Source organism: Diaphorobacter nitroreducens, from assembly GCF_002214645.1.
Classification (GTDB): domain Bacteria; phylum Pseudomonadota; class Gammaproteobacteria; order Burkholderiales; family Burkholderiaceae_C; genus Diaphorobacter; species Diaphorobacter nitroreducens.
On the sequence record NZ_CP016278.1, the window covers coordinates 561,540 to 617,696 of the forward strand.

Annotated in this window: 54 protein-coding genes and 7 tRNA genes (2 of these 61 running past the window's edge); 44 read left to right on the plus strand and 17 right to left on the minus strand. The window is 65.5% G+C overall.

Annotated features, from left to right (window positions below; genetic code table 11):
* From purF to BA022_RS02650, 9 genes are all read left to right on the plus strand, one after another.
* On the plus strand, positions 1–159 hold the 3' portion of the coding sequence (gene purF, locus BA022_RS02610; RefSeq protein WP_015913660.1) for an amidophosphoribosyltransferase. The gene continues 1,350 nt to the left of window position 1, outside the view; 159 of the gene's 1,509 nt are visible here — the last part of the coding sequence; its start codon lies beyond the left edge, outside the window; its stop codon occupies positions 157–159.
* A 130-nt stretch (positions 160–289) separates the two neighbouring features.
* The gene (locus BA022_RS02615) at positions 290–1,504 is read left to right on the plus strand and encodes an O-succinylhomoserine sulfhydrylase (protein WP_088886465.1); all 1,215 of its coding nucleotides are present in this window, start codon (positions 290–292) and stop codon (positions 1,502–1,504) included.
* Complete coding sequence (gene gltX / locus BA022_RS02620; protein ID WP_088886466.1) at positions 1,501–2,910, plus strand: glutamate--tRNA ligase; 1,410 nt, start codon at positions 1,501–1,503, stop codon at positions 2,908–2,910. The genes BA022_RS02615 and gltX overlap by 4 nt, the downstream gene beginning before the upstream one ends.
* Positions 2,911–2,975: 65 nt before the next feature.
* Positions 2,976–3,051: transfer RNA gene (locus BA022_RS02625), tRNA-Ala, on the plus strand.
* A gap of 32 nt (positions 3,052–3,083) precedes the next feature.
* Positions 3,084–3,159, plus strand: a tRNA-Glu gene (locus BA022_RS02630).
* A gap of 46 nt (positions 3,160–3,205) precedes the next feature.
* Positions 3,206–3,282 (plus strand) — tRNA-Asp (locus tag BA022_RS02635).
* 4 nt (positions 3,283–3,286) lie between these two features.
* Positions 3,287–3,362: transfer RNA gene (locus BA022_RS02640), tRNA-Ala, on the plus strand.
* 31 nt (positions 3,363–3,393) lie between these two features.
* Positions 3,394–3,469: transfer RNA gene (locus BA022_RS02645), tRNA-Glu, on the plus strand.
* Positions 3,470–3,526: 57 nt separating this feature from the next.
* Positions 3,527–3,603: transfer RNA gene (locus BA022_RS02650), tRNA-Asp, on the plus strand.
* Between the two features lie 59 nt (positions 3,604–3,662).
* Here BA022_RS02650 and lnt read toward each other — a convergent pair.
* Positions 3,663–5,234 carry an apolipoprotein N-acyltransferase gene (gene lnt, locus BA022_RS02655; RefSeq protein ID WP_088886467.1) on the minus strand — a complete coding sequence of 524 codons (1,572 nt, stop codon included), beginning with the start codon at positions 5,232–5,234 and terminating at the stop codon, positions 3,663–3,665.
* A gap of 269 nt (positions 5,235–5,503) precedes the next feature.
* Between lnt and BA022_RS02660 the strand changes: the two genes are divergently transcribed.
* The 17 genes from BA022_RS02660 to BA022_RS02735 all read left to right on the plus strand — a co-directional run bounded on the left by BA022_RS02660 (position 5,504) and on the right by BA022_RS02735 (position 19,873).
* Positions 5,504–5,785: a hypothetical protein gene (locus tag BA022_RS02660; RefSeq protein ID WP_088886468.1), complete on the plus strand. Its 282-nt coding sequence runs from the start codon at positions 5,504–5,506 to the stop codon at positions 5,783–5,785.
* A gap of 75 nt (positions 5,786–5,860) precedes the next feature.
* Positions 5,861–6,751: an OmpA family protein gene (locus BA022_RS02665; protein ID WP_148060999.1), complete on the plus strand. Its 891-nt coding sequence runs from the start codon at positions 5,861–5,863 to the stop codon at positions 6,749–6,751.
* 70 nt (positions 6,752–6,821) lie between these two features.
* Positions 6,822–8,318 (plus strand): pilus assembly protein TadG-related protein, encoded by a 1,497-nt coding sequence (locus tag BA022_RS02670; protein ID WP_162844537.1) that lies wholly within the window; start codon positions 6,822–6,824, stop codon positions 8,316–8,318.
* The gene (locus tag BA022_RS02675) at positions 8,315–9,196 is read left to right on the plus strand and encodes a hypothetical protein (RefSeq protein WP_088886471.1); all 882 of its coding nucleotides are present in this window, start codon (positions 8,315–8,317) and stop codon (positions 9,194–9,196) included. The genes BA022_RS02670 and BA022_RS02675 overlap by 4 nt, the downstream gene beginning before the upstream one ends.
* Positions 9,197–9,234: 38 nt before the next feature.
* Complete coding sequence (locus BA022_RS02680; RefSeq protein WP_088886472.1) at positions 9,235–10,053, plus strand: TadE family protein; 819 nt, start codon at positions 9,235–9,237, stop codon at positions 10,051–10,053.
* Positions 10,054–10,061: 8 nt separating this feature from the next.
* Positions 10,062–10,796, plus strand: a complete 735-nt coding sequence (locus BA022_RS02685; protein WP_088886473.1) for a hypothetical protein — start codon at positions 10,062–10,064, stop codon at positions 10,794–10,796.
* 17 nt (positions 10,797–10,813) lie between these two features.
* Entirely contained in the window at positions 10,814–10,993 is a 180-nt protein-coding gene (locus BA022_RS19025) for a hypothetical protein (protein WP_148061001.1), read from the plus strand.
* Between the two features lie 10 nt (positions 10,994–11,003).
* Positions 11,004–12,065 carry a Flp pilus assembly protein CpaB gene (gene cpaB / locus BA022_RS02690; protein WP_187306000.1) on the plus strand — a complete coding sequence of 354 codons (1,062 nt, stop codon included), beginning with the start codon at positions 11,004–11,006 and terminating at the stop codon, positions 12,063–12,065.
* Between the two features lie 113 nt (positions 12,066–12,178).
* Positions 12,179–13,468: a type II and III secretion system protein family protein gene (locus BA022_RS02695; protein WP_187306001.1), complete on the plus strand. Its 1,290-nt coding sequence runs from the start codon at positions 12,179–12,181 to the stop codon at positions 13,466–13,468.
* 18 nt (positions 13,469–13,486) lie between these two features.
* Positions 13,487–15,271 (plus strand): ATPase, T2SS/T4P/T4SS family, encoded by a 1,785-nt coding sequence (locus BA022_RS02700; RefSeq protein WP_088886476.1) that lies wholly within the window; start codon positions 13,487–13,489, stop codon positions 15,269–15,271.
* Entirely contained in the window at positions 15,271–16,110 is an 840-nt protein-coding gene (locus BA022_RS02705) for a type II secretion system F family protein (protein ID WP_015913592.1), read from the plus strand. Before BA022_RS02700 ends, BA022_RS02705 begins: the two co-directional genes overlap by 1 nt.
* A gap of 21 nt (positions 16,111–16,131) precedes the next feature.
* Positions 16,132–16,998 carry a type II secretion system F family protein gene (locus BA022_RS02710; protein ID WP_015913591.1) on the plus strand — a complete coding sequence of 289 codons (867 nt, stop codon included), beginning with the start codon at positions 16,132–16,134 and terminating at the stop codon, positions 16,996–16,998.
* Between the two features lie 12 nt (positions 16,999–17,010).
* Complete coding sequence (locus BA022_RS02715; RefSeq protein WP_015913590.1) at positions 17,011–17,445, plus strand: DUF192 domain-containing protein; 435 nt, start codon at positions 17,011–17,013, stop codon at positions 17,443–17,445.
* Positions 17,446–17,460: 15 nt separating this feature from the next.
* Positions 17,461–18,234, plus strand: a complete 774-nt coding sequence (locus BA022_RS02720; RefSeq protein WP_088886477.1) for a tetratricopeptide repeat protein — start codon at positions 17,461–17,463, stop codon at positions 18,232–18,234.
* 52 nt (positions 18,235–18,286) lie between these two features.
* Positions 18,287–19,000: a TadE family protein gene (locus BA022_RS02725; protein ID WP_088886478.1), complete on the plus strand. Its 714-nt coding sequence runs from the start codon at positions 18,287–18,289 to the stop codon at positions 18,998–19,000.
* A gap of 40 nt (positions 19,001–19,040) precedes the next feature.
* Positions 19,041–19,421, plus strand: coding sequence for a hypothetical protein (locus BA022_RS02730; protein ID WP_088886479.1), 381 nt, complete (start codon positions 19,041–19,043; stop codon positions 19,419–19,421).
* Positions 19,418–19,873 carry a hypothetical protein gene (locus tag BA022_RS02735; RefSeq protein ID WP_187306002.1) on the plus strand — a complete coding sequence of 152 codons (456 nt, stop codon included), beginning with the start codon at positions 19,418–19,420 and terminating at the stop codon, positions 19,871–19,873. Before BA022_RS02730 ends, BA022_RS02735 begins: the two co-directional genes overlap by 4 nt.
* A gap of 101 nt (positions 19,874–19,974) precedes the next feature.
* Here the strand turns inward: BA022_RS02735 and BA022_RS02740 are convergent, their stop codons facing one another.
* The 3 genes from BA022_RS02740 to BA022_RS02750 form a co-directional block, all read right to left on the minus strand.
* Positions 19,975–20,733 carry a 3-hydroxyacyl-CoA dehydrogenase gene (locus tag BA022_RS02740; protein ID WP_088886481.1) on the minus strand — a complete coding sequence of 253 codons (759 nt, stop codon included), beginning with the start codon at positions 20,731–20,733 and terminating at the stop codon, positions 19,975–19,977.
* 113 nt (positions 20,734–20,846) lie between these two features.
* Positions 20,847–21,896, minus strand: a complete 1,050-nt coding sequence (locus tag BA022_RS02745; protein ID WP_047351435.1) for a Fe(3+) ABC transporter substrate-binding protein — start codon at positions 21,894–21,896, stop codon at positions 20,847–20,849.
* A 183-nt stretch (positions 21,897–22,079) separates the two neighbouring features.
* Positions 22,080–23,921 (minus strand): glutamine--tRNA ligase/YqeY domain fusion protein, encoded by a 1,842-nt coding sequence (locus tag BA022_RS02750; RefSeq protein WP_088886482.1) that lies wholly within the window; start codon positions 23,919–23,921, stop codon positions 22,080–22,082.
* 212 nt (positions 23,922–24,133) lie between these two features.
* Between BA022_RS02750 and BA022_RS02755 the strand changes: the two genes are divergently transcribed.
* The 7 genes from BA022_RS02755 (at position 24,134) to BA022_RS02785 (ending at position 29,061) form a co-directional block, all read left to right on the plus strand.
* Positions 24,134–24,487, plus strand: a complete 354-nt coding sequence (locus tag BA022_RS02755) for a hypothetical protein (RefSeq protein ID WP_011804882.1) — start codon at positions 24,134–24,136, stop codon at positions 24,485–24,487.
* 83 nt (positions 24,488–24,570) lie between these two features.
* Positions 24,571–25,017, plus strand: coding sequence for a type II 3-dehydroquinate dehydratase (gene aroQ, locus BA022_RS02760; protein ID WP_011804883.1), 447 nt, complete (start codon positions 24,571–24,573; stop codon positions 25,015–25,017).
* On the plus strand, positions 25,011–25,901 hold the full coding sequence (locus BA022_RS02765) for an alpha/beta fold hydrolase (protein WP_088886483.1): 891 nt from the start codon (positions 25,011–25,013) through the stop codon (positions 25,899–25,901). The genes aroQ and BA022_RS02765 overlap by 7 nt, the downstream gene beginning before the upstream one ends.
* Positions 25,902–25,910: 9 nt before the next feature.
* Positions 25,911–26,336, plus strand: a complete 426-nt coding sequence (arfB, locus tag BA022_RS02770) for an alternative ribosome rescue aminoacyl-tRNA hydrolase ArfB (RefSeq protein ID WP_011804885.1) — start codon at positions 25,911–25,913, stop codon at positions 26,334–26,336.
* Between the two features lie 113 nt (positions 26,337–26,449).
* On the plus strand, positions 26,450–27,286 hold the full coding sequence (locus tag BA022_RS02775; protein ID WP_088886484.1) for a DODA-type extradiol aromatic ring-opening family dioxygenase: 837 nt from the start codon (positions 26,450–26,452) through the stop codon (positions 27,284–27,286).
* A gap of 25 nt (positions 27,287–27,311) precedes the next feature.
* Positions 27,312–27,977 carry an alpha/beta hydrolase gene (locus BA022_RS02780; RefSeq protein WP_015913579.1) on the plus strand — a complete coding sequence of 222 codons (666 nt, stop codon included), beginning with the start codon at positions 27,312–27,314 and terminating at the stop codon, positions 27,975–27,977.
* Positions 27,978–28,131: 154 nt separating this feature from the next.
* Positions 28,132–29,061 carry a DUF3014 domain-containing protein gene (locus BA022_RS02785; protein WP_088886485.1) on the plus strand — a complete coding sequence of 310 codons (930 nt, stop codon included), beginning with the start codon at positions 28,132–28,134 and terminating at the stop codon, positions 29,059–29,061.
* 3 nt (positions 29,062–29,064) lie between these two features.
* Here the strand turns inward: BA022_RS02785 and BA022_RS02790 are convergent, their stop codons facing one another.
* A complete protein-coding gene (locus BA022_RS02790) occupies positions 29,065–29,532 on the minus strand; it encodes an Lrp/AsnC family transcriptional regulator (protein WP_011804889.1) in 468 nt (155 codons plus the stop codon).
* Between the two features lie 101 nt (positions 29,533–29,633).
* Here BA022_RS02790 and mdeB point away from each other — a divergent pair, with 101 nt between their 5' ends.
* Positions 29,634–32,306 (plus strand): alpha-ketoglutarate dehydrogenase, encoded by a 2,673-nt coding sequence (gene mdeB / locus BA022_RS02795; protein WP_088886486.1) that lies wholly within the window; start codon positions 29,634–29,636, stop codon positions 32,304–32,306.
* 20 nt (positions 32,307–32,326) lie between these two features.
* Here mdeB and BA022_RS02800 read toward each other — a convergent pair whose 3' ends face one another.
* The 5 genes from BA022_RS02800 to BA022_RS02820 form a co-directional block, all read right to left on the minus strand.
* On the minus strand, positions 32,327–33,184 hold the full coding sequence (locus BA022_RS02800; protein ID WP_088886487.1) for a M90 family metallopeptidase: 858 nt from the start codon (positions 33,182–33,184) through the stop codon (positions 32,327–32,329).
* Between the two features lie 4 nt (positions 33,185–33,188).
* A complete protein-coding gene (locus BA022_RS02805; protein ID WP_088886488.1) occupies positions 33,189–33,971 on the minus strand; it encodes a UDP-2,3-diacylglucosamine diphosphatase in 783 nt (260 codons plus the stop codon).
* A gap of 8 nt (positions 33,972–33,979) precedes the next feature.
* Positions 33,980–34,507, minus strand: a complete 528-nt coding sequence (locus tag BA022_RS02810; RefSeq protein ID WP_015913573.1) for a peptidylprolyl isomerase — start codon at positions 34,505–34,507, stop codon at positions 33,980–33,982.
* Positions 34,508–34,525: 18 nt separating this feature from the next.
* Positions 34,526–35,113 (minus strand): peptidylprolyl isomerase, encoded by a 588-nt coding sequence (locus BA022_RS02815; protein ID WP_088886489.1) that lies wholly within the window; start codon positions 35,111–35,113, stop codon positions 34,526–34,528.
* An 82-nt stretch (positions 35,114–35,195) separates the two neighbouring features.
* Positions 35,196–35,768 (minus strand): tetratricopeptide repeat protein, encoded by a 573-nt coding sequence (locus BA022_RS02820; RefSeq protein ID WP_088886490.1) that lies wholly within the window; start codon positions 35,766–35,768, stop codon positions 35,196–35,198.
* 255 nt (positions 35,769–36,023) lie between these two features.
* Between BA022_RS02820 and cysS the strand changes: the two genes are divergently transcribed.
* From cysS to BA022_RS02855, 7 genes are all read left to right on the plus strand, one after another.
* Positions 36,024–37,400, plus strand: coding sequence for a cysteine--tRNA ligase (gene cysS, locus BA022_RS02825; protein WP_047351423.1), 1,377 nt, complete (start codon positions 36,024–36,026; stop codon positions 37,398–37,400).
* A 45-nt stretch (positions 37,401–37,445) separates the two neighbouring features.
* Positions 37,446–38,105 carry a DNA-3-methyladenine glycosylase family protein gene (locus tag BA022_RS02830; RefSeq protein ID WP_047351447.1) on the plus strand — a complete coding sequence of 220 codons (660 nt, stop codon included), beginning with the start codon at positions 37,446–37,448 and terminating at the stop codon, positions 38,103–38,105.
* 48 nt (positions 38,106–38,153) lie between these two features.
* On the plus strand, positions 38,154–39,131 hold the full coding sequence (locus BA022_RS02835) for an acetyl-CoA carboxylase carboxyltransferase subunit alpha (RefSeq protein ID WP_011804898.1): 978 nt from the start codon (positions 38,154–38,156) through the stop codon (positions 39,129–39,131).
* A 145-nt stretch (positions 39,132–39,276) separates the two neighbouring features.
* On the plus strand, positions 39,277–41,130 hold the full coding sequence (locus BA022_RS02840) for a methyl-accepting chemotaxis protein (protein WP_088886491.1): 1,854 nt from the start codon (positions 39,277–39,279) through the stop codon (positions 41,128–41,130).
* A gap of 89 nt (positions 41,131–41,219) precedes the next feature.
* Positions 41,220–42,227 (plus strand): tRNA lysidine(34) synthetase TilS, encoded by a 1,008-nt coding sequence (gene tilS, locus BA022_RS02845; RefSeq protein ID WP_088886492.1) that lies wholly within the window; start codon positions 41,220–41,222, stop codon positions 42,225–42,227.
* Between the two features lie 37 nt (positions 42,228–42,264).
* Positions 42,265–43,533, plus strand: coding sequence for an aspartate kinase (locus BA022_RS02850; RefSeq protein WP_047351420.1), 1,269 nt, complete (start codon positions 42,265–42,267; stop codon positions 43,531–43,533).
* A gap of 45 nt (positions 43,534–43,578) precedes the next feature.
* Positions 43,579–43,671: transfer RNA gene (locus BA022_RS02855), tRNA-Ser, on the plus strand.
* A 65-nt stretch (positions 43,672–43,736) separates the two neighbouring features.
* On the opposite strand, the gene BA022_RS02860 is transcribed toward BA022_RS02855, so the two are convergent.
* Both BA022_RS02860 and metE read right to left on the minus strand, forming a co-directional pair.
* Entirely contained in the window at positions 43,737–44,195 is a 459-nt protein-coding gene (locus tag BA022_RS02860) for a CopD family protein (protein ID WP_187306003.1), read from the minus strand.
* A 76-nt stretch (positions 44,196–44,271) separates the two neighbouring features.
* Complete coding sequence (gene metE, locus BA022_RS02865; protein ID WP_088888497.1) at positions 44,272–46,641, minus strand: 5-methyltetrahydropteroyltriglutamate--homocysteine S-methyltransferase; 2,370 nt, start codon at positions 46,639–46,641, stop codon at positions 44,272–44,274.
* A gap of 97 nt (positions 46,642–46,738) precedes the next feature.
* On the opposite strand from metE, the gene BA022_RS02870 reads away from it, so the two are divergent.
* Positions 46,739–47,668 (plus strand): LysR family transcriptional regulator, encoded by a 930-nt coding sequence (locus BA022_RS02870; RefSeq protein WP_088886494.1) that lies wholly within the window; start codon positions 46,739–46,741, stop codon positions 47,666–47,668.
* Positions 47,669–47,714: 46 nt separating this feature from the next.
* Here the strand turns inward: BA022_RS02870 and BA022_RS02875 are convergent, their stop codons facing one another.
* From BA022_RS02875 to BA022_RS02895, 5 genes are all read right to left on the minus strand, one after another.
* The gene (locus tag BA022_RS02875) at positions 47,715–48,575 is read right to left on the minus strand and encodes an isocitrate lyase/PEP mutase family protein (protein ID WP_088886495.1); all 861 of its coding nucleotides are present in this window, start codon (positions 48,573–48,575) and stop codon (positions 47,715–47,717) included.
* 183 nt (positions 48,576–48,758) lie between these two features.
* Positions 48,759–49,961 carry a 2-methylaconitate cis-trans isomerase PrpF gene (gene prpF, locus BA022_RS02880; protein ID WP_088886496.1) on the minus strand — a complete coding sequence of 401 codons (1,203 nt, stop codon included), beginning with the start codon at positions 49,959–49,961 and terminating at the stop codon, positions 48,759–48,761.
* A gap of 13 nt (positions 49,962–49,974) precedes the next feature.
* Complete coding sequence (gene acnD / locus BA022_RS02885; RefSeq protein WP_088886497.1) at positions 49,975–52,647, minus strand: Fe/S-dependent 2-methylisocitrate dehydratase AcnD; 2,673 nt, start codon at positions 52,645–52,647, stop codon at positions 49,975–49,977.
* 106 nt (positions 52,648–52,753) lie between these two features.
* A complete protein-coding gene (prpC, locus tag BA022_RS02890; RefSeq protein WP_088886498.1) occupies positions 52,754–53,914 on the minus strand; it encodes a bifunctional 2-methylcitrate synthase/citrate synthase in 1,161 nt (386 codons plus the stop codon).
* A complete protein-coding gene (locus BA022_RS02895; protein ID WP_088886499.1) occupies positions 53,911–54,327 on the minus strand; it encodes an acyl-CoA thioesterase in 417 nt (138 codons plus the stop codon). Before BA022_RS02895 ends, prpC begins: the two co-directional genes overlap by 4 nt.
* Before the next feature lie 101 nt (positions 54,328–54,428).
* Here BA022_RS02895 and BA022_RS02900 point away from each other — a divergent pair, with 101 nt between their 5' ends.
* Both BA022_RS02900 and BA022_RS02905 read left to right on the plus strand, forming a co-directional pair.
* Complete coding sequence (locus BA022_RS02900) at positions 54,429–55,901, plus strand: short-chain fatty acyl-CoA regulator family protein (protein ID WP_088886500.1); 1,473 nt, start codon at positions 54,429–54,431, stop codon at positions 55,899–55,901.
* Positions 55,902–56,037: 136 nt separating this feature from the next.
* A protein-coding gene (locus BA022_RS02905; RefSeq protein ID WP_011804910.1) for a hypothetical protein crosses the window boundary here: on the plus strand, positions 56,038–56,157 show its beginning. Its footprint extends 183 nt past the window's final position; only the first 120 of its 303 coding nucleotides appear in the window; the start codon lies at positions 56,038–56,040; its stop codon lies beyond the right edge, outside the window.

Below are 56,157 nucleotides of genomic sequence, written 5' to 3' on the forward strand. Positions count from 1 at the left end.
GTGGAGGGGTTCGAGGCCTCGTGCTTCGACGGCGTGTACATCACCGGCGACATCTCCGACGAGGAAGTGACGGCGCTCAACGAGGGCCGCAACCGGGGTGGTGAAGAGGAGCAGGAAGACACCTCCCGGCTGTCCCTGCCCAACGCCCAGGAGGCGTGAATACACTCGCGCTCATCAAAAAGATGAGCGCCTTGCGCTTGTTTGTACTGGGTTTCAGTGTAAAAAATGGCTGAAGTCCAGGTACAGCAAGCGCTATCAGCTCCTATTTTTTAGAACAAGGACCGCCACCGTGACCGATCAACCCCTGCCCGAGGGGCTGCGCCCTGAGACCCTCGCCGTTCGCGAGGCCGTCGCGCGCAGCCAGTGGGGCGAGCACAGCGAGGCGCTGTACATGACCAGCAGCTTCGTGCAGAGCGACTGCGAAAGCGCCGCACGCCGCTTCGCCAACGAAGAGCCGGGCTACACCTACACCCGCACCGCCAACCCCACGGTCAGCAGTTTCGAGCGCCGCCTGGCGGCCATGGAGGGCACGGAATGCGCGGTGGCCACCAGCACCGGCATGTCGGCCATCCTGCTGATGGCGCTCACCGTGCTCAAGAGCGGCGACCACGTGGTGGCCTCGCAGTCCATGTTCGGCTCCACGCTCAAGCTGCTCGGGTCGGAGATGGCGCGCTTCGGCGTAGAGACGACCTTTGTCTCGCAGACCGACCTGCAGTCGTGGGAGACGGCCATCCGCCCGAACACCCGCTTGCTGTTTGCCGAGACACCGACCAACCCGCTGGGCGATCTGTGCGACATCGCCGCACTGGCGCAGATCGCGCATGCGCGCGGCCTGCTGTTGGCGGTGGACAACAGCTTCTGCTCGCCCGCGCTGCAGCGCCCGGCGCAATTGGGCGCTGACCTGGTGGTCTACTCGGGCACCAAACTGCTGGACGGCCAGGGCCGCGTGATGGCGGGCGCCGTGTGCGGCACCACTGCGCTGGTGGACAAGGTCATGGGCACCTTCATGCGCAGCGCGGGGCTGAACCTGTCGCCGTTCAATGCATGGGTCGTGCTCAAGGGGCTGGAGACGCTGTCGCTGCGCGTGCGCGCGCAAAGCGCTGCGGCTTTGGAACTGGCGACCTGGCTGGCCACACATCCCAAGGTGGCGCGCGTGCACTATTCGGGCCTGGCCAGCCATCCGCAGCATGCATTGGCCATGCGCCAGCAGGGCGGCATGGGCGGCCCGGTGCTGGCGTTCGACGTGGTGGGACAAGGCGCGGCGCAGTTGCGCGCGAATGCCTTCCACGTCATCGACAGCACGCGCGTGTGCTCCATCACCGCCAACCTGGGCGACGTGAAGACCACCATCACCCATCCGGCCAGCACCTCGCACGGGCGCCTCACGGAAGAGCAGCGCCAGGCGGCCAGCATCGGCCAGGGGCTGATCCGCGTCTCCGTAGGCCTGGAACATCTCGACGACCTGAAGACCGACCTCTGCCGAGGCCTGGACACCCTGCCATGACACAACAACAAGTACGCACCCGTTTCGCCCCGTCGCCCACGGGCTTCATCCACCTGGGCAACATCCGTTCCGCGCTCTATCCCTGGGCCTTCGCACGTGCCAACGACGGCGTGTTCATCCTGCGCATTGAGGACACTGATCTGGAGCGCTCCACCCAGGCCTCGGTCGACGTCATCCTGGAGGGCATGTCCTGGCTGCAGCTCGACCATGACGAGGGCCCGTACTACCAGATGCAGCGCATGGAGCGCTACAAGGAAGTCCTGGCCCAACTGCAGGCTGCAGGCCATGTCTATCCCTGCTACATGAGCGTGGAAGAGCTCGATGCCTTGCGTGAGCGCCAGATGGCCGCGAAGGAAAAGCCCCGCTATGACGGCACTTGGCGCCCCGAGCCCGGCAAGGTGCTGCCGCCCGTGCCGGAAGGCGTGAAGCCTGTGCTGCGCTTCAAGACGCCCCAGGACGGCGTGGTCGGCTGGGACGACAAGTGCAAGGGTCGCATCGAGTTCCAGAACAGCGAGCTGGACGACCTGGTCATCGCGCGCCCGGACGGCACGCCCACCTACAACTTCTGCGTTTGCGTGGACGACATGGACATGCGCATCACCCACGTGATTCGCGGCGACGACCATGTGAACAACACACCGCGCCAGATCCACATCTTCGAGGCCCTGGGCGCCACGGTGCCCGTGTTCGCTCATCTGCCCACCGTGCTCAACGAGCAGGGTGAGAAGATGAGCAAGCGCAACGGTGCCAAGGCCGTGACGCAGTACCGCGACGAGGGCTATCTGCCCGACGCCATGGTCAACTACCTGGCCCGATTGGGCTGGAGCCATGGCGATGACGAGATCTTCAGCCGCGCGCAATTCCTGGAATGGTTCAACCTGGATCACCTGGGCCGCAGCGCCGGCCAGTTCGACGAGGCCAAGCTGCGCTGGGTGAACGCACAGCATCTCAAGGCCATGGAAGATGCGCAGTTGGCAGCACTCGTCCGGCCCTTCGTCGTGCAGGCGGGTGTTCCAGAGGCGCAGTTGGATGCTGATGACCGCTTGCCGCGCATCTGCGCGCTGTTCAAAGACCGCTGCGAAACGCTGGTGGACCTGGCACGCTGGGCGCGCGTGTTCTATGTGGACGCCATCGAGCCCGATGCAGACGACTTCGCGAAGCACGTGACTGAGACCGCCGCACCGGCGCTCGACGCCTTTGCCGCCGCCATGGAAACCGTGGCGTGGAACAAGGACGCTATCAACGCTGCGATCAAGGATGTCCTCAAGCAGCTGGGTTTGAAGATGCCGCAACTCGCCATGCCCGTGCGGGTGCTGACCATGGGTACCGCGCATACGCCGTCGGTGGATGCCGTGCTCGAACTGCTGGGTCGCGAAAAAATCCTCGCGCGATTGAAAAGTCGCTAAAAACCTGTCTATAATTCAAGGCTCAGGTGATGACGACAGTTAAGAAATTAAATGTCGAAGTCAAAGGGGGTATAGCTCAGCTGGGAGAGCGCTTGCATGGCATGCAAGAGGTCAGCGGTTCGATCCCGCTTACCTCCACCACCTGATGATTTGAACGGAAGTTCTTAGGTTTTGACCCTATCGTCTAGAGGCCTAGGACATCACCCTTTCACGGTGAGTACCGGGGTTCGAATCCCCGTAGGGTCGCCAAGTTTGGCTGCACTTGATTCGCAAGAATGCAAGCAGCTACCGACGCGGAGTGGTAGTTCAGTCGGTTAGAATACCGGCCTGTCACGCCGGGGGTCGCGGGTTCGAGTCCCGTCCACTCCGCCATCTTGGGGGTATAGCTCAGCTGGGAGAGCGCTTGCATGGCATGCAAGAGGTCAGCGGTTCGATCCCGCTTACCTCCACCAAGATTTGTTGGTTTGCAAGTTTCTAGGTTTTGACCCTATCGTCTAGAGGCCTAGGACATCACCCTTTCACGGTGAGTACCGGGGTTCGAATCCCCGTAGGGTCGCCAAGTTTTGTGGCACTTGGCTCGGTTGCATTAGCAGCAGGGCAAAAGTCACACCGACGCGGAGTGGTAGTTCAGTCGGTTAGAATACCGGCCTGTCACGCCGGGGGTCGCGGGTTCGAGTCCCGTCCACTCCGCCAATATCAAAAAAGCCGCTGCAAATAATTTTGCAGTGGCTTTTTTTCTGTGTTTTCAGAATTTATTGCGACAGCCAAGCAGCTATGCGGACATAGGGCGTCGCTCCGCTACGTGGCTGAATGTCCATGGTTCCACTCCCGGCATGTCCAATTAGGCTACTGAGAATCTGTCCATTCGCATCAATAAATGCGCTAAACCCTACATTGTTTGCACGTACTAGCGGTTTTTGTGCTTCGGCCGCGCGCACGCGCGCAATTGTCAGCGCTTGCGCAACGTAAAAATTGGACTCAATCCACGAATCACTTGACACGTTGACCAGAAGACTCGCATCTATCGCTTGACGGGCGGCTTTGCCAGGGTAGGCGAGTTCGCTGCAAATCGTCGGACCGAGTGCCACGCCCGCAGCGATCAACGGGGATTGTACCGATGCTCCAGGTAGAAAATCGGCTAGAGGATATCGATACAGATATGGATAAGCCCAACTCAGGGCTGGTGTGTCGGGCAAGTATTCGGTAAATGGCAGAAGTAACTCCTTGACATAGGTCTTGGCGGTTTCTGCACCGTCGATGTGAATCAAAGTGTTCTGCTGTGCGCCTCCCTCTGTACCGGGTATATCGGTTTGAAACGCAAGCCCCGGCATCCCAAACAGTAGCGATACACGCGAAATGCGTGCGGCTTCCGCTACGGCGCGGCGGTAGTTTGCCGGCAGCACTCCTGGCCGCTGTACCAAAAATAACTCTGGAAATACGACGATATTGGCCTCTGGATTCTGTGCCGCGGCATACAGCGCGGCCATTGCTTCCAATTGTTCTGTTGGGTTGTATTTGGTGTCTTCTGGCCAGTGGGTATGCACGAGCCTGACAGTGATAGGGTGCTCCATAGCGCGAGTCCAAGCCACATGCTGCAATGACCAGCCGGCTATGCAGGCCAGAACCCATGCGGTGGTGAGCTTGAAGAGACGGCCGCTCTGGCGAAAGCTCTGAATAGATTGGATGCAAGCAGCTGCAATCGCCCATATGGCAAGCGCGATGCCAGCGCTACCCGCTATGGGATACAGGCCGCGCAATATGGCGTTGTCCACCTGGCTGTAACCCAGTAGTCCCCAGGGCAGCGCCCAGAACCCCATGGTGCGTATCACTTCGGCAGAGGTCCAGCCCAAGCCCGTGCACGCTGCCAGTGCCAACATACCCCGCTTTTGCAGAGCACGGCAGCCTGCGCGCAGAGTTGCAAAGCAAACGCAGTAGAGAGCGGTGTGAAAAGCCACCAGCACGCCGCATACCAGCAGTGTGTCGCCGAGGTCGTTAGCGGGTGGTCGATAAATCCCAAGCCCCACCCAAAACAATGCTCCGATCAGAAAGGAGCAGGCGAACACAGAAAAAGCGCGCAGCTCATGCAGGAAAGAATTTTGCCGCCTGAGCACCGTCAAGAGTACGACGGCGGCGGCGATAGCGATAGGCGCCGCAGCCCGGGGCTCGGACAAGGCCAATCCGGCGCATAACCCCGCCCCGCCGGATAGTGCGACGCTAAGAGTGGTGGTCGGACGATGCCCCACTGCAGATTTATGTAGCGTGTAGTGAAAAATGGCTTTTCTTTCTAAGAAAACGCTTGGGGATGAAACAACGGTGAACCACAAGCGACCTCCACGAGGGAAGGATCTATTCTCGCTATGGAAGTTTGAGAATCATCAATTTACATATGAGCTAAATAGAAACTCTTTGAAAACTATTGCTCTACTTATACGCAAAAAATTACATTTGTCCGATGTGGGTTTGAAACATAACGTAATCAAAGTAAGCGTGCTAGTTTTGTCACATTCATCAGGGGTAGGAGTCCATAAGATGCGCTTCGCACGCGGGGTTGAGCCCAGCATGTGGTTTTATTTTTACTTCTGAGGAGGGATATATGCTTTTTTCTACGAACCAGTCGCTTCGCAAAGTACGTGGTCAGGGAATGACTGAATACATCATCATCGTGGCGCTAATCGCCATTGCTGCTATCGGTGTTTATAGCGCTTTTGGTAATGTGGTAAAGGGGCAGACGGGTGCCATGGCCGCTGAGCTGGGCGGTAAGGATGGCTCAAGTGCTGCCAATCTGGCGAAGACGCAGGCAGAGGGTGCTGGTTCGCGTGGTTCTTCCAAGCACACTCTGGAGAATTTCCAAGATTCTGCAGCCAAGGGTCGCTGATATCGGTGATCTGCTTGGTAGCCCAGTGGCTACCGAGCAGGGTCCCGTTTTAATGGTGATGATGATTTTGGGTGTGTGAAAGGTTTTGAAGTGCGGGTAATTGGTGGAATAACAAAAAGTATTTGTTGCGCGAAGTGGTTGGCGTCTGTTTTGCTTTTTGTTGGATTAACACCCGCGTGGGCGCAAACCCATTCACTCCTTTCCGGTATGCCTGGATACAAGGCACAGCCCCCCAAAGTGGTTGAATTTGGTAGTTACACGGAAGGCGACCTTTTCTATTGCCAGCCTGGTAAGCGGTGCACCAGTGGCGACCCTGGGTTTAACGACGAAGGAAAGCTTGTTGCCGAGGGTAAAGTCACGGTGCAGCGCTATTCGACGGAAAAGCCGGCAGGGACACTTGCCGTGTTTCGGAACTATGAAAATGCCATCCGTGAAATGGGCGGCAGGCGCCTGACCTATACATCAACGCATGACACGACCAATGTTTTTCTGATCGATCGACAAGGTGCAAAGGTATGGATCGTGCTGTCCAACGCATACGACAGTGGCTACCAACTGACCTATATCGAGGCCAAGCCTCTGCAGCAGGTGGTGAAAGCAGGGCAATTGGCAGATGCCATCCACAAGCAGGGCTTTGCGACTCTCTACATCAACTTTGATAACAACAAATCGGACGTAAAGCCTGAGGCCAAGCCTGCCATGGAAGAAGTGGTGGCCTTGCTCAAGGCTGATAGCGTGCTGCGGCTGTCGATTGAGGGGCATACCGACAACGTGGGGAACGCGGTGACAAATAAAACGCTTTCGCAGGCTAGGGCTCAGAGCGTAGTGAAGGCACTGGTGGCGAGCGGCATTGATGCCAAGCGCCTGCAGGCAAAGGGCTTTGGCAGCGAAGTGCCGGTTGCCGATAACCGGTCGGAAGAAGGCCGCGCCAAGAACCGGCGGGTGGAACTGGTCAAACTGAAATAACAGCGTAGGGATTGCACCCTGCGCACTGTGGCCCTCAGGGCTGTGTGCAATGTTGCGAGGGAGGGCGGATATGCCGAATATCGGTACGCTGCGGTCAATTCCGCCGCGCGTGGCATGTGCTGGGCAGCGAGGGCAGGTGCTGGTCTGGTTTTTGGCCTTCGCTGCCACATTGGCGGTGGTGTTTGCGGGCGTGTATAGCGTTGGCCAAGCTACTAGCGAAAAGCAAAAAGTAGTGAATGCAGCGGATGCTGCGGCCTATTCGGGCGCGCTGGTTGAGGCGCGGGCCTTGAACCTTATTGCCTATACCAATCGGTCGGTGGTGGCCAACGAGGTGCTGATCGCGCAGATGGTCAGCCTTCAGTCCTGGACAGACTATTTTGAGCGCGCCACGTCCAACTACCAGACTATTTTCAATGCATTGAGTGGCATTCCTTATGTTGGTGCAGCGTTCAAAGCGTTGGCGGTCACGATGCAGGCGCTCAACAAAATAGTCGTCGTGCAGCAGAAAGTTCTCAATGGGGTGGTGCCTTCAGTGATTCGCTCCTGGGAAGGGCTCTTTGCGGTCTGGTACACAGGCGTTATTCGCCCTGCATTCATGCCGCCGGTAATGGCGCAGGCGGCGCGTTCTGCGTCAGCAGCTGTGTTGCAGGCGAATGTTGCGACCCAAGGAGGGCGTAGGGATACCGCCGCGCATCTCATCCAAACCACTACTTTGATGGCTCGTAATGAGTTTGAGTGGCAGCGCGCCACTCGTTATTACACGGGAAATGACCGCAAGTATGCGCGAGACTTGATTCTGGCTTCCAGGGACGAATTTTCGACCAACCGACCGGGCAGTGAAATATTTTTTCTGAATGTATTGTTCGGTAATAGCTCTATGTGTGTGCCGTTTACATTCAAGATTGGCTCTGAGAAGCAGGGACCCACCCGTCTGGTGAATTTTGATCGTTGGGAAGCGCAGGACACTCTCGAGTTCAAACAGAAGATTGGTCCCCGGGGGTGTAGCTGGGGTAAAGGCACCATGGCGGAGCCGATCGGGTGGGGGCGTTCGGTGGCCGATCAGCGCGGCCAGACTAATGGTACCCGTATCAACACGGATGGCGGAGCAGGAGCGCTCGCCTGGAAGGCGACCAACAAAAATAGCGGATGGACGGGTATCAAATCGCTCTACGACGTGGAACGTGACAACAAGGGCAAGCCGCGTAGCGAAGACTTTACCTATGCTATTGCCGCGGCCAAGTACAAGGGGGACATCCGTACCAACGAGAGCCTGGGGTTTGAATCCCGTGCCATGGCGGGGCCGCTGGGCTCGCCCGACCTGAAAGCGGGATTCGCCAAGGATCAGATGATTTCGCTGGCGGAGGCGCGCATTTTCTTCGCTCGGCCTGTACGCAACAACCTGGATATTACGGGCAGCGGACTATTTCGTGCGGATAGTTTTCAGGAGTACGCCAGTCTCTACAACCCTTATTGGCAGGTCCGTTTGTCGGCTCCTTCTCAGGCCACGCGCTTGCTGGTGTACGGCGCTGCCGGGCTCAATCCGGCGCTTGAGGTGTTTGCCCAATGATGACGAGTTTTTCTGTGCACCGCCTGTGCGCGATTGGTGGCACGGTCTTGGCGGCCTTGTTGGTTCTGCCGGCGTGTTCGCCAAATGATTCGGCTGCCCAAACGGCTGGTGGTGGCACCAAGTCTCAAACCATCACCATTGTGCGAGAGCGCCGGCCTGAGGACCCCGCCGCTTATCTGAAGATGATGCGCAACACCTTGGCGCGCTGCCAGGAGACCAAGGCAGAGCTGGCGCGGGTATTAGGCAAGCCGTACGACCCGCAGGCGGAGGCCCTGTCGGACGATGAGTTGATGAAGCTCGAAACGGAAGTGACCGAGGAGTACTTTGACGGCGATCGCTATGCAAAGGTTGTGAACAGCAGTTTGCTGAAAGCCGAAGTATGGGGTCCGAACGACGGCGAGAGTTGCAGGCCTGTCGCCAAGCGAATTCGCAACATTCGGCTGCAGCCAACCCGTTGCAAGCAGATCGATGTGGCGTATGACCTGGATGAGGGCACCGGTATCCGCGAACAGGCGGAAGACATCTGCGGGCCACGCAGCCGTGGATCTGCAGAGCCTATGGGTGAATTGGTGGATATACCTGGAACCGGCCACCGGTGCCGCTGGAATGTGGCGGAAGGCGGGGCGCCCGCGCGGGCCTGCCTGCTGGATCCACTGCATTTTTACCCATCCACCGGCGCTGATCTGGTGGTCATGAGTACCTCCGCGCGACAAGCGCTTCCCGCGCAATTCCCGATAGACGACATGGCCATGATCGCCAACGGGGTGGCGACGGTGGAGCGCCCGCTGCGCGTAGAGATCGGCAAGCCCATCGCACCAGGGGTGTTCGAGGTTCCGGCGGATGCCAAGGCGTTTCCCCTCAGCGATGGCAGGGGCTGACGCGGCATGTCTTTACCCGTGATGCGACAAGCACTCTCATGATCGTCAACGCTCCACCCCGACAGCGCGGTCAGGCGACGACCGAGTTCATCGTCAGCCTGTTCGTGCTCATTCCTCTGTTCTTTGGTGTGTTCTATTTTGCGCGGTATGCGGATGTGAAGCACTCTGCCATTCAGGCCAGCCGCTATGTGGCTTTCGAGCGCAGTTGGGATCCCTACAGCCGCGCCAAGACCGCGGGTCAACTGGCAGAGGAGACGCGCGCGCGGTTCTTCATGTCCGTGGAGCGCAATGGCGGGCAGATCAAATACCGCGATAGCACGATGGGGCAGGACGCCTCGGCGAAGGGCAACCGTGTGCCCTTGTGGAGCGACGCCGCATACCAGCCGCTGCTGCAAAGCTATGCGGATGTGAGCATCCGCGAGGTCGATACGGGCCCGCTGGCCACGGGGCTGGTCGGTAAGTTGCAGCAAACCATGGCGACGCCCGTGTTCAAGCTGCCGACCAGCGGCATCGTCAAGGCCGAAGTGACGGTGCCTCTCAGCAATATTGCGCATTACGACGCGCTGCGCGATGTCAATGTGGGAATGCCGGGTGCGACGGCGCTGGGCGCTGGGGTCTGGAACGCTAGCGGTGCGAACAACGGCAGCGAAAGCGTTTGCGCGCGGGTAAAGCCGACTGTGTTGGGTTCTTATATCAAGCCGGTGGCGGATGTGTTGGGAATGCTCATGTCCCCGTCCTTCGAAAAGAAGGCGCCCGACGTGGGGCTCATCCTGCCTGAGTACGACATCCCGGGCAGTGTGCGCGACAAGGCGGACAACGCCGTACCTTACAGCCGCCAGGCGCGCACGCGCTGCTGAGTCCCGTCATGTTCGTCCGACTGATTGCCCTGCTGCTGACCATGACCTGTGCGACCGTATTGGCGCAGGAGTCGTTCACGCGCACCGCCACGCCTTGGCCCGATGTGCCGCCGCCGCCGAGGGCTCAGGTGCAGTGGGTGTCGGACGACATGCGCGTCAACGGCGTGCCTATGAAGGTGCAGGCGTTCCAGAGCCGAGCTTCCAAGGACGAGGTGGTGGCGTTCTACATGGCGCATTGGCGCATTGCGGCCAATGCGGTGCCGGATCCGGCCAAACCCCCCGCATCCGTCACTGCCCACGGACCGGACACCCTGGTGGCGCGTGCGCATGGGCCGTATTACAGCCTGGTGAAGGTGCGTAGTGCCTCCGATGGAGGCTCCGAAGGCACGATTTCTACCTCGCTGCTGCTGGGCGTGGAGCCGCGTATCGATGCCAGTGGCATTCCGGCGCCGCGCAGCGCCACGCCTGTCAATGTGGTCGAGTCGATCGATAACGGCAAGCGCAACAAGCAGGTGATGTTGGTGAGCCGCGAGCCGCTGGACAGCATTGCCAGCTACTACCAGACGCAGCTGGCGGCCAGCGGCTGGTCGTTGCTGCAGGAGCAGAACGCCAGCGCGAAGGGGAGCCAGGGGCCCGCCATCGTACGGATGTACGGACGTGACAAGCAGCAACTCGATGTGGCAATGGGGGTGGACGCAGAGCGGCGCCTCACCATCGTCACGGTCAATCTGGTGAAGTTCTGACTGCAAGGCGCACAGACATGCAACGCTCCGCACGCATCGTTTTTTCAGTTTCCCGTGGCTTTGCAACGGTGGAGTACTGCATCGTCTGCGCGCTGGTGGTGATGGTGCTCTTCGCGGCACCGAATACGCCCCAGATGCTGGTGGATGCCGTCAAAGCCTTCTATCGCACGCTCACTTTCTTCGTTTCACTTCCTTGAGGCTTTTTCCGTGGCTGTATCACTCAACAAAAATTGGCTGCTGCTCGCAGGCGCCATTGCATTGGGCGGACTGGCGTTCTTTCTAAGTAACAAGGCTATCAACTCCCGGATCACGGAACTGGAAGAAGAAGCCAACCGCGGCAAGACCTTGGTGCCGGTGGTGGTGGCCAGCCGGCCCCTGCAGGCCGGCGATGTGCTGGATGCGAGTGTGGTGGCCGTACGTAAGATTCCGTCTGAGTTCGTCAACCGGAACACGGTGGTTCCAGACACGTACGATGCAGTGGACGGGCAGCCTCTCACTGTGGAAGTGCAGCGCGGCGAGCCTTTGATGACTACCTACACCGCCAGTCGGGGCGGAGAGATCTTTGCGGCCACACTCAAGGACGGGCGGCGTGCGCTGACCATCGAGGTAGACGAAATCAGTTCCATGTCGGGCATGCTGCGCCCAGGCGATCGCATCGACCTGATGCTGACGGCCAAGCCGCCAGGCGGCGACGGCAACGCCAAGGAGTTCACCTTCCCCATGCTGTCCAATGTGGAGGTGCTTGCGACCGGCCAGGCCCAGAAGGGCACGGCCAGCGCAGGTGAGGCTGCAGCGCGCGCGTACTCGCATGTCACCCTCAATGTCACGCCGCAGGATGCCACCCGCGTGATCGCCGCCAAGGCGGGGGGCAAGCTCACGGCCGTGCTGCGCGCGCCCACCGATCAGGTGGCCAACCCGAGCCGTGCATTGACCATTGACGATGTGGTGGCTTCCATTGCGCCGCGCGATGCAGACGGCAACAGCCAGCGGCTGGTGGAGTTCATCATCGGCGGCTCCGGCAGCGGGGGCAAGGTGAGCCGCACGCCCATGCTGGATGCTGCCCTGCAGGATCCGAACAACCGCGCCATCGCGGAGCGCGTGGCGCAGGCCATGACGCAGGGGGACATGCCAGCGGCAGCGCCTGCTGCAATGCCCGCCCAGCCGCCAGTTTTGCGTGACACGCCGCCCCCGACACAGGTGCCTGTGGGTTCGCGTATGCCGGTGTCTTCATCGGCAGCCAGCCGCGGAGTGCCGGGCCTGGCGCATTGATCCCCGAGATTTAAAGAACGCCTCCGTTGTTTCCAATGAACACTTCTTTGCCTTTTCGTGCGCCCGCTGTGTGCGTCGTTTTCGTCTTCTTCGCAGGCATTCTGGCTGTGCCCATGGCAGGCGCCGGGCCGGCGAGCGTTTCCGCGCAGCGCCCCCTCGCCGTGGTCAATGCAAGCCCCATCGCACTGTCGCTTTATGCGGGGCAGGTGCGTGTGTTGCCGCAGGCGGGCGTGGAGCGCGTTGCCATTGGCAATGGGGCGCTGCTGACAGCATCCGTGGTGGCCGATAAGCAAATCGTTTTGCTGGGTGAGAGTGCGGGGGTCACGTCGCTGTATGTCTGGCTGCGCAATGGCACGCAGATCAACTACGAAGTGACGGTGAGCGCGGACCACTATGCCAAGACGGCCATGGAACTGCGCCAACTGCTGAGTCATGACAAGGGCATCAACGTTAGTGCCGTTGGCGACAAGGTCGTGCTGGACGGCATGTATGCGAACCAGGACTCGGCCGCCAAGATCCAGAAGATCGTCAAGGCTTATCCGCAGGTGCTCAATCTGGTGCGCGAGCGGCCCGAGGATCAGTTGGTGGTGCCCGAGCAGATGGTGCAGTTGGACGTGAAGGTGGTCGAGGTGCGCAAGCAGGCGCTCGACAACATTGGCGTGAAGTGGAGCAACCTGGGCGTGGCTGGCCCGACGTTTGCCACGTCGGGATACTTCTATGCCAACTCGGCCAGCTTCCGGGGACTGAACCAGGAGGGATACCCGATCACTACGCCGGCGCGACCCTTCATCTCCTATCTGGGGCTGGCCACGCAGATCACTTCAGTACTGAACTTTCTGGAGTCCAACGGAGACAGTTGGACGTTGGCCGAGCCGCGCATCAGCAGTGTCAGCGGTGGATCGTCAAAGGTGCAGGTGGGTGGCGAGATACCCATCCCGGTAAGTTCCGGTTTTGGCCAACTGTCGGTGGTCTACAAACCGTATGGCGTGATTTTGGAGTTCAAGCCAGTGATCGACAAGGCGGGCAACGTGCGCTCGTCCATCGTGGCGGAGGTGAGCCAGCCGGATCGCAGCGCAGGGCAGGGGCAGTTCGTAGCGTTTACTACCAACCGCACTGAGACCGAAGTCAGTCTGAAGCAAAACGAAACGCTGGTGATTTCCGGCCTGCTCAAAAGCGTGGGAGCGCGTAACAAGGAAGGCATCCCCGTCATCGGGCGTGCGCCGGTGCTGGGCCGGCTGTTTTCAACGCAGGAGATGACCAACGAACAGACAGAGATGCTCGTGGTCGTGACGCCGCGTATCCATACGCCCGCGACAGACCGTGCCCAGGTGCTGGCGAGCGAGAACGCTTACCAGCGCCTGAATGAAGTCAAGGACATGATCGAAAGCAAGCTGGCACGCTGATCCCACGGAATAACCACGATGCTGCATCTGCAAGTCATGACCGCCGAAGGACCCGCTGATACCCGGGTCATCAATGCCACGCGCTGCATGGTCGGGCGCGGCGAGAGAGCCGACGTCACGCTTTCCGGCTGGAAGGTGCACAAGGAACACGCGGAGATTTTTGTCTCCAATGAACAGGTGTTCGTGCGTGACCTGGGCTCGATGTTTGGTACTTATGTGGACGACACCAAGGTGACCACCTTCGGGCCGCTCAAACCCACCGATGCCATCCGCATCGGGTCGCACCAGTTGCATGCACGCTGGGCGCGCATGCGGGGAGGAGGGGGCGAAGAGCCTGTCGACCCGCCACGCGCGACCCAGGCGATGCCTGCTGCGCCCGCGTCGGCTGCCAGTGCGCACACGGCGACTCGCATGCCTGCACCGGTAACCCAGCGCATGGCATCAACGCCCGAGCGGACCAGGGAAGAGCCAGTGAACAACGGGGCACCCATTGCTCCCTCGGAGGTGCGGACCGCCAGTGTGCAGATCGACCAGGACTGGCTGGGCTACCGCCGACTGATCCAGGAAAAATTGATCGAATCCTTCGACATGCGCCGCACCGACGTGCACCGCATGGGCGACAAGGAGTTGCGCGAGCATACCGAGCAGGCCATCCGCGAGATTTTCCTCCACATGCCGGCGGGCATCCCCGCCGACGTGGACAAGCAGCGTCTGCTGGAGGAAGTGCGTGATGAGGCCATTGGGCTGGGCCTGCTGGAGCCGCTGCTGGCAGACCCTACGACCACTGAAATCATGGTCAATCGGGTGGACGAGATTTTCGTCGAGCGCGCCGGCCGACTGGTGCGAGTGCCGCTAGCGTTCTCCAGTGAGAAGGCCATGATGGGGGTGATCGAGCGCATTGTGGCCCCGGTGGGCCGGCGCATCGACGAAAGCTCTCCGCTGGTGGATGCGCGGTTGAAGGACGGGTCGCGCTTCAACGCCATCATTCCACCGCTGGCCCTGAAAGGGCCATCGATGACCATCCGCAAGTTCTCCAAGCGCAAGCTGGGTGCCGAGGATTTGATCAAGTTCGGCTCCGCCAACGCGCAGATGGTGGAGTTCTTGCAGATGGCCGTGAAGCAGCACAAGAACATCATCGTTTCGGGTGGCACCGGCTCCGGCAAGACGACGCTGCTCAATATCCTGAGCAACTTCATTCCCGAAGGCGAGCGTATCGTCACCATTGAGGATGCGGCCGAGCTGCAACTGCACCACGAGCATCTGGTGTCGCTTGAGTCGCGCCCGGCCAATGCCGAGGGCAAGGGGCAGATCGCCATCCGCGAATTGGTGAAGAACTCGCTGCGCATGCGGCCGGACCGTATCGTGGTGGGCGAATGCCGTGGCGGAGAGGCGCTGGACATGCTGCAGGCCATGAACACGGGACATGATGGATCGCTGACCACCGCCCACGCCAACAGCCCGCGCGACATGCTGGCACGCCTGGAAGTGATGGTGCTGATGGCCGGCATGGATCTGCCCGTGACGGCTATCCGTGAGCAGGTGGCATCGGCCGTGGACATCATCGTGCAGCAAACGCGCTTTGCCTGCGGCAGCCGCAAGATCACTCGCATCACCGAGGTCACGGGGGTGGAGAGCGGCAAGATCCAGTTGCAGGATCTGTTCGAATTCGTCGAGACCGGTTTCACAGCGGAGCGCAAGACCGACGGCTACTTCACCGGCTGCGACGCCGTGCCCGAGTTCTACGAGAAGCTGCGCCAGATCGGAGTGGCGGTGGATCTCGAGATCTTCAAACGGGCGAAGTAATGAATCCCTCCCTGCTTGTCTCCTTCGCGGTCGCGGTCAGCGTGGTGATGTTGGTGTTCTTCGTTGCGCGCTCGTGGGGCCACTACCGCGCGCGCTTCACCTCGGACGCACGGGTATCGCTGGAGGACATGTTCCTGTTCATCGATCCGCAGCGCCTGTTCTTCATCAACGTGGGCGTGGTGCTGGTGCTGCCGGCGCTGGTGCTCCTGCTGACCGGAGCCGTGCCCCTGGCAGTATTGGCGGCGGTGGGCATCTTCGTGCTGCCACGCATGGCCTATGGCTATCTGAAGCGTCGGCGCGAAGCCAAGCTGATCGAGCAGATGCCTGATGCACTCAACATGCTGGCGGGGTCGCTGCGTTCGGGGGCCAGCCTGGCCATTGCGATGGATCTGGTCGCAACGGAAACGCCGCCGCCGTTCAGCCAGGAGCTGTCGCTGGTGCTGCGCGAGCAGAAGCTGGGCGTGTCGCTGGAAGACGCCTTCGAAAGTTTCGCCAAGCGGGTCAATCTGGAAGACGTGAACCTGCTGGTTTCCGCCATCACCATCTCCAAGGATGTGGGTGGCAACCTGTCCGAGGTGCTGGAGCGTCTGGCAAGCACGCTGCGCGCCAAGGCCGCCATGGAGGGCAAGATCCGGGCGCTGACATCGCAGGGCAAGCTGCAGGGCATCGTCGTCGGCCTGTTGCCGGTGTTCCTGGGGTTCGTATTGTTCCAGATGGAACCCGAGGCCATGGCGCCGCTGTTCAGCACGTATTACGGCTGGGCCGTCATGGCCGTGGTGGCCGTGCTGCTGATCATGGGGGGCGTCTTCATCAAGAAGATCGTGACCATCGATGTGTAACCCCCTGATCACGGAGCGGCCATGCTGGGCCTGATTTCTTCTCTGGTATTGGCGCTGGCCATTCTGGTCGGTCTGTGGTCGGTCTACAGCCTGTTTCGCCAGGCGCCTACCGAAGACCGTACCTACAAGGACAAGCCGCCGCTGCTGTTCCGGGTGCTGTGGCCGTTGATCAATCTGCTGGCCAACAGTCTGGGCTGGGCGCTATCGACCAAGGCCGAGGAGCGCTACACCACCGCACTGCGCCGTGCCGGTCAGGACTACGCCCTGACACCCCGACAGTTCTTCGCGGGCAAGGTGGTGTCGGCCGTGGCGGGCGCGCTGCTGGGGGTGATGCTGTCGGGCATGCTTGAGGGCGGTCTGTCCATCATCGTGGTGATCGCCATGCTGGCGTTCTTCTACCCGGATTTGTGGCTCAAGGAAACCACCAAGCAGCGCAATCTGGCCATCCTGAAGGCCCTGCCGTTCTTCATCGACCTGTTGACGCTGTCGATCGAGGCGGGCCTGAATCTGTCGGGCGCGATGCAACAGGCAGTGGCCAAGAGCGCGGGCGGGCCGCTGATGGTGGAGATCAACCGCGTACTGCGTGACGTGCGTGCAGGCAAGGCGCGCATCGATGCCTTGCGAGATTTTTCCGCACGCCTGGATTTCACGCCCATCACCAGCTTCGTGAGTGCGCTCGTGCAGGGCGAGAAAACCGGCTCCAGCCTGGGCCCCATCCTGCGTGCGCAGGCCGAGCAGCGCCGCACCGAGCGTTTCCTGCGTGCGGAGAAGCTGGCCATGGAGGCTCCCGTGAAGATGCTCGGTCCGCTGATTTTCTTCATCTTCCCTTGCACCTTCATCGTCATCGGCTTTCCGATCGCGATGAAATTCCTGGCGTCGGGCTTGTAAGGAGGGATGGTCGTGGGCAGTGCTTTCCATGCGGGTGCCTTGTATGCCGATGGCCGCGACATGGGTTGCGACGTGGCGGTGGCACGCAGCTTTCTGCAGCGCGCCTTGGGCTTACTGGCGCGCCCGCCGCTCACGCCGCGCCAGGCCTTGTGGATCACGCGTTGCAACAGCGTGCACACGGTAGGCATGCGCTACGCGATCGATGTGGTGTTCCTCAGCCGCAGCGGCCAGGTGCTGCGTGTGGTGCACGCGGTACCGCCGTTGCGGTTCCGGCTGTGCCGCGGAGCAGCTGCGGTCGTGGAACTGCGTGCGGGCGCGGCGCATGCGCTGGGCATTTTGGCCGGGCAGGTGCTGGCGGTCGTGCCACCAGACGGGGTGACGCGCACATCTGCCGCGTCCTCGCCGGGTGGTGGCGCCGCCAGCGCAGCCACCCGTTTCATTGTTTGATGGGTTGACTACACCATGTATCCATACCGCACGTTCCTCGCTCCGCTGGCCGCCGTGCTGGCGGCATCTGCTTTGGCGGGCTGTGCTGCGCCTGTCGCAGTCCCCACCGACCCGCTGAGCGGGATGCCCGGCGTGCTGGGCGCCCCGGCGCAGGCGCTGCCAGCGCCCCAACCCAGTGCCACGGCGGCGCCGGCACTTTCACAGGAAGCCGTGCAGCAGGCTGCTGCGGCCGCCAGGGCTTCGGCCGACGCGCAGGGGGCCTTGCGCTCGGCCGAGAACGCTTACGCCCGGGGCGATTGGGTGACGGCAGCGCGCGAGTTCAAGGCGCTCACCAACAGCTACCCGCGTAATAGCCAGGTGTGGTTTGGCTATGGCGCGGCGGCGGCCCTGTCGGGGAGCCTGGAGGATGCCGCGCAGGGCTTCGAGGCGGTGCTGCGTATCGATCCGCAGGATGCGCGTGCGGCATACAACCTTGGCCTGGTTCGCTTGTCACAGGCCGAGCTCGCCCTGAACGCGGCGCGCAGCCACAGCGCCGCGGCACCTGCGGATATTCAGCAGGAGATTGCCCGCCTGTCCCGCGACCTGGCGCCCGTGTTCAGCCGGCCCGCAGCATCGGCGCCACAGGCGCAACTGCCTGCGATCCCTGCGGCGGTGCAGCAGGGCTTTCGCACCCAGGACCCAGCGCGTGCTGCGGCGGGCGGCGCGCGTTCGGGCGCCTTGCTGGGCATGCCACCGTCGGAAGTGCGCGTGCAACTGCCCACTGCTTCTGTGACCCCGCCGCAGCAATGACGGGCCGCGCCGTGTGCTTCGCCAGTCCACAACCGCCTCGGAGAACCTAGCCATGGCTATCGCTGCACGCAATACCCGCCGGCCGCAACGCCAGCGCCAGAGGGGAGCGTCGCTGACGGAGTTCGTGATCGTCGGCCCGCTGGCGATCCTGATCACCTTCCTCATCATCCAGGCGGCCATGCTCTACATGGCCAAGCTCACCCTGAACAACGCAACGTTCATGGCGGCGCGCCACGGCTCCATGGCGAATGGCAATGCGCAGTCGATCCGGTTGTCGCTGATCAAGGGGCTGGTGCCGTTCTATCAGAACGCCTTCGACACGAACGATGTGAGCCGCCTCACGGCCGCGGCGGCCAAGGCTGCTGTGGACACCTCGCTGGGGAATCTGAAGTTAGAGGTGCTCAGCCCGTCCGAGGAGGCCTTCCGGGTGTATGGCATCCGCAAGGGGGGAACGACCTACATCCCGAATGACAACCTGGAGTTCCGCACCCCCACGCCGATGGGGGGCGCCGGCATCTCGATCCGCGACGCCAACATCCTGCGCATCAAGGTCACCTATGCGTACGAGCTCAAGGTGCCGTTGATGCAGGCCATCGTGAAGCGCGTGATGTGTCCCGGCGTGGCGGACTCCGACGTGCGTGCCTGGAGCCGCCCCAGCCTGCTGCCGCTGGGTAATGTGTCGGACTGCATCTACTACCTGCGGGGGCGCGTGCCCATCGTGTCATTCGCTACGGTCCAGATGCAATCGCGGGCCGAGCGCAGCTAGCCGCGATATGCCTTCTTTACTTACTCCTTTGATATTGCCCATGGAACGCTTTCTGCTCCTACCTCTGGTTCTGTCATGTGCCGCCGTCTTTACCCTGTCGGGCTGTGGAGGGGGCGGCTCCATGGATGATGGCCAGACCCCGCTGTCGGTTTCTCCCGAGACTGTCACGCTGACCAGCTCTACCGATGTGTGTTTGCCAGCGGCGGGGCCTACGGTATTTGCGCTGGGCGGAACGGCCCCTTACAGCCTGCGCAATCCGCTGCCGGATGCCATCGGCCTGAGCAGCGACACGATTGCCCGCTCGGGCGAAGGGGTAACGATCACGTTCAAGGGCGGGTGCATGCAGGCCATCCCCATTGTCATCATTGACAGTATCGGGAACACAGCCACCTTCAAGGTGAATTACGTCGCTGGCCGGTGATGATCGTGAAGGGCTCCGTGCTGCTCGCGCTGGCAGGGGGTGTGCTGGCCGCCTTGCAGCCCAGTGCTGCCGGTGCACAGCTTCGCTGTACTGAGCAGCGGGTGGAATACCTGGTGGGGGGTACGGGGGCTGCAGGTGCGCGCAGCCGGATGTGCGCGCATGCCTCGGCACCAGGCGGTGGCGGACTGCGCAAGGGACGCGCCGTGGACCAGGTGGGCAATGCCGCTTCGCCAGGGCACACGCCCGTGATCGTGCAGCCCGATGATGATGGGCGCCGCGCGATCCTGAACCATGAACTGGACAAGGAGCGCGACGCCTTGCGGCGCCTGCAGGCGCAGGAGGGGGCGGGTGGTGCGGATGCGCAGCTGGCGGTGAACCGCCACCAGAGCAACATCCGCGCCTTGGAGGCTGAACTGCAGCGCTTGCCTGCGTCCGTGCGCCGCCAGCCCTAACCGCAGTTACTCACCGACTGCGTCCGCATTGGTTTCGTTAGGAAAATATACGAAATCGGGCTCGAACCCAATACAGACAAGCGCAAGGCGCTATCAAAAAATCACTTCGGTGCAAGGCGGATCGCGCCATCCAGACGAATCACTTCGCCATTGAGCATGTCGTTCTCGAAGATGTGGCGCACCAGCTTGGCGTAATCCTGCGGGGTGCCGAGGCGGCTGGGGAAGGGGACGCCGGCGGCCAGCGCGTCCTGTACCTCCTGGGGCATGCCGAACAGCATGGGGGTGCCGAAGATGCCGGGGGCAATGGTCATGTTGCGGATGCCGTTGCGTGCCAGGTCGCGGGCGATGGGCAGTGTCATGCCCACGATTCCGCCCTTGGAAGCAGAGTACGCCGCCTGCCCGATCTGGCCGTCATAGGCCGCCACGCTGGCGGTGGAGATCATCACCCCGCGCTCGCCGGTGGCTTCGGGTTCGTTCTTGCACATGGCCTCTGCGGCCAGGCGGATCATGTTGAAGCTGCCGATCAGGTTCACCGTGATGGTCTTGCTGAACGAAGCCAGCGCGTGCGCGCCGTTCTTGCCAACGGTCTTTTCCGCAGGGGCGATGCCGGCGCAGTTCACCAGGCCCATGAGCTTGCCCATCGATACCGCTGCGGCCACCACAGCTTGGCCATCGGCCTCGCTGCTCACGTCGCAGCGCACGAAGCGCCCGCCGATCTCGCGCGCGACGGCTTCACCCTTGTCGGCCTGCATGTCGGCAATCACCACCAAGCCGCCCGCTGAGGCCAGCATGCGTGCCGTGCCTTCGCCCAGGCCTGACGCGCCGCCGGTGACGATGAACACCTTGCCCTTGATTTCCATGGTCTGTCTCCAAAGTTACGTTAACGTAAACGTTAATTATCACCGAGCGATCCGGCACTCCCTAGAAAAGCAACAGCCCGGCAGGGCCGGGCTGTGCGCAAGGGACAGAGGGCTTACCGGAAACCGACGCGGTCCAGCATCTGCTGCACCTTGACGGTGTTGGCGCCGACCGCGCCAATGGGGATGGTTTCACTCTTGAACGGTTGGCCGCCCGTCATGGCCTTGAGGGCCGGGTTGCCCGGATCCACGTCTTTGGCGGCGGGCCATTCGTTGTTGCCGTTGGCAAAGTAGTTCTGAGCCTCAGGGCTGGCCAGGTATTCCAGGAACTTGATGGCGTTGGCCTGGTTCTTGGTGTGGCGGGCCACTGCGCCGCCTGCGATGTTCATGTGCGTGCCCCACGATTGCTGGTTGGGGAACACCACCGCCACCTTGTCCACCACGGCCTTGTCTTCGGGCTTGTCCGAGCGCATCAGGCGGGCGAGGTAATAGCTGTTGGTCACGGCGATATCGCATTCGCCGGCTGCGACGGCCTTGATCTGATCGGTGTCGCCCCCTTTAGGCGCGCGGGCGAGGTTGTTCACCACGCCCTTGAGCCATGCTTCGGCTTTCTGTTCACCCACGTGTTCCATCACGGCGCCGAACAGGCTCAGGTTGTAGGGGTGGGAGCCGGAGCGGATGCAGACCTTGCCTTTGTTTTTGGGGTCACCCAACTCTTCGTAGGTGTCCACATCATCCTTGTTGACCTTGGTCTTGTTGTAGACAACCACACGCGCCCGCGTGGACAGGCCAAACCAGGGAATGCCACCGTCGGCGACCGGAGTTGCGCGCAGGTTCGCGGGAATGGCGTCCTCCAGCACCTTCGAGCGCACGGGCAGGAACAGGCCGTCGGCCTCGCCACGGTAGAGGCGGGCGGCATCCACCAGCAGGATCACGTCGGCAGGGGATGCGGCTCCTTCTGCCTTGAGACGGGCCATGATCCCGGCGTCATCAGAATCCACGCGATTGATCTTGATGCCCGTGGCCTTGGTAAAGCCGCTGTACAGCGCTTCATCGGTGGCGTAGTGGCGGGCGGAATACAGGTTGACCACCTGGTCCTGCGCACTTGCAGCGCCTGCAGCGGCCAGAACACATGCAACAACCAAGGATTTCATAGGCATGGACATGAGGCTCAAGTCTTTCTCGGCAATAAGGTGGTGGGATGATAAAGCAAACGAGAATCGTTATTAAGAATCCATCTTTGCGCCGGGAGAATTTCCGTCGTGCACCCTCGGCAATGCGCAGGCGTTCGGTTTGAGACGAAAAAAATGCCCGGGGACGCGGGCATTTGCTTGTCGAGCAGCGGCTGGCTATTTCGCCCAACTGTCCTTCAGTCCGGTGATCTTGTTGAACACCGGGCGGCTAGCGCTGTGGTCCACCCGGTCGGCCACGAAGTAACCGAAGCGCTCGAACTGGAACTTATCATCGGGCTGGGCGGCGGCCAGTGATGGCTCCACATACGCAGTCACCACCTTCAGGCTGTCGGGATTGAGCAGGGCCAGAAAGTCTTTGCCACCCGCGTCGGGTTGGGCGTCGGTGAACAGGCGGTCGTAGAGGCGCACCTCGGCCTGCACGCCGTCCTGCACCCCCACCCAGGTGATGGCGGCTTTTACCTTCACGCTATCGGCGCCGGGCGTGCCGCTCTTGGTGTCGGGCACCACGGTGGCGAGCACGCGGGTGACGTGGCCGCCCGCATCTTTCTCGCAGCCGGTGCATTCGATGACGTAGCCGCCCTTCAGGCGCACGGTGTTGCCCGGGAGCATTTGCCCGTCCGCCCCGAGCCGGGGAGGATAAAGACGCTTGTAGCCCTTGGGTGGCACTTCGGCGAAGTCTTCGCGCTCGATCCAGACCTCGCGGCCCAGGGTGAAGTGGCGCTCGGGAACAGCCTGGCCTTCGTGCGCGTGGGGCAGGGCGGGTAGGCTGCAGGCCTCGACGTGGCCGTCGCTGCCGAAGACTTCGGCCCAGTTGGTCAGCGTGAGCGGGATCGGGTCGAGCACGGCCATGGCGCGGTGGGCCTTGGATTCCAGGTCCTCCCGCAGGCAGCCCTCCAGCGTGCCGTAGTCGATCCAGCTGTAGTCCTTGGTCACGCCAATGCGCTCGCAGAACATCTGGATGGAGGCCGGCGTATAGCCGCGCCGGCGCAGGCCCACGATGGTGGGCATGCGCGGATCGTCCCAGCCGCTCACGATGCCGCTGTCCACCAGGTGCTTGAGCTTGCGCTTGCTGGTGATGACGTAGGTGAGGTTCAGGCGCGCGAACTCATACTGGCGCGGCTGGGGGCGGGCGATCAGGCCGCCTTCCCCCAGACGGTCCAGCAGCCAGTCGTAGAAGGGGCGCTGGTCCTCGAACTCCAGCGTACAGATGCTGTGGGTGATGCACTCCAGCGCATCCTCGATCGGGTGCGCGAAGGTGTACATGGGGTAGATGCACCATTGGTTGCCGGTGTTGTGGTGCTCGGCGTGCTTGATGCGGTAGATGGCCGGGTCGCGCAGGTTGATGTTGGGGTGCCCCATGTCGATCCTGGCGCGCAGCACGGCGGCGCCGTCGGGGAGCTTGCCGTCACGCATCTCGCGAAAGCGCGCCAGGTTCTCCGCAGGGGTGCGGTTGCGATAGGGGCTGTCCACCCCGGGCTTGCCGAAGTCGCCACGGTTGGCACGCATCTCTTCGGGCGTTTGCTCGTCCACGTAGGCGTTGCCGGTCTCGATCAGGTACTCGGCCGCGCGGTACATGAAGCCAAAATAATTGCTGGCGTAGTACAGGTTCTCGTGGCCGTCGGGGTCTTTCCAGTCGAAGCCCAGCCAGCGCACGGCATCGATGATGCTGTCTACGTACTCCTGATCTTCCTTCTCGGGGTTGGTGTCGTCAAAGCGCAGGTGGCATACGCCGCCGTAGTCGCGCGCCAGGCCGAAATTCAGGCAGATGCTCTTGGCATGGCCCACGTGCAGGTAGCCGTTGGGTTCGGGCGGAAAGCGCGTGCGGATCTTGGCAGGGTCAACCGCTGCGGCAGCGTGGTGGGCTGCGTCGCCTGGGCTGCCCGCCCAGTGGTTTTGGGCATGCACACCGTGCGACAGGTCGGATTCGATGATCTGGCGCAGGAAGTTGCTGGGTTTTGCGGCTTCCGCAGAAGTGTCGTGATGGACGGGGGTGCTCATGCGGGGGATTTTAGGCGGCATAGGTGCGTACTACCGGCGCGAGCGCTTGTTGAGCGGCCGCTGCGGTTACGCATGGAAACGGCGCGGGGTACGTTCGGAAACAACCTGAACATCTGTTCATGCCATCCTTTCACGGTGCTGGCGCGTTAGACGTCCAAACGCCTTGTGTTCAGGCGCCCGGGTGCCGCGGCACCCTTATATAGGAGATTTTCATGATCCAACATCGCTCTTGGTTTGCCGCCGCCGCCTCGGCCGGTGTGGCGCTGGCCCTGTTGGTGGGCACAGGCACCGCCCAGGCACGCAGCGACGTGTACTGGTCTGTCGGCGTGGGCGTGCCCGGCGCCGTCGTGGGGGTGGGCAACGCCGCTCCTGTGTATTACTCGCCTCCACCCGTGTATTACGCCCCGCCGCCCGTGGTGTACGCACCGCCCGTATACAGGGCTCCTCGCCCGGTCTATTACGCGCCACCTGTGGTCGTGGCACCGCCCGTGGGGTACTACCGCGGATACGGGCACGGGTACCGCCACGGCCATCGGCACCATCGCGGCCATCGCGATTGGCGCTGACACGGACACGCCAGTCGGAGTGCTGGCCGCGATAATGCGCATTCGCGGGTCCGTTGCGGCGGGTAGAACCGCGCTAGCACTCCATGACGAAAACCGTTTACGTTCTCAACGGCCCCAATCTCAACCTGCTGGGCACGCGCGAGCCGCAGGTGTATGGCTCCCAGACTCTGGCGGATGTCGAGCAGCTCTGTACGGCCGCATGTGCACGCCACGGGTTGGCGCTGGTATTTCGCCAGAGCAACCATGAAGGCGCTCTGGTGGACTGGATCCACGAGGCCGGCCGGCTGCATGCGGCGGGCCAACTGGCCGGCGTCGTCCTCAATGCTGCCGCCTACACCCATACCAGCGTGGCACTCCTGGATGCCGTGAAGGGCACGGGAGTGCCCGTGGTAGAGCTGCACATCAGCAACGTGCATGCGCGCGAGAGCTTTCGCCACCACTCCTATCTGGCCGGCGCGGCCCGCGCGGTGATGTGCGGGTTTGGCGTGCAGGGCTACGCCCTTGCCATTGATGGGCTGGCCCAATGGTGAGGGAGCCATCGCTCGCCACGCTGCCCCTGCCTCCTGAAGTCACTGCGTTGCAGCAACGCGCACGGCGCGAGTCCACCCCCTGCGGTACCGGCGACATCGTCTGGCATGTCTGGGGGGCATCCCAGGATGGTGCGCTGCCTCTGGTACTGCTGCATGGCGGCAGCGGCAGCTGGACGCATTGGGTGCGCAACATCCACGATCTGGAGGACAGTGGTCGCGAGGTCTGGGTCCCCGATCTGCCGGGATTCGGAGATTCGGCCGCACCACCCGTGGGGGGCGATGCGGACGCCCTGGTGGAGCCGCTGGCCGAAGGCCTGCGTACGCTGTTCGGGCCACGGCCGTGTGACCTGGTGGGATTTTCCTTTGGTGGATTGACGGCGGGCCTGCTGCTCGCAGCCCACCCCGAACTGGCCCGCCAGCTCGTATTGGTAGGAGCCCCGGCGATGGGGGTGGTGCCCCAACGGCAATTCGAGCTCAAGGCCTGGCGCCACCTGCCGCAGGAGGGGCAGATTGCGGCGCACCGCTACAACCTGGCGGCGCTGATGCTCCAGGACACTTCGCTCATCGACGGTTTGGGCGGCCTGGCGTTGAAAACGCACGTGGCCAATGTAGTGCGCGACCGCATGCCCCGCCGCCGCCTGGCGCACACCGATGCTCTGGCGCGCGCTCTGCCGCTGGTGCCTTGCCCCGTGCATGCGATCTATGGCCGCAGCGACGCTCTGTATAAAGAGTGGATTGGTGCATTGGAGGGCGCTTACGCGGCGGCGGCTCCGGACTTTCGCGGCATGGCGCTGATCGAGGAAGCCGGCCACTGGGTGCAGTTTGAGCGTCCGCAGCGCTTCCTGCAGGCACTGGACGACGCCCTGCGCGCCGGGGCCGCCTGACGGACGGGCATGGCCTCCGGCAATCCTTCTTCCGGCGTGCGCGTGGACCCGGCCGAGGTTGAACTTACCGCCATGCGCGCCCAGGGGGCGGGCGGGCAGAACGTGAACAAGGTGTCCAGCGCCGTGCACCTGCGTTTCGACATCGCGGCCTCTTCATTGCCTGAAGATGTGAAACAGCGCCTGCTGGCCCTGCGCGACAGCCGCATCACCCAGCAGGGGGTATTGGTCATCAAGGCCCAGCAATACCGCACCCAGGAGGCCAACCGCCTGGATGCGTTGGCGCGCCTGCAGGCGCTGGTGGACAGCGTCGCGCGGCCGCCGCGCGTGCGACGTGCCACGCGGCCCACGCTGGGATCGCAGCAGCGGCGGCTGGAGTCCAAGAGCCGGCGCGGAGGTGTCAAGGCATTGCGCGGGCGGCCCCATCTGGGGGAGTGACGCTGCTTTCACATCGCATTGGTGCGATGGATGGGACGCTGTGATGGGGTCTATGGCGCTTGGCATCAAGCATGTCGCTCCCACATGATTGCAATCTGGACTGAGGTTTTGCCATGAACACCCCCCATACCCCTTCTGTCACCTCTTCGACGACCGCTGCCGCGCTGCCCGTGCTGTTCGTCTCGCACGGCGCGCCGCTGTTTGCGCTGGAGCCCGGCAGTACCGGCCCGGCGCTCACCCGCTGGGGCGCTGAACTGAAGGCGCAGTACCCCCGCTTGCGCGGCGTGGTCATCATGTCGCCGCACTGGGTGGCGCGCGGCGCCACCGTCATGACCGGGGCGCAGCCCGAGACCTGGCACGACTTCGGCGGTTTTCCTCGTCCGCTCTATGCGCTCCAGTACCCGGCTGCCGGAGCACCCGCCCTGGCACAGGAGGTGTTGGCCCTGTTGGAGCAGGCTGGCATCGACGCGCGAGGCGACGCGGCGCGCCCCTTCGACCATGGCGCCTGGGTGCCGCTGATGCATCTGTTCCCGCAGGCCGACGTGCCCGTGGTGCAGGTCGCGCTGCCCGTGGGTGCCGGTCCGGCAGAGGTGTATACGATGGGTGCGGCGCTGCGCGGTCTGCGCGAGCAGGGCGTGCTGGTCGTGGGCTCCGGCAGCATGACGCACAACCTGACCGAGTTCTTTGGCGGCGCCGACCAGCCCGCGCCCTATGTGGTGGAATTCAGCCGCTGGATCGAGGCGCAGCTGGAGCAGGGCGACACCGCGGCCCTGCTGGACTACCGCACCCGTGCGCCGCATGCCCGACGTGCGCATCCCACGGAAGACCACTTCCTGCCCATCTTCTTTGCGCTGGGCGCTGCCGGCGAAGGCGCCGAGGCGCACTATCTGAGCCGCGAAGTCATGCATGGCATGCTGGCCATGGACGCCTTCGCGCTGCAGGCTGCCTGACACTTCCCCCATCACGACGTTGCCCATGCTCGACCTACCCCTTTCCTTCCTTCACCGCCCCGCGACGCCCGGCTCCGAGCCGTGGCTGCTGGTGCTCATGCACGGCGTGGGCAGCAACGAACAGGACCTGTTCGGCCTGGCCCCGTATGTACCCCCGCAATACCACGTGCTGAGCCTGCGCGCACCGTACCGCATGGGGCCGACGGCCAATGCCTGGTTCGAATTCACCGTGGCAGCGGATGGCGCGCGCAGCATCAACGAGCCGCAGGAGGCCGCCAGCCGCGCGCTGGTGGCGCAGACCGTGGACGCCGCGGCGCGCCAGCTGGGTATTCCCGCCGCGCGCGTGGTGGCGGGCGGCTTCAGCCAGGGCGGCATCATGGCGCTGACCCTGCTGCTCACGCGGCCTGAACTGCTGCACGGCGCGATGGTCTGGCACAGCCGGCTGCTGCCGCAGGCGCTGCCCCATGCGGCGCAGCCGGCCGCGCTGGCGGGGCGCCAGCTCTGGGTGAGCCATGGCGTGCAGGACAACGTCATTCCGCTGGCCAGTGCCCAGGCCATACGCGACCATGTCCGAACGCTGCCGCTGGCGCTGAGCTACCGCGAGTACCCGGGCATGCACGAAATCCGCCCGGAGGAACTGCGCGATTCCATGGCCTGGCTGCACGGCCTGGCCGCAGGCGCCGCCGGTTGACCCCGGTGGTAAGCCTCGTAACCTCTGGTGGTTTAACGTGGTTTTATATGAAACAGGGCTGTAGCATAGACGGGTCAAGCGCTAATAGCTATCAATATTGAAGCGAAGGTGCCCCTTGCACGGTGCGAGGGGGCCTCGTGGAGAAAGGACCGCCATGCCTGTACGAGACCCCGCCGAATTCCATCCCCGGCAGGAGTCCTCGGTCTCTGTCTGGACCGTCATTGCCCTGGTGGCGATCGCCGCCGCGGGTGCCGCCTGGTGGTTCGGGTGGCGCCACACCCAGGCCCCCGAACCCGCGCCCGCGGCCCCCGCCGTCGAGGCCACCCCCCCCGCCGCCGCGCCGCAGGTACCCGCGTCGGGCCCGCAGAACCCGGTGGAAGTGCTGGAACCCCCGGCCGACGCGCTGCCCGCGCTGGCCGATTCCGACGCCTACGTGGCCCGCGCGCTGGCGGAACTGCTGGGGCCGCAGGCGGCGGCGCTGCTGCAGCCCGAGGGGCTGGTGCGCCGCATGGTGGCGACCATCGACAACCTGGCACGCGCCCAGGCACCCTCGCGCATGTGGCCCGTGCAGCCCACGCCCGGCCGTTTCACGGTGGAAGGGGCGCAGGATGCGCCTGCGCAGACCATCGCACCGGCCAACGCGGCGCGTTACCAAGCCTTCGTCACGCTGGCCGAAGCCGTGCCCGTGGACGCCGCGGTGAAGCTCTATGCCCGCATGTATCCGCTGTTCCAGGCGGCCTATGAAGAACTGGGTTTTCCCGGGCGCTACTTCAACGACCGCCTTGTGGCGGTACTCGACCACCTGCGCGCCGCGCCCGAGCCGGCGGGGCCCTTGCAGGTGCGGCTGGTTCCCGTGGTGGGCGAGGTGCCGTCCACCCGGCCCTGGGTGCGCTACGAATTCGTGGACCCCCAACTGCAGGCACTCTCCAGCGGTCAGAAGATGCTGGTGCGCATGGGCCCTGAGAATGCGCGCCGCCTGAAGGCCGTGCTGGCCGAGCTGCGCCGCCGCGTGGCCACTGGAGACATGGCGGCGGGCAACGTCGCGCGCATACCGGCGCAGGCGACGCCGCCTGCCAGCCGCTGACCGCTACGGCGTGGGCAGAGGCAACGCCGTCTTGTAGCGCACCTGCTTGAGCGTGAAGCTGGTGCGGATCTTCTCGATGCCCGGGATGGGCGTGAGCTGCTCGAGAATGAAACGTTCCAGCGCCGCAATGTCGGGCAACGCCACGCGGATCAGGTAGTCGCTGTCGCCCGTCATCAGGTAGCACTCCATCACCTGGTCATGCTCGGCGATGCGCTGTTCGAAGGCCGAGAGCGCTTCCTTGCTCTGGCTTTTCAGGCTGATGTTGATGAACACATTGAGCCCCAGCCCCAGCGCCGTGGCATTGGCCAGCGCCACATACCGGCTGATGACGCCAGCGGCCTCCAGCGCCTTGACCCGGGCCAGGCAGGGTGAGGGCGACAGGTGCACGCGCCGCGCCAGCTCCACATTGGACAGCGCGCCATCGGCCTGCAATTCGGCCAGGATGCGCAAATCGGTAGCGTCAAGCTTCATATGCTGAAAATCATTCCGTGAACGGCATATTGTGCCGATGGGGGGTGAAACATCGTGTGAATCGGCATCCTATTTCGGTATGCGGGGCCTACAGTGGCGCGATGAACGCCCCCACGCCCCTCGCAACACTGGCTACCCTCGCTGCCGCGGCCAGCCCCGATACCGACCCCCAGGAAACCGCCGAATGGCGCGACGCCCTGCAGGCCCTGGTGGCCTCGGGAGGGCCTGAGCGCGCGCGCTTTCTGCTGGACGAGCTGAACCGGCTGGCCGGCCAATTACGCGTGGACTGGCGCCCCGGCTTGAATACGCCCTACGTGAACACCGTGTCCGTGCAGGAGCAGGGGGTGTTCCCCGGCGACCTGGCGATCGAGGAGCGTCTGGCGTCCATCATGCGCTGGAACGCGCTGGCCATGGTGGTGCGCGCCAACCAGGCCTATGGTGAACTTGGCGGCCACATTGCCAGCTACGCCAGTGCGGCCGACCTGTTCGAGAGTGGCTTCAACCATTTCTTCCGCGCCCGCGAGGGTCTGGGCGAAGGCCAGCACCGGGGCGACCTGGTGTTTTTCCAGCCGCACAGCGCGCCCGGCGTGTACGCGCGCGCCTTCCTCGAAGGGCGTTTGAGCGAGCAGGACCTCATGCACTACCGCCAGGAGATCACCGCCCCGGCGCAGGGCGTGCGTGGCCTCTCCAGCTACCCGCATCCCTGGCTCATGCCGGACTTCTGGCAGTTCCCCACCGGCTCCATGGGCATCGGCCCCATCAGCAGCATCTACCACGCGCGCTTCATGCGCTACCTCACGCACCGCAACCTGCTGGATTGCTCCGCACGCAAGGTGTGGGGCGTGTTCGGCGACGGCGAGATGGACGAACCCGAATCCATGAGCGCCCTCACGCTCGCCGCGCGCGAGGGGCTGGACAACCTCGTCTGGGTGGTCAACTGCAATCTGCAGCGCCTGGACGGGCCGGTGCGCGGCAACGGCCGCATCATCGACGAGCTGGAGCGCCTGTTTGCCGGCGCGGGCTGGAACGTGGTCAAGCTGGTCTGGGGCAGCGACTGGGACGGCCTGTTCGCCCGCGACCTGACCGGCGCGCTGGTGCGCACGCTCGAAGGCACGGTGGACGGCCAGATGCAGACCTTTGCCGCCAAGGACGGGCGCTTCAACCGCGACCACTTCTTCGGCCAGAACCCTGAACTGGCCGCGCTGGCCCAGGGCATGACCGACGAGCAGATCGACCGCTTGAAGCGCGGCGGGCATGACCTGGTGAAGATCCACGCGGCCTATGCTGCCGCCGCGCGCCACCGCGGCCAACCCACGGTGATCCTCGCGCACACCAAGAAGGGTTACGGCATGGGCCAGGCCGGCCAGGGCAAGATGACCACGCACAGCCAGAAGAAGCTTCAGGATTCGGACCTCATCGAATTCCGCAACCGCTTCAACCTGCCTTTGAGCGACGCGCAGGCCACCGGACTGGCGTTCTACAAGCCGGGGGACGACAGCCCCGAGATGCAGTATCTGCGCCGCCAACGCCAGGCCCTGGGCGGCTACCTGCCGCGGCGCGAAACGGTGTGCGACGTGCTGCCCGTGCCGCCCCTCGCCAGCTATGCGCAGTTCGCGCTGGCGGCCGATGGCAAGGAGATGAGCACCACCATGGCCTTCGTGCGCATGCTCGGCACGCTGCTGAAGGACGCCACATTGGGCCCGCGCATCGTCCCCATCGTGGCCGACGAGGCACGCACCTTCGGCATGGCCAACCTGTTCAAGCAGGTGGGCATCTACAGCAGCGTGGGCCAGCGCTACGCGCCCGAGGACATCGGCTCGGTGCTTTCGTACCGCGAGGCGCTGGATGGGCAGATCCTGGAGGAAGGCATCAGCGAGGCCGGTGCCATCGCCAGCTGGACGGCCGCCGCCACCAGCTACAGCGTGCACGGCCTGGCCATGCTGCCGTTCTACATCTACTACTCGATGTTCGGCTTTCAGCGCGTGGGCGACGCCATCTGGGCCGCCGCCGATCAGCGCGCGCGCGGCTTCCTGCTGGGCGCTACCTCGGGCCGCACCACGCTGGGCGGCGAGGGCCTGCAGCATCAGGACGGCTCCAGCCACCTGGTGGCCGCCACCATCCCCAACTGCAAGGCCTATGACCCGGCCTATGCGGGCGAGTTGGCCGTGATCGTGGACGCCGGCATGCGCGAGATGGTCACCGAGCAGCGCGACGTTTTCTATTACGTCACGCTCATGAACGAAAACTACGCCCAGCCGGACCTGCCGGCCGAGGCGCATGCAGGGGTGCTGCGTGGATGCTATGTATTCAATAGCTATTCGCGCCCGTTGGAAGGGCGTGAGGAGCCGATTCCATCTCAAAAATCGGTGACCCTGCTGGGCTCCGGCGCGATCCTTACCGAGGTCGTGAAGGCGGCGCAGCTGTTGGCCGAGGAGGGCATCGCGGCCACCGTGGTCAGCGTGACGAGCTGGAGCGAGCTGGCGCGCGACGGCATGGCCTGTGAGGCCGGGCGTGACAGGGGGGATGCAGGCGATGCCAAGCCCTGGCTTACGCAGGTACTGGAGGGAACGAGTGGCCCGATCATTGCCGCCACGGACTATGTGCGGGCCGTGCCCGAATCGGTGCGCGCCTATGTGCCCGAGGGGCGCCGCTACCGCACGCTGGGCACGGATGGCTTTGGCCGCAGCGACACGCGGGCGGCGCTGCGTGCGTACTTTGGGGTCGATGCCGCCAGCATTGCGCAGGCGGCGCGGGCCGCGCTGACGGGCGGTTGAGGGGCGGGAACGAAGCCGCCTCAGCCGGACAGGGGCCGGCCGAAGAACGCATCCAGCACGGGCAGCAGGGTGGGGAATTCCTGCCCGAAACGTTCACGGTGCACGAAGTACGCCTCGCAGGCCACGGCGAAGAACTCCGCGGGCGCGGTGGCGCCGTACGCATCCAGCCACGGCCATGCGCCGCCGAAACGCTCGGCGATGATGATCTGCTCGCGGAACTGCTCGTACGCGGGCTCCCAGGCGTCGCGCCAGGCCGCGTGCGCGGCGCGCGCGCCCCGCGTGCCCATGAATCCCGGAGGCAAGGGCGGACAGCCGTCGGCCGGGCCGTTGCGCATGTCGATCTTGTGCACGAACTCGTGGATCACCACGCTGGTAGCGACCGGTTGTCCGTCCGGTCCGCCCTGGCCGGCCCCGTCCACGGCGGGCCAGCTCAGCATGACGGGGCCGCGCTCCATGGCTTCGCCCAACAGCACCTCGTCGTAGTGGTGCACCACGCCGGCGGCATCCACGGCTTGGCGGCGCGCCACGGCCTCGGCCGGATGCACCACGATGCCTACGAAGTCGTCGTACCAGGCCAGCGCACGCTCGGGAGCGCCCCAGTGCAGCAGCGGCAGGCAGGCCTGGGCCGCAATCGAGACCGCCATGGCATCGGTCACCACCAGCCCATGGGCGCCGGTGAACTCCTTGCGGTCCAGGAACAGCGCACTCAGGGCGCGCAGCTTGCCTTGGTCATGCAGTGGCAGCGCTTGCAGGAATGGGTAGCGCCGCAGGGTCTGCAACCACAGTTGCGCGGAGATGTCGGGGAGGGGGGCCACGGAGGCGCGTACGCGCAGGGCCAGTTGGCGAAGGAAGTGCAGGGGTGCGCGGTTACGTGCCATGCCGCTACGTGGGGACGAGCGGCAGGCGCTGCAAGCCCTCGGCCGTCAGGCGCAGCACGCCGGCGCGCGGCGGGTGGGCGTCCAGGTCCCAGTCCGTGAGCACGTGGCGCGCCAGGCCGGGGGCCAGTACATGGTCTGCCGGCAGATGGGTGTGGCCGTGGATGAGCGCCTGGGCCCCCGCGGCGCGCAGCCACTCGATGGCGGCCGGGCTGTCCACATCGGCATAGACCGCGGCGCCGGCCTGCTTGCGCGCCTCGCTCTCGCTGCGGGCGCTGCGGCCCTGTGCGCGGCGCTCGTGCAGCGGGCGCGCCAGCAACTGGGCCTGCCATTGCGGGTTGCGTGCCAGGATGCGAAAGCGCTGGTATTCCACATCGTTCAGGCACAGCGCATCGCCATGCGACAGCAGCCAGCGCCGGCCAGCGAACGTGAGCACCGTGGGATCGGCCAGCACGGGTATACCCGTGTGGCGCGTGAAGCCCTCACCCACGAGGAAGTCGCGGTTGCCGTGCATGAAATACAGCGGCCTCCCATGCGCGGCCTGGGCCAGCAGGGCGCAGCAGGCGCCTTCGAAGCTGCCCGGCTCGTCGATGGCGTCGTCGCCCACCCAGACCTCGAACAGGTCGCCCAGCAGGAACACCGCGTCGGCGGGCGTGCTGTGCAGGTACTGCCGCAAGGCCTGCACCGTGGAGGGCTGGGCCGGCTCCAGGTGCAGGTCGGAGATGAAGTCCACCGTGCGCCACGCGGCTGGCGCGGCCAGCTCGTCCATCGGCGGCACGGATGGTGTCATCGCAGGGCTTACAGCGCCACAGCCTTGTCGATCACCACGGCGTCGAAGGGCACGTCGTCGTGGAAGCCCTTGCGCGTGGTGCGCACCTTTTTGATGGCGTCGACCACGTCCTCGCCCTTGACCACCTTGCCGAACACGGCGTAGCCCCAGCCCTGGGGTGTGGGGGAGGTGTGGTTCAGGAAGGCGTTATCCACCACGTTGATGAAGAACTGTGCCGTGGCGCTGTGCGGGTCGCCGGTGCGGGCCATGGCGATGGTGTACTTGTCGTTCTTCAGGCCGTTGGCGGCCTCGTTCTCGATGGGCGCGTCGGTCGGCTTTTGCTTCATGTCGGCCGTGAAGCCGCCGCCCTGGGCCATGAAGTTCTTGATCACGCGGTGAAAGATCGTGCCGTCGTAGAAGCCCTTGTTCACGTAGTTCAGGAAGTTGGCGGTGGACTTGGGGGCGTTCACGGCGTCGAGTTCCAGCGTGATGACGCCTTGGGTGGCCGTCTCGGCAACGTTGATGGTGACGTGCAGTTCGACTTGCGGGTTGCTCATGGCGGGTGTCCTTTCAGGTTACTTGACCAGGGTTGCAGATTGGATGACCACGGGGGTCGTGGGCACGTTCTGGTGCATGCCGCGGTTGCCGGTGGCTACGGCCTTGATCTTGTCCACCACCTCGGTGCCGCTCACCACCTTGCCGAATACGGCGTAGCCGTGGCCGTCGGGTTGGGGCGCGTTGAGCATGGCGTTGTTCGCCACGTTGATGAAGAACTGGCTGGTCGCCGAATTGGGGTTGGCCGTGCGGGCCATGGCGATGGTGTACTTGTCGTTCTTCAGCCCGTTGGCGGCTTCCAGCGGGATCGGGGCCTTGGTGGGCTTTTGCTGCATGTCGGCCGTGAAGCCGCCACCCTGGACCATGAAGCCATCGATCACGCGGTGAAAGACCGTGCCGTCATAGTGCTTGTCGGCCACGTAGGCCAGGAAGTTCTCCACCGTCTTGGGCGCCTTGGCCGGGTCCAGTTGCACCACGATGTCACCCAGGCTGGTGGCGAGCTTGACCTGGGGTGCTGCGGCACCGGCGGTCTGGGCATTTGCTACTGTAAAAATAGCTGCTAGCGCACATCCAGCAAGCGTTTGGGTGATATTTCTTCTGGAAATCATGGTTGCTCCTTGATCGAAAGGGGTAGGGGGGCCGCGGCGCCCGGCTATGCGGGGTCGGGGCCGGCGCGCAAGACGGCGTGCCTCAGCGGCTGGCCGGGGTGGCGGCCTGGGCTGCGGCGGGTTTCGATTCGGCGGCGAACAGCTCGCGCAGCAGCTTGAGCTTGGGCGCCACCGAGGCGGCCGTGGCACGGTCCAGCTGTTGCGCCCGCAGATACGACTGGCTGGCCAGCTTGGCGTGGATGTCGCCCAGGTTCTCGTGGGCGGTGGCGTAGTCGGGCTTGGTGCGGATCGCCGTCTCCAGCGCCGCGCGGGCTTTTTCCAACTGGTTCTGGCTGGCGTAGAGCACGGCCAGGTTGTTGTAGGGCTCGGGCAGCTCGGGGTATTCCTCGGTCAGCTGCACGAAGGCATCGATGGCTTCGGTAGGCTTGCCGGAATCGGCCAGCGCCACCGCGCGCAGGAAGCGCAACTGCGGATCGCGCGGGGTGGCGGCCAGGCGCTGGTCCAGCTTCACGATGGCTTCGGCGGGCTTGCCCAGCTGGAGCAGGCGGGAAATGTCGGCGTACTCGTCCGCCTGGGCCCATGAAGCTGCGAGCAGGGCCACAGTGGCGGCAAGCAGATGCAGGCAGCGGAGGGCGGGTCGGCGTGCAGGAGTCATGGAGGAGGGGTTGGAGAGACGGAGCAGCGCGGTCGGGCCGCGGTGCGGGCTTATACTGCGGCCGATTGTAGCGGAGGGGTTTTGTCATGCCGGTACGCTGTTGCCGCTCCTGATGGCGGGCCCGCCGCCCTTGCGGCAGACCGCCTGCACGCCCCGCGGCACCGCCCATCGCGCGCACCCGCCCTGAGTCGCGCGCGCCGCACCGGGCGCGCACCGCACCCATCCGCCCCCACCGATTCCCTGGACCCGTCATCCATGAGCTTGCGTATCTACAACACGCTGTCGCGTGCATTGGAGGAGTTTTCCCCGCTCGAACCCGGCCATGTGCGCATGTACGTGTGCGGCATGACCGTGTACGACCTGTGCCACCTGGGCCATGCGCGCTCCATGATCGCCTTCGACGTGGTGCAGCGCTGGCTGCGCGCATCCGGCCTGGCGGTGACCTACGTGCGCAACATCACCGACATCGACGACAAGATCATCAAGCGCGCGGTGGAGAACGGCGAGACCATTCGCAGCCTGACCGACCGCATGATCGACGCGCTGCACCAGGACGCCGACGCGCTGGGCATCGAGCGTCCCACGCACGAGCCCCGCGCCACCGCCTATGTGCCGCAGATGCTGGACATGATCGGTACGCTGCAGGGCAAGGGCCTGGCCTACCAGGCGGGCAACGGCGACGTGAACTATGCGGTGCGCAAGTTCCCCGGCTACGGCAAGCTGTCGGGCAAGTCGCTGGACGAGCTGAATGCCGGCGAGCGTGTGGCCGTGCAGGACGGCAAGCACGACCCGCTGGACTTCGTGCTGTGGAAGTCCGCCAAGCCCGAGGAGCCGGCCGATGTGAAGTGGCGCAGCCCCTTCGGCGAGGGGCGCCCGGGCTGGCATATCGAATGCTCCGCCATGGGCTGCGCGCTGCTGGGCGAGAGCTTCGACATCCACGGTGGCGGCGCCGATCTGCAGTTTCCGCACCACGAGAACGAGATCGCCCAGAGTGAGGGCGCCACGGGCAAACCGTTCGCGCGGCTGTGGATGCACAACGGCTTCATCAACGTGGACAACGAGAAGATGTCCAAGAGTCTGGGCAACTTCTTCACCATCCGCGATGTGCTCAAGGAATACGACGCGGAGACCGTGCGCTTCTTCGTGGTCCGCAGCCACTACCGCAGCCCGCTGAACTACAGCAACGTGCACCTGGACGATGCGCGTGCCGCGCTCAAGCGCCTGTACACCGCGCTGAGCCTGGTGGCACCGGCCCCGGTCGAGGTGGACTGGGCCGAAGGCTACGCCGCCCGCTTCAAGGCGGCCATGGACGAGGACTTCGGCACCCCCGAAGCGGTGGCCGTGCTGTTCGACCTGGCCGGTGAGGTGAACCGCAGCAAGTCGCCCGCCGCGGCGGGCTTGCTGAAGGCGCTGGGCGGCCACCTGGGGCTGCTGCAGGCGGATCCGCAGGACTTTCTGAAAGCAGGCGCCGGGCTGGACGAGGCGGCCATCCAGGCGCAGATCGCCGCGCGCGCCGCCGCCAAGGCAGCCAAGAACTTCGCCGAGGCCGACCGCATCCGCAATGATCTGCTGGCGCAGGGTATCGTGCTCAAGGACTCCGCCTCGGGCACGACCTGGGAGGCGGCTCAGTAAATGGGTTTCGATTTAAATTGGCATGTAAGGCTTGTGGGGTAAGTGGTGGCAGCTACTAAAAAAATAGCGGATGCACCTCCGTCCCTCACGCCCCCCAGCTATTGGGAAGAGGCCTGCCGGCATCTGACCAAGAAGGACCGTGTGATGCGTCGCCTGATTCCCCAGGTGGGCAACGTGGCCCTGAGCCAGCGCGGCGACGCCTTCACCACGCTGGCGCGCTCCATCGTGGGCCAGCAGGTGTCGGTGGCGTCGGCGCAGCGGGTGTGGGACCAGTTCGCCGCGCTGTCGCGCAGCATGACGCCGCGCAGCGTGCTCAAGCTCAAGGTGGACGACATGCGTGCGGCCGGCCTGTCGGCACGCAAGGTGGAGTACCTGGTGGACCTGGCGCTGCACTTCGACAGCGGCCGGCTGCACGTGAAGCAGTGGGACCAGATGGACGACCAGGCCATCGTTGCCGAGCTGGTGGCGATCCGCGGCATCAGCCGCTGGACGGCGGATATGTTCCTCATCTTCCATCTGGCGCGGCCGAACGTGCTGCCGCTGGACGATGCCACGCTGATCCAGGGCATCAGCCAGCATTATTTTTCGGGCGACCCGGTCAGCCGCAGCGATGCGCGCGAAGTGGCTGATGCGTGGAAACCCTGGTGCAGCGTGGCGAGTTGGTATATTTGGCGGTCGCTCGCCCCCCTGCCGGTGGACTACTGAACAACGCAGGGCGGCCGGTACCGGGCACCGCCCCGAGGAGAAAACAAGTTGGCGAAAAAGACCTTTCTGGACTTCGAGCAGCCCATTGGCGAGCTGGAATCCAAAATCGAAGAACTGCGCTATGTGCAGAACGAGAGCGCGGTGGACATCTCCGAGGAGATTGACCAGCTCAGCAAGAAGAGCCTGCAGCTCACCAAGGACATCTACAGTGACCTGACCCCCTGGCAGATCACGAAGATCGCGCGCCATCCGGAGCGCCCGTACACCATGGACTACGTGCGCGAGATCTTCACGGATTTCGTGGAAATGCACGGCGACCGGCACTTCGCGGACGACCAGTCCATCGTGGGGGGCCTCGCGCGCTTCAACGGCCACGCCTGCATGGTGCTGGGCCACCAGAAGGGCCGCGACACCAAGGAGCGCACCGCGCGCAACTTCGGCATGAGCCGGCCCGAGGGCTACCGCAAGGCCCTGCGCCTGATGAAGACGGCCGAGAAGTTCAAGCTGCCCGTGTTCACTTTTGTCGATACGCCCGGTGCATACCCCGGCATCGACGCCGAGGAGCGCGGCCAGTCCGAAGCCATCGGCCGCAACATCTACGAGATGGCCCAGCTGGAAGTGCCGATCATCACCACGGTGATCGGCGAAGGCGGCTCCGGCGGCGCGCTGGCCATCAGCGTGGCCGACCAGGTCATCATGCTGCAATACTCGATTTACTCGGTCATCAGCCCCGAGGGCTGCGCGTCCATCCTCTGGAAGACCAGCGACCGCGCGCAGGATGCCGCCGAGGCCATGGGCATCACGGCGCACCGCCTGAAGGCCCTGGGTCTGGTGGACAAGATCGTGAACGAGCCCGTGGGGGGCGCGCACCGCGACCACAAGCAGATGGCCGCCTTCCTCAAGCGTGCCCTGGGCGACGCCTACCGCCAGCTGTCGGACCTCAAGCCCAAGGAACTGCAGGACCGCCGCTACGAGCGTCTGCAGAGCTACGGCCGTTTCACGGACACCAAGGCGGACAGCCGCTAAGGCGGGAGGCGCACGCGCAGTCAGCGACGCGCCGATCCTTGAAAAAGGTGGGGGAATCCCCGCCTTTTTTTGTCACTTACTTGTATCAAAACGTATTATCTTTCCTCGTGCGGACGCGCATCGGCGCAGGAAAGAAGGGTTACGTATGTCTCTGTGGAAGTCTCTCAAGGGCCAGATTCTGCTGGTGTCGCTGGCGTGCCTGGTGGTGGCGTTGGTCGCGCTCTCGGCGGCGAATCTGTGGACTGCCCGCTCGCACGCCCATGCGTCGCTGGCGTCCGAAACGCAGCTGCTCGCGCACAGCCATGTGGAAACGCTGCGCACCTGGGCCAACGCCAAGGCCGCCATCGTGGAAGCCGCAGGCGCGGCGCTGGATGACGAGCAGCCTCCCAAGGCGCTGCTGATGCTGTCCAAGGCGGGGGACTTCCTGGTCAGCTACTTTGGCTACGCCGACAAGCGGACGGCGTTTTCGTCGCCCCAGAACCTGCCGCCCGATTACGACCCCACCACACGGCCCTGGTACCAGCAAGCCGCCCAGGCCAGCGGGAGCGTTCTCACCGCCCCGTATGCGGACGCGGGCGGCAACGGCCTGGTGGTGACCTTCGCGCGCGCCGCCCGCGAAGGGGGCCGCGTCAAGGCCGTGATGGCCGGCGACGTTTCGCTGGCTGCGGTGATTGCCAACGTCACCTCCATCAAGCCCACACCGTCCAGCTACGCCTTTCTCGTCGGAGGCGACGGCGCCATCATCGCCCACCCCGACGCCAAGCTGGCGCTGAAGCAGGCGACCGACATCGCCCCCGCGCTGTCGGCGCAGGGCCTGGCCGGCATTGCGCAAAGCGGCGCGCTGCAGGCCATGGAACTGCAGGGCCGGCCCATGCTGCTGCATGTCTCCAAGGTTCCGGACACCCCTTGGATGCTGGTGATTGCCCAGGACCGTGACGAGGCGCTGGCCGCGATCTCCAGCATGCTGCGCGTTTCGCTGGTGGCCGGCATTGCGGTACTGGTGATCGCCACCCTGCTGCTGGCTGGCGTACTGGCGCGGCGCCTGCGCCAACTCACCCAGGTGCGCGACGCCATGCACCAGATTGGCGAGGGCGACGGCGACCTGTCGCGCCGCATCGACGCACAGGGTGAGAACGAACTCGCGCAGATCGCGGGCAGTTTCAACAACTTTGCCACCAAGCTCTCGGGTGTGCTGGCGCAGATCCGGGAGGCGAGCCAGTCGGTGCGTCTGGCGTCGGAAGAGATCGCCACGGGCAACCAGGACCTGTCCAGCCGCACCGAGCTGACGGCCTCCAGCCTGCAGCAGACAGCCGCCTCGATGCAGCAGCTCACCGAGACGGTGCGCCACAACGCCGACGCGGCCCGCCAGGCCAACCAACTGGTGGCGCAGGCGGCGGGGGTGGCCCAGCACGGCGGCACCGTGGTGGGCAACGTGGTCAGCACCATGGAGCAGATCAATGCGGCGTCGCGCAAGATCAACGACATCATTGGCGTGATCGATGGCATTGCCTTCCAGACCAACATCCTCGCGCTGAATGCGGCCGTCGAGGCCGCGCGCGCGGGCGAGCAGGGCCGGGGCTTCGCCGTGGTGGCGGGCGAGGTGCGCAACCTGGCGCAGCGCAGCGCCGAGGCCGCGCGCGAGATCAAAGCGCTGATCGGCTCGTCGGTGGCGCAGGTGGAAGAGGGCTCGCGGCTGGTCAACGATGCGGGCACCACCATGGCAGACATCGTGCAGTCGGTGCAGCGCGTCACGGACATCATGGCCGAGATCACCGCCTCCACGAACGAGCAAAGCACCAGCATTGGCGAGGTAGGCCAGGCCGTGGCGCAGTTGGATCAGATGACCCAGCAGAACGCCGCACTGGTGGAAGAAAGCGCCGCAGCGGCGGCCAGCCTCAAAGACCAGTCTGTGCGCCTGTCCGACGTGGTGGGCACCTTCCGGCTGCACGACGAGGCCGCAAGCGCCGGTCGGTCGGCGCCGCTGGCACTGCAGCGCTAGCGTGGCGGGGCGCTGGCGCGCGCCGATAATCGGGTCGCCATGCCTGCCCATACGCCACCGCGCCCGCACTGCCGCCGCAGGAGGGACGCTTGACCCAGTCGTTCGACGCCGCAGTCGCGGCCTTCCGGCCCCGTCTGCCCCTGGCCGTGGCCCTCAGCGGCGGCGCAGATTCGACGGCACTGCTGTTGGCCTGCGCAGCGCGCTGGCCGGGGCAGGTGGTGGCTTTCCACGTGCATCATGGACTGCAGGCGGCGGCCGACGGGTTTGAGCAGCATTGCGTGGCCTTGTGTGAGCGGCTGGGCATACCGCTGTGGGTGCGCCGCGTGGATGCGCGCCACGCCGCCGGGCAAAGCCCCGAAGACGCGGCGCGCCAGGCACGCTACAAGGCTCTTGAGGCGTTGGCGCTTGACTGTCAGGCGCAAGCAGCTATAAAAACAATAGCGTTAGCGCAGCATGCGGACGACCAGGTCGAGACATTGCTGCTCGCCCTATCGCGGGGCGCGGGCGTAGCCGGGCTTGCCGCCATGCCGGCGCAGTGGCAGCGCGCGGGCATGGACTGGTGCAGGCCGCTGCTGCGCGTGGCAGGCGCCGACGTGCGCGCCTGGCTGGTCGCGCATGGCGAACGCTGGGTGGAAGACCCGACCAACGCCGACGAGCGCTACACGCGCAACCGCATCCGCCGCCAGTTACTGCCGGCGCTGCAGCAGGCGTTCCCGCAGTTTCGTGACACCTTTGCGCGCAGTTGCGAGCATGCGGCGCAGGCCAGCGAGCTGCTGCGGGAACTGGCCGCCGCCGATGCAGCGGCCATCGGCCAGCCGCCCCGCATTGCGGCGCTGCGTGCATTGGGAAGGGCGCGCCAGGCGAACGTGCTGCGCCACTGGCTGCGTGTGCACCACGCCACCACGCCTACGGCCGCACAGCTGAACGAATTGCTGGACCAGTTGGCCGCATGTGCCACGCGCGGGCACCGCATTCACCTGAAGGTGGGCGAGGGCTATGTGGTCCGCGAGGCGGAGGTGCTCGGTTGGTACAATCAACAGGTTTTGGTCCCCATTTCCGCACGGGACGGCGGCGCGCCAGAACAGCTTTTGCAATAGCGCCGCGCATCTGCGTCCCTGCCATTCCAGAAATTCCATGGCACTGATCGTTCATAAATACGGCGGCACCTCGATGGGCTCCACCGAGCGCATCCGCAATGTCGCCAAGCGCGTGGCCAAGTGGGCGCGGGCCGGCCACCAGATGGTGGTGGTACCCAGCGCCATGAGTGGCGAGACCAACCGCCTGCTGGGCCTGGCCAAGGAGCTCACGCCCTCGCGCATTACCTCCGCCTACCACCGCGAGCTCGACATGCTGGCCGCCACGGGTGAGCAGGCCTCGTCGGCCCTGCTGGCCATCGCGCTGCAGGCCGAAGGCATGGAGTCGGTGAGCTACGCCGGCTGGCAGGTGCCCGTGCGCACCGACAACAGCTATACCAAGGCGCGCATCGAGTCCATCGACGACAAGCGCGTGCGCGCCGACCTGGACGCGGGCAAGGTCGTCATCGTCACGGGCTTCCAGGGCATCGACGAGGGCGGCAACATCACCACGCTGGGCCGCGGCGGCTCCGACACCTCGGCCGTCGCCATCGCCGCCGCGATGAAGGCGCACGAATGCCTGATCTACACCGACGTGGATGGCGTGTACACCACCGACCCGCGCGTGGTGCCCGAGGCGCGGCGCCTGACGACGCTGAGCTTCGAGGAAATGCTGGAGATGGCCAGCCTGGGCAGCAAGGTGCTGCAGATCCGTTCGGTGGAATTTGCCGGCAAGTACAAGGTGCCGCTGCGCGTGCTTTCCAGCTTCACGTCCTGGGACATCGACATCAACGAGGAAGCCAAGTCCGGCACCCTGATCACCTTTGAGGAAGACGAACAAATGGAAAAAGCCGTCGTATCCGGCATCGCTTTCACCCGCGACGAAGCCAAGATCTCCGTGATCGGCGTGCCCGACACCCCCGGTATCGCCTACCAGATCCTGGGCGCGGTGGCTGATGCCAACATCGATGTGGATGTCATCATCCAGAACATGGGCAAGGAAGGGAAGACCGACTTCAGCTTCACGGTGAATCGGAATGACTACCAACGCACCATCGATCTGTTGAAAGACAAGGTGCTGCCCCAACTGGGCGCCGAGGAAATCGTGGGCGATGCCAAGATCGCGAAGGTCAGCATCGTTGGCATCGGCATGCGCAGCCATGTGGGCGTGGCCAGCAAGATGTTCCGCGCGCTGAGCGAAGAGGGCATCAACATCAAGATGATCTCCACGTCGGAAATCAAGACCTCCGTGGTGATCGACGAGAAGTACGTGGAACTGGCCGTGCGTACGCTGCACAAGGCGTTCGAGCTGGACCAGGCTGCCGCCTGAAGTTTCGCCGGAATGGCCTTGAAATGAGGCTACAATAGCGGGATTGGAAACGTGACCGAGTGGCCGAAGGTGCTCCCCTGCTAAGGGAGTATGGGGTGTAGAGCCTCATCGAGGGTTCGAATCCCTCCGTTTCCGCCAAACAAAAAACGCGCCTTCACGGCGCGTTTTTTTATGCCGGCGGCGTTGTGGTGCCGCCGCGCGTCTCACATCAGCAGCGTCACCACCACAATCACTACGCCGATGAGCAGGTTCACGCCAACCCAGGTGCGGATGCTTGCCAGCGCCAGGCCGCCTGCCGGCCAGTCGGAGGCGGCGACGGCCTGCTCCAGGCGGCTGAGCAGCGCGAAGTAGATGTAGGCGAAGATGCCCATCATCACGATGCCGAGGGTCGCCATGATGGTCCAGTCCAGCGGCATCGAGAAGGCGCCGCCCGCGCCGATGCTCACCGCGCCGATCATGCCCAGTCCGCTCGTCAGCACGGCCACGATGGCGATGGCGACCGCGCCCAGGAAGCGCTGCAGCACGCCGTGCATCAGCGCCACGCGCTGCGGCGGCTCCAGCATCTGTACGGCGGGGCGCAGGAAGAAATGGGCGAAGACCATGCCGCCGATCCAGACGATGATCGACAGCACGTGGGTGAGCTTGAGGGCGTTATAGAGCATGGCGGCGCATTGTGCCGCCATGCCAGCCGATGCGGGTCATGCACTGACGCGGCGCAGGGTTGATGGTTGCCCGCCGTCAAGCGGAGGCCATGGCGGAGCGCAGTGCCCGCGCGGCCTGCACCATGTGGCGCAGCGCGGCCTCGGTCTCGGGCCAGTTGCGGGTCTTGAGGCCGCAGTCAGGATTGACCCAGAGGTTGCGTGCGGGCACCACCTCGGCCGCCTTGCGCAGCAGGCGCGCCATCTCCTGCGGGCCGGGTATGCGTGGTGAATGGATGTCGTAGACGCCGGGGCCGATCTCGTTGGGGTATTTGAAACTGCCGAAGCCACGCAGCAGCTCCATGTCGGAGCGGCTGGTCTCGATGGTGATGACGTCGGCGTCCATGGCGGCGATCTCGGGCAGGATGTCGTTGAACTCGCTGTAGCACATGTGGGTGTGGATCTGCGTCGTGTCCTGCACGCCGCAGGCGCTGATGCGGAAGGCCCGCGTGGCCCAGTCCAGGTACGGTTTCCAGCCTGTGCGGCGCAACGGCAGGCCTTCGCGGATGGCGGGCTCGTCGATCTGCACGATGGCGATCCCGGCGGCCTCCAGATCCACCACCTCGTCCCGAATGGCCCAGGCAATCTGCTCGCAGGTGCGGCTGCGCGGCTGGTCGTCGCGCACGAAGGACCATTGCAGGATGGTCACTGGCCCCGTGAGCATGCCTTTCAGGGGTTTGTCCGTGAGGCTTTGGGCGTAGACGGTCCAGTCGACCGTCATGGCATGCGGGCGGGCCACGTCGCCGTAAAGCACCGGGGGCTTGACGCAGCGCGAGCCGTAGCTCTGCACCCAGCCATTGGCCGTGAAGGCGAAGCCGTCCAGCTGCTCGCCGAAGTACTCCACCATGTCGTTACGCTCGGCCTCGCCGTGCACCAGCACGTCCAGGCCCAGTTCCTCCTGCTTGCGCACGGCGTGTTCGATCTCGGCGCGCATCTGTGCCTGGTATTCGGGCTCACCCAGTACGCCACGGCGGTGGGCTGCACGTGCGGCGCGGATGGCCGGGGTCTGCGGGAAGGATCCGATGGTGGTGGTGGGCAGCGGCGGCAGACGCAGGCGCGCGCGCTGCGCCTGCTGGCGTATGGGGAAGGGCGAGCGGCGCCGGTCGCAGCCCTCGGGTGCCGCCTCCAGGCGGGCGGCCACGGCGGGGCGGTGCACGCGCGGGCTGGCACGGCGGCTGGCGATGGCGGCGCGCGCGGCGGCCAGGCGCGGGTCGCTGTCGGCTACGCGGCCGTCCAGCAGGCCGGCGATCAGGGCCACCTCGTCCAGCTTCTCGGTGGCGAAGGCGAGCCAGCCGCGCAGCTCGGGGTCCAGCGCATCCTCGCCCGCCAGGCTGACGGGCACATGCAGCAGCGAGCACGAGGGCGCCACCCACAGCGGTCCGGTGTGTTTGGCGGCCACGGGGCGCAGCAGGGCCAGGGCCGCGTCGGGGTCGGTACGCCAGATGTTGCGACCGTCCACCACGCCCACCGACAGCACCTTGTAGGCCGGCAACCAGTCGGCCACGCCCGTCAGCTCCTGCGGGGCGCGCACGGCGTCCACGTGCAGGCCGGCCACGGGCAACTGGCAGGCCAGGCGCAGATGGTTCTCCAGGGGCGAGAAGTAGGTGGCCAGCAGCACCTGTGGGCCGGCCTTGCCGAGCTGCCAGTACGCGGGCTCGAAGGCCTGCGTCCAGCTGGCAGGCAGGTCCAGGCCCAGGATGGGCTCGTCGATCTGCACCCACTCCACGCCCTCGGCCTTCAGGCGCGCGAGTATCTGCGCGTACACGGGCAGCAGGCGGTCCAGCAGGTCCAACCGGTCGAATGGGGCTTCGCCTTTCTCCTTGGACAGCCAGAGGAAAGTGAGCGGCCCCACAAGCTGCGCCTTGACGCGGTGGCCCAGCGCCTGGGCTTCGGCCACTTCGGCGAACAGGCGCTCGCTACCCAGGCGGAACGCAGTGTCGGCGTGCAGTTCGGGCACGAGGTAGTGGTAGTTGGTGTCGAACCACTTCGTCATCTCCAGCGCGGGCTGGCCTTCGCCGGGATGCGGCGCGTGCGCACAGCCTGCGCCGCAGGTGCCACCGGGGGCGTGGTCGCCATGGCCCGACAGCGTCTGCACGCCCCGCGCCATGGTGAAGTAGCGTGCCAGCTCCGGCGTGCCGGGGGTGAAGCCAAACCGCGGGCTTTCGCAACCCAGCAGCTGGATGTGGTGGGCCATGTGGTCGTAGTAGGCGAAGTCGCCCACGGTCGCGAAGGCCAGGCCTGCGTCGCGCTGGGCCTGCCAGTGGCGTGCGCGCAGTTGGGCGCCCACGGCTTCGAGCGCGGCGGCGTCGATCTCACCGCGCCAATGGCGCTCCAGCGCCAGTTTCAGTTCGCGCTGCGCGCCCATGCGGGGAAAGCCCAGCGTGTGGGTGAGGATGGGGGAAGCGGCCATGGTGCGGAAGTCCTTGTGCAAGAGAAAACCGCGATGGTCGGCCAAGTGTGTTTATGATTCAAACGAAAGTTTTGTCTTTTCAACATGAATAGTTTTAATGATGCAATCCATCCTGGAGATCCGCCATCTGCGCACGCTGCAGGCCCTGCGTGATAGCGGCAGCCTGGTGCGGGCGGCGCAGCTGCTCAACCTCACGCAATCGGCGCTGTCGCACCAGATCAAGCTGCTGGAGGACCGCTACGGCACGCCGCTGTTCGAGCGCAAGTCCGTGCCGCCGCAGTTCAGCGCCACCGGCGCGCGGCTGCTGCAACTGGCCGATGCCGTGCTGCCGCAGGTGGAAGCGGCTGAGCGTGACGTGGCGCGCCTGTCCCAAGGGCAGGGCGGGCAGATGCGCATCGCCGTGGAATGCCATACCTGTTTTGACTGGCTGATGCCCGCCATGGACGCCTTCCGCGCACGCTGGCCCGAGGTGGAACTGGACATCGTGAGCGGCTTCCATGCCGACCCCGTGGGTCTGCTGCACCAGGGCCGGGCGGACCTGGCCATCGTCTCCGAGCTGGACGCCGGGGAGGCGGGCGCCGTGAACTACCACCCCCTGTTCGGCTTCGAGATCCGCGCGTTGCTGGCCCACGGCCACCCGTTGCTGGACAAGCCCTTTCTGCAGGCGCAGGACTTCGCGGACCAGACCCTCATCACCTATCCGGTACCCGACGAGATGCTGGACCTCGTGCGCCAGGTGCTGGAGCCCGCCGGCGTGCGCCCGCCCCGGCGCACCACCGAGCTGACGGTGGCCATGCTGCAGCTCGTGGCCAGCGGCCGGGGCGTGGCCGCCCTGCCACTGTGGGCGGTGCAAGGCTACCTGGACCGGGGCTACGTGGCCGCGCGCCCCATCGGCGCGCGGGGCCTGCGCGGCGAACTGCACGCGGCCTGCCTGCCGCAGCTCTCGCCCAGGCCCTTCCTGCAGGACTTCGTGCGGGTGACGCGCGAGACGAGTTTCGTCACGCTCAAGGGGGTGGAGTTGCTGTAGTTTTGATAGCTGCTTGCGCTTGTCAGGTAAGCGCTAGCGCCTGATTTCATGCGTATTTCTTTTCGAGCGCATCCCAGAACGGTTTGCCCACCAGCCGCTGGCGTTCGGCGAACGGGGCGACCAGTGTGGGGTCTTCGCGCACCTCGCGCGCGTCGCGCAACTGGGCCAGCACTTTTTGCATGCCGGCCACGGCGCCTTGCAGCGCGGCGTTGGCGTACAGCACGAAGCCGTAGCCGAGCCGGCCCAGTTCGTCGGCACCCACGATGGGTGTCTTGCCGCCGATCACCATGTTCATGAGCTGGGGCACTTGCAGGCGCTGGGGCAGGGTGCGCACCTCGTCGGCGGTGGTGACGGCCTCGACGAAGAGGATGTCGGCGCCCGCCTCGGCGTACGCCTGCGCGCGCTCCACGGCGGCGTCGAAGCCCTGCACGGCGGCGGCGTCGGTGCGCGCCATGACCAGCAGGCCGTCGCGCCGCGCATCCACAGCGGCGCGGATCTTGCTCACCATCTCGCTGGTCTCGATCACGGCCTTGCCGCTGAAGTGGCCGCAGCGCTTGGGGCTCACCTGGTCTTCGAGCTGGATGCAGTCGGCGCCGGCGCGCTCCAGCGTGCGCACGGCGTGGTAGGTGTTGAGGGCGTTGCCGAAGCCCGTGTCCGCGTCCACGATCAGCGGCAGCTCCACCGCGTCGCGGATGCGGGCCGTGTGGTCGGCGATATCGGTCAGGCCCACGAAGCCCTGGTCGGGCAGGCCGAACCCCATGTTGGTGACGCCCGCGCCGGTGACGTAGAGGGCCTCGTAGCCCAGATCTTCGATGACCTTGGCCGACAGTGCGTTGAACGCGCCCGGCACGATGACGCCGCGCCGGGCTTCGGCCAGGGCCTTGAGTTGTTGCTTGGTGGACTGCATGGCTGTTTCCTTCAGGGAGGGTGCTCTGCGCGCGCATGGAATGCATTGCTGAAATCGGGTGCGTCCCCGGCCGGGGCTAGCGGCCGCGGTGCGGGGGCCTGTGCCGGCCGCGCCGCGCTGCCGCGCTGGCGGCGTCCCCCTTGCCGCGCGAAGCGTGGGAGAAGGGGGACATGACGAAGTTGCTCACGGGGTTGGCGGCACTCTCACCCAGCCTTCCATCAGGGTGCGGGCGCTGCGGCTCATGAGGGCCTTGGTGACGCGCCACTGGCCGTTCACCAGCGCGGCCTCGGCCCCCACGCGCAGCGTGCCCGAGGGGTGGCCGAACCGCACCGATCCCGGCACGGCGTTGCGCGGGCCCCCGCCGGCCGCCTGGTGGACCAGCGTGCCGGGGACGGCGGCAGCGGCGCCGATGGCCACGGCCGCCGTGCCCATCATGGCGTGGTGCAGCTTGCCCATGGACAGTGCGCGCACCAGCAGGTCGATGTCGGCCGCGCGCACTGCCGTGCCGCTGGAGGCGACGTAGTCCGCCGGCGGCGCGACGAAGGCGAGTTTGGGCGTGTGCTGGCGCGTGGCGGCCTCTGCCACGTCGTGGATCAGGCCCATCTTGACTGCGCCCCAGGCGCGGATGGCCTCGAAGCGGGCCAGGGTCGCGGCATCGCCATTGATCGCGTCCTGCAGCTCGGTGCCGGTGCAGCCGACGTCCCTGGCGTTCAGGAAGATGGTCGGGATGCCCGCGTTGATGAGCGTGGCCTGCAAACGGCCCACGCCTGGCACGTCCAGCGTATCGACCAGCTGGCCGGTGGGGAACAGGGCACTGCCGCCGCCTTCGCCTCCTTCACCGCCATCGGCCGGGTCGAGGAATTCGAGCAACACCTCGGCGGCGGGGAAGGCCACGCCGTCCAGCGCAAAGTCGCCCGTCTCCTGCACCTGGCTACCTGCGATGGGTACGTGGGCGACGATGGTCTTGCCGATGTTGGCCTGCCAGATGCGCACGGTGCACACGCCGTCGTGCGGAATGCGCCCGGGCGCGACCAGGCCGCTGGCGATGGCGAACGGTCCCACGGCGGCCGACAGGTTGCCGCAGTTGCCGCTCCAGTCCACGAAGGGGCTGTCGATGGCGACCTGGCCGAACAGATAGTCCACGTCATGCCCGGGCCGGGTGGAGGGCGAGACGATCACCGCCTTGGACGTGGACGAGGTGGCGCCGCCCATGCCGTCGATCTGTTTGCCGTAGGGGTCGGGGCTGCCGATCACGCGCAGCAGCAGCGCGTCGCGCGCTGCGCCGGGCTGCTGCGCCGCCGCGGGCAAATCCTGCAGGCGAAAGAACACGCCCTTGCTGGTGCCGCCGCGCAGGTAGGTGGCGGGGATCCTGATCTGTGGTGCCATGTTTGCTCTTGTTTCAATAGCTGGTTGCGCTTGTCAGACGGGCGCTGGAGGCTGATTGGGCCAGGAAGTCCTGGGCGAAGCGCTGCAGCACGCCCCCCGCTTCATAGACGGAGACTTCCTCGGCCGTGTCCAGCCGGCAGGTGACGGGCACCTGCTGCGTCTCGCCCTGCGCGCGGCGGATGACAAGGATGACGGTGGCGCGCGGCGTGAGGGCACCGGCCACGTCGTAGGTTTCGGTGCCGTCCAACTGCAGCGTGTGGCGGTTGGTGCCGGGCAGGAACTCCAGCGGCAGCACCCCCATGCCGATGAGGTTGGTGCGGTGGATGCGCTCGAAGCCCTCGGCCACCACCGCCTCCACCCCCGCCAGCCGCACGCCCTTGGCGGCCCAGTCGCGGCTCGACCCCTGGCCGTAGTCGGCCCCGGCAATGATGACCAGCGGCTGGCGGCGGTGCAGGTAGGTCTCGATGGCCTCCCACATGCGCGTCACGCGGCCCTCGGGCTCGATGCGGGCGAGCGAGCCCTTTTGCACCTGGCCGTTCACCACCGCCATCTCGTTGACGAGTTGCGGGTTGGCGAACGTGGCGCGCATGGCCGTGAGGTGGTCGCCCCGGTGCGTGGCGTAGGAGTTGAAGTCCTCCTCGGGCACGCCCATGCGGGCCAGGTATTCGCCCGCCGCGCTGGCGGGCAGGATGGCGTTGGACGGCGAGAGGTGATCGGTGGTGATGTTGTCGCCCAGCAGCGCCAGCGGGCGCATGCCCTGGAGGGTGCGCGGGTAGGCGGCCAGCGCGCCCACGCCTTCGGCGTCCCAGTAGGGCGGGCGGCGGATGTAGGTGGACTGCGGGCGCCAGTCGTACTGCGGCGCGGCCTTTTCACCGTCGTCCTTGCGGATGGCGAACATGGGCTCGTACACGGCGCGGAACTGTGCGGGCTTCACGGCGCGGGCGACGATGGCGTCGATCTCCTCGTCGCTGGGCCACAGGTCGTTCAAGCGGATTTCGCGGCCCTCCACCACGGCCAGCACGTCGCGCTCGATGTCGAAGCGCACCGTGCCCGCGATCGCGTAGGCCACCACCAGCGGCGGCGATGCCAGGAAGGCTTGGCTGGCATAGGGGTGGATGCGCCCGTCGAAGTTGCGGTTGCCCGAGAGCACGGCGGTGGCGTAGAGCTTGCGGTCAAGGATCTCCTGCTGGATGCGCGGGTCCAGCGCGCCGCTCATGCCGTTGCAGGTGGTGCAGGCAAAGCCCACGATGCCAAAGCCCAGCGCCTGCAGATCAGAGAGCAGGCCGGCCTCCTGCAGGTACAGCTCCACCGCCTTGGAGCCGGGCGCGAGCGAGGTCTTGACCCAGGGCTTGCGCCGCAGGCCCAGGCGGCGGGCGTTGCGCGCCAGCAGGCCGGCGGCGATCACGTTGCGCGGGTTGCTGGTGTTGGTGCAACTGGTGATGGCGGCGATGACGACGGCGCCGTCGGGCAGCAGGCCCCTGGCTTCCTCGGCGCGGGCCCTCTCCAGCATGCTGGCATCGGCAATGCCGCGCTCCACCAGCGCGGTGGTGGGCAGGCGCCGGTGCGGGTTGCTGGGGCCGGCCATGTTGCGCACCACGCTGGACAGGTCGAAGTGCAGCGTGCGCTCGTACCGCACCTCGCGCAGGGTATCGGCCCACAGGCCGGCGGCCTTGGCGTAGGTCTCCACCAGCCGCACCTGGTCTTCCGCGCGGTCCGTCAGGCGCAGGTAATCGCTGGTCTGCGCGTCGATGTAGAACAGCGCGGCGGTGGCGCCGTATTCGGGGCACATGTTGCTGATGGTGGCGCGGTCGCCGATCGAGAGGCTGTCCGCGCCCTCGCCGAAGAATTCCACATAGGCGCCCACCACCTTTTGCTGGCGCAGGAACTCGGTCAGCGCCAGCGCGATGTCGGTCGCGGTAATCCCCGGCTGGCGTTTGCCGCGCAGTTGCACGCCCACGATGTCGGGTAGGCGCATCCAGCTGGCGCGGCCCAGCATCACGGCCTCGGCCTCCAGCCCGCCCACGCCCACGGCGATCACGCCCAGCGCGTCCACATGGGGGGTGTGGCTGTCGGTGCCCACGCAGGTGTCGGGAAAGGCGACCTTGCCCTGTCCATCGTCCTGCACGTGTACGACGGGCGACATTTTTTCCAGATTGATCTGGTGCATGATCCCGTTGCCCGCCGGGATGACCTGCACGTTGGCGAAGGCCTTCTTCGTCCACTCGATGAAGTGAAAGCGGTCCTCGTTGCGGCGGTCCTCGATGGCGCGGTTCTTGGTGAACGCGTCGGGGTCATGGCCGCCGCACTCCACGGCCAGCGAGTGGTCCACGATGAGCTGCACCGGCACCACCGGGTTCACGGCCGCCGGGTCGCCCCCCTGCTGGGCGATCGCGTCGCGCAGGCCCGCCAGATCGACCAGCGCGGTCTGGCCCAGGATGTCGTGGCACACCACGCGCACGGGGTACCAGGGAAAGTCCAGGTCGCGCCGGCGTTCGATCAGCTGGCGCAGGTAGTCCGGCAACTGCGCCGGGTCGGCGCGGCGCACCAGGTTCTCGGCGTGCACGCGGGCGGTGTAGGGCAGCGTGGCCCAGGCGCCGGGGCGGAGCTGCTCGACGGCCTCGCGCGCGTCGTAGAACTGCAGCGCCGTGCCGGGCAGGGGTTTGCGGTGGGCGGTGTTCGTGGTCATCGTGGTGCTCTTGTTGTGATAGCTGCTGGCGCTTGCCTGTCAACAGATTTCATGCAAAAAGTGCTGGAAATCCAGTAACGGCAAGCGCTGCCAGCTATGGTTTTTGTCAAACGCGTTCCTCGATGGGCACGAACTTCTGGTCGTCGGGGCCGGTGTAGTGGGCGCTGGGGCGGATGATCTTGTTGTCCGCGCGCTGCTCGATCACGTGCGCCGCCCAGCCGCTGGTGCGGGCGATGACGAACAGCGGCGTGAACATGGCGGTGGGCACCTGCATCATGTGGTAGCTCACGGCGCTGAACCAGTCCAGGTTGGGGAACATCTGCTTTTCCTGCCACATCACGCGCTCCAGCCGCTCGGCGATGTCGTACATCTTGGTCGAGCCGGCGGCATCCGACAGGCGCTTGGCCACGGCCTTGATGACCCCGTTGCGCGGGTCGCTCACGGTGTAGACCGGGTGGCCGAAGCCGATCACCACTTCCTTGGCTTGCACGCGGCGTCGGATGTCGGCCTCGGCCGCGTCGGGCGTGTCGTAGCGCTTCTGGATCTCGAAGGCCACTTCGTTCGCGCCGCCGTGCTTGGGCCCGCGCAACGCACCGATGGCGCCGGCGATGCAGGAATACAGGTCGCTGCCCGTGCCGGCGATCACGCGCGCGGCGAAGGTGCTGGCGTTGAACTCGTGCTCGGCGTACAGGTTCAGCGACGTGTGCATGGCGCGCACCCAGCCGTCCGAGGGCTTGTCGCCGTGCAGCAGGTGCAGGAAATGCCCGCCGATGGAGTCGTCCTGTGTCTCCACCGCGATGCGCCGGCCCGAGTTGCTGAAGTGGTACCAGTACAGCAGCATGCTGCCCAGCGATGCCAGCAGCCGGTCCGCGATGTCGCGGCTGCCGGCCAGGTTGTGGTCGTCTTTCTCGGGCAGGGCGCAGCCCAGGGCGGATACGCCGGTGCGCATCACGTCCATGGGGTGGCTGGCCGCGGGCAGTTGCTCCAGAGCGGCCTTCACGCTGCCGGGCAGGCCACGCAGCGCGCGCAGCCGGGCCTTGTAGGCGCGCAGTTCGGCGCGCGTGGGCAGCTTGCCATGCACCAGCAGGTGGGCGATCTCCTCGAACTCGCAGACCTCGGCGATGTCCAGGATGTCGTAGCCGCGGTAGTGCAGATCGTTGCCGCTCCTGCCCACGGTGCACAGCGCGGTGTTGCCGGCGGCCACGCCCGAGAGGGCGACGGATTTCTTGGCCCGCGGGAGGGCGGCTGCGGTGTCGGTGGTGCTCATGGAGTCTCCTGTCGGAAGGGGTGTGGCGGGGTGTTCAGGTAGGTATGCGCGATGGCCGTGGGCCGCCCGTGGGCGTTCACGGCCACCATCTCGAAGACGCCCTGCAGGGCCAGCTCGTCCGGGCAGCCCGGGGCCTGGGCCAGGCCGTGCACGCACACGGTGAGCGAGCTGCGCCCCACGCGGCTGACCCAGGCGCGCAGCGCCAGCGCCCGCCCCACGGGCACGGGGGCGCAGAACTGCACGCCGGTGACGGCGGCCATCACCACGTCGCTGCCGGCGGCGTCGCGCGCGGCCAGGAAGGCGGCGCGCGCCATGCGCTCCAGCCCCTGACCGGCGAACAGCGTGCCGTGGTGGTTGGCATGGGCGGGGAAGACCATGTCGCGGGTTTCGAGGGTGCCTGCGGGGCTTGTCATGCTTCGCAATCTACGCACAATGGATGCCCCCCGTAAGCCCTGAATTGGCGAACGATTGCGAAGGCTTGCGGGGTGTTTTGCAAAGTTTGCGAAAGGTTGGAATGAAAAAAACCTTCATGGGTGTGCGCTTGCGCCGCCTGCGCGAGGAGAGGGGCCTGACCCAGGTGGCGCTGGCGCGGGCGCTGGAGATTTCCGCCAGCTACCTGAACCAGATCGAGCAGAACCAGCGCCCGCTGACGGTGCCGGTGCTGCTCAAGATCAACGCCGTGTTCGGCGTGGACGTGCAGCACTTTTCTGAGGGCGACGAGGCGCGCCTGATCGCCGGCCTGCGCGACGTGCTGGCCGATCTGCCGCCCGGCGCGCCGGCCGATGCCGTCTCGCTGGCCGAGGTGCGCGAGCTGGCCGCCAACATGCCCGCCGTGGCGCGCGTGCTGCTGGCGCTGCACCGCGGCCGCGCCGAGGCGCGCGAGCGCCTGGAGGCGCTGGCCGCCCACTACGGCGACGAGCGCGGCGGCGCGGCCAGCACGGCGCAGACCCCGCCCATGGCGTATGAGGAGGTGCGCGACTTCTTCTTCGCGCGCCACAACCACATCGCCGAGCTGGATGACGCTGCCGAGCACCTGGCCGCCCAGTGGCGGCTGGTGCCTGGCGCGGCCGGCGCCGCGCTGCAGGCGCGGCTGGAGCAGGCCCACGGTGTGCGTGTCGCGCTGCTGCAGGGCGGCGACGGCGATGAGGCAGGCGAGGGCGCCGCCGTGCAGCGGCGCTTCGATGCCGCCGCACGCGTGCTGTACCTGTCGCCCACGCTGCAGGGCGCGCAGCGCGCTTTCCAGATGGCGACGCAACTGGCCTTTCTGGAAGTGCCGCACCTGCTGAAGCACAGCGTGCAGGGAGCGGCGCTGTCGGGCGAGGCGGCGCGCACGCTGGCGCGCATCGGCCTGGCCAACTACTTCGCGGGCGCGCTGCTGCTGCCCTACGGCGCCTTCTTGCGGACGGCCGAGGCGCTGCACTACGACATCGAGCGCCTGGGCCAACACTGGGGCGTGGGCTTCGAGACGGTGTGCCACCGCCTGTCCACCCTGCAGCGCCCCGGCGCGCGCGGCGTGCCGTTCTTCTTCATCCGCGTGGACCGGGCGGGCAACATCAGCAAGCGCCAGTCGGCCACGCACTTTCACTTCAGCAAGATCGGCGGCACCTGCCCGCTGTGGAACGTGTACGAGGCCTTTGCCCAGCCCGGGCGCATCGTGCGGCAGCTGGCGCGCATGCCCGACGGGCGCGTGTACCTGTGGATCGCGCGCACCGTCACGCGCAGCACCGGCGGTTGGGGCGCGCCGGGCAAGACCTTCTCGGTGGCGCTGGGCTGCGACGTGCAGCACGCGGGTCAACTGGTCTACGCGCGCGGGCTGGACCTGGCCGACCCCGAGGCGCCGGTGCCCATCGGCATGGGCTGCAAGGTGTGCGAGCGCACCGCATGCCCGCAGCGCGCATTTCCGCCGGTGGGCCGGCCGCTGGAGGTGAACGAGGACATGGCGGGCTTTACGCCGTACCGGGTCAGCGGGGCGGCCAAGGGCGCCTGACAGCGCGGGACCAGGCGCCGGCGCAACGCCGTCAGGCCGGCTGTGTCCTACACCGTGATGCGCCCCTGGCGAACCGCCCCGCCGCAGCGGGCGTGTCTACCATGCGTGCATCTTTTTTCGGCAAACGAGGTGGGATGTGAGCCATTGGTACACGCTGCAACTGGGCAACGAGCAACAGGCCTTCGAGCCCCTGCGGCAGATTCAGCAGGTTTTCATGGCAAGGTTCCTCATGGCGCAGCCCGGCACGGGGCGGGCG

Coding starts and splice junctions, on each gene's coding strand:
- gltX (WP_088886466.1), top strand. CDS start 1,501: ATGACACAACAACAAGTACGCACCCGTTTCGCCCCGTCGCCCACGGGC.
- BA022_RS02660 (WP_088886468.1), top strand. CDS start 5,504: ATGCTTTTTTCTACGAACCAGTCGCTTCGCAAAGTACGTGGTCAGGGA.
- BA022_RS02670 (WP_162844537.1), top strand. CDS start 6,822: ATGCCGAATATCGGTACGCTGCGGTCAATTCCGCCGCGCGTGGCATGT.
- BA022_RS02675 (WP_088886471.1), top strand. CDS start 8,315: ATGATGACGAGTTTTTCTGTGCACCGCCTGTGCGCGATTGGTGGCACG.
- BA022_RS02680 (WP_088886472.1), top strand. CDS start 9,235: ATGATCGTCAACGCTCCACCCCGACAGCGCGGTCAGGCGACGACCGAG.
- BA022_RS02685 (WP_088886473.1), top strand. CDS start 10,062: ATGTTCGTCCGACTGATTGCCCTGCTGCTGACCATGACCTGTGCGACC.
- BA022_RS19025 (WP_148061001.1), top strand. CDS start 10,814: ATGCAACGCTCCGCACGCATCGTTTTTTCAGTTTCCCGTGGCTTTGCA.
- BA022_RS02695 (WP_187306001.1), top strand. CDS start 12,179: ATGGCAGGCGCCGGGCCGGCGAGCGTTTCCGCGCAGCGCCCCCTCGCC.
- BA022_RS02700 (WP_088886476.1), top strand. CDS start 13,487: ATGCTGCATCTGCAAGTCATGACCGCCGAAGGACCCGCTGATACCCGG.
- BA022_RS02705 (WP_015913592.1), top strand. CDS start 15,271: ATGAATCCCTCCCTGCTTGTCTCCTTCGCGGTCGCGGTCAGCGTGGTG.
- BA022_RS02710 (WP_015913591.1), top strand. CDS start 16,132: ATGCTGGGCCTGATTTCTTCTCTGGTATTGGCGCTGGCCATTCTGGTC.
- BA022_RS02720 (WP_088886477.1), top strand. CDS start 17,461: ATGTATCCATACCGCACGTTCCTCGCTCCGCTGGCCGCCGTGCTGGCG.
- BA022_RS02725 (WP_088886478.1), top strand. CDS start 18,287: ATGGCTATCGCTGCACGCAATACCCGCCGGCCGCAACGCCAGCGCCAG.
- BA022_RS02730 (WP_088886479.1), top strand. CDS start 19,041: ATGGAACGCTTTCTGCTCCTACCTCTGGTTCTGTCATGTGCCGCCGTC.
- BA022_RS02740 (WP_088886481.1), bottom strand. CDS start 20,733: ATGGAAATCAAGGGCAAGGTGTTCATCGTCACCGGCGGCGCGTCAGGC.
- BA022_RS02745 (WP_047351435.1), bottom strand. CDS start 21,896: ATGTCCATGCCTATGAAATCCTTGGTTGTTGCATGTGTTCTGGCCGCT.
- BA022_RS02750 (WP_088886482.1), bottom strand. CDS start 23,921: ATGAGCACCCCCGTCCATCACGACACTTCTGCGGAAGCCGCAAAACCC.
- BA022_RS02755 (WP_011804882.1), top strand. CDS start 24,134: ATGATCCAACATCGCTCTTGGTTTGCCGCCGCCGCCTCGGCCGGTGTG.
- aroQ (WP_011804883.1), top strand. CDS start 24,571: ATGACGAAAACCGTTTACGTTCTCAACGGCCCCAATCTCAACCTGCTG.
- BA022_RS02765 (WP_088886483.1), top strand. CDS start 25,011: ATGGTGAGGGAGCCATCGCTCGCCACGCTGCCCCTGCCTCCTGAAGTC.
- arfB (WP_011804885.1), top strand. CDS start 25,911: ATGGCCTCCGGCAATCCTTCTTCCGGCGTGCGCGTGGACCCGGCCGAG.
- BA022_RS02775 (WP_088886484.1), top strand. CDS start 26,450: ATGAACACCCCCCATACCCCTTCTGTCACCTCTTCGACGACCGCTGCC.
- BA022_RS02780 (WP_015913579.1), top strand. CDS start 27,312: ATGCTCGACCTACCCCTTTCCTTCCTTCACCGCCCCGCGACGCCCGGC.
- BA022_RS02785 (WP_088886485.1), top strand. CDS start 28,132: ATGCCTGTACGAGACCCCGCCGAATTCCATCCCCGGCAGGAGTCCTCG.
- BA022_RS02790 (WP_011804889.1), bottom strand. CDS start 29,532: ATGAAGCTTGACGCTACCGATTTGCGCATCCTGGCCGAATTGCAGGCC.
- mdeB (WP_088886486.1), top strand. CDS start 29,634: ATGAACGCCCCCACGCCCCTCGCAACACTGGCTACCCTCGCTGCCGCG.
- BA022_RS02800 (WP_088886487.1), bottom strand. CDS start 33,184: ATGGCACGTAACCGCGCACCCCTGCACTTCCTTCGCCAACTGGCCCTG.
- BA022_RS02805 (WP_088886488.1), bottom strand. CDS start 33,971: ATGACACCATCCGTGCCGCCGATGGACGAGCTGGCCGCGCCAGCCGCG.
- BA022_RS02810 (WP_015913573.1), bottom strand. CDS start 34,507: ATGAGCAACCCGCAAGTCGAACTGCACGTCACCATCAACGTTGCCGAG.
- BA022_RS02815 (WP_088886489.1), bottom strand. CDS start 35,113: ATGATTTCCAGAAGAAATATCACCCAAACGCTTGCTGGATGTGCGCTA.
- BA022_RS02820 (WP_088886490.1), bottom strand. CDS start 35,768: ATGACTCCTGCACGCCGACCCGCCCTCCGCTGCCTGCATCTGCTTGCC.
- cysS (WP_047351423.1), top strand. CDS start 36,024: ATGAGCTTGCGTATCTACAACACGCTGTCGCGTGCATTGGAGGAGTTT.
- BA022_RS02840 (WP_088886491.1), top strand. CDS start 39,277: ATGTCTCTGTGGAAGTCTCTCAAGGGCCAGATTCTGCTGGTGTCGCTG.
- BA022_RS02850 (WP_047351420.1), top strand. CDS start 42,265: ATGGCACTGATCGTTCATAAATACGGCGGCACCTCGATGGGCTCCACC.
- BA022_RS02860 (WP_187306003.1), bottom strand. CDS start 44,195: ATGCTCTATAACGCCCTCAAGCTCACCCACGTGCTGTCGATCATCGTC.
- metE (WP_088888497.1), bottom strand. CDS start 46,641: ATGGCCGCTTCCCCCATCCTCACCCACACGCTGGGCTTTCCCCGCATG.
- BA022_RS02870 (WP_088886494.1), top strand. CDS start 46,739: ATGATGCAATCCATCCTGGAGATCCGCCATCTGCGCACGCTGCAGGCC.
- BA022_RS02875 (WP_088886495.1), bottom strand. CDS start 48,575: ATGCAGTCCACCAAGCAACAACTCAAGGCCCTGGCCGAAGCCCGGCGC.
- prpF (WP_088886496.1), bottom strand. CDS start 49,961: ATGGCACCACAGATCAGGATCCCCGCCACCTACCTGCGCGGCGGCACC.
- acnD (WP_088886497.1), bottom strand. CDS start 52,647: ATGACCACGAACACCGCCCACCGCAAACCCCTGCCCGGCACGGCGCTG.
- prpC (WP_088886498.1), bottom strand. CDS start 53,914: ATGAGCACCACCGACACCGCAGCCGCCCTCCCGCGGGCCAAGAAATCC.
- BA022_RS02895 (WP_088886499.1), bottom strand. CDS start 54,327: ATGACAAGCCCCGCAGGCACCCTCGAAACCCGCGACATGGTCTTCCCC.
- BA022_RS02900 (WP_088886500.1), top strand. CDS start 54,429: ATGAAAAAAACCTTCATGGGTGTGCGCTTGCGCCGCCTGCGCGAGGAG.